Genomic DNA, 57671 nt, shown 5'->3' on the forward strand with positions numbered 1-57671 from the left:
TACAGACCATCAAGTTTAGCACGCTCTTCTGGGCTCTGCAGACGCTCGCGCGCCGGTGGCGTTTTGTCGTCGTTAATCAGGAACGGCTTGATCCGCTCATACTGCTTGTAGAACGCAGTCATGTCGACAATGAGGTCACGCACAACCGGTAGCCCAGGTAATGGGCGAACCACAATTTTGCTACCTTTCAGAGATGACAACGGAGTGATACACGCCAAACCGTTCTTACCGTTCATGTTCAAACCGTCTGAACCACACACACCTTCACGGCATGAGCGACGGAACGATAAGCTTGGATCTTTCTCTTTCAACAATAACAGTGCGTCAAGCACCATCATGTCGCGGCCTTCTTCAACTTCCAGCTCGTAATCCTGCATCCGTGGCTTGGTATCCACGTCTGGGTTGTAACGATAGATGGAAAACTTCAACTTCTTCATCGTTAGCCCTCTCTTAATAAGTCCGCGCTTTTGGCGGGAATGCTTCACGAGTCTTCGGTTGCATGTTCACTTCACGCTTCACCATGGACTCATCTTCTGGGCGATAAACACTGTGGCACAGCCAGTTCGCGTCATCGCGCTCTGGGAAGTCTGCACGGCTGTGCGCGCCACGACTTTCCGTGCGGAAGTTCGCTGCAACTGCCGTTGAGTAGGCAGTTTCCATCAGGTTATCGAGCTCTAAACACTCAATACGCTGGGTGTTGAAATCGCTGCTGTTGTCGTCCAGACGTGCATGTTTCAAACGCTCGCGGATTTCTTTCAGCTGCTCAAGACCTTCAGCCATGGCGTCGCCTTCACGGAACACCGAGAAGTTCAATTGCATGCACTGTTGTAGGTCTTTACGGATTTGGAACGGATCCTCACCCTTCTGCGTTTCATTCCAACGATTTGTGCGTGCCATGGCAGCATCAACGTCGTCTTTCGACGCTTCACGTGCTTCGGTGTTCGCCGCTAAGGCTTCACCGAGGTGTAAGCCGGTTGCGCGACCGAAGACCACTAGGTCAAGCAGTGAATTACCGCCAAGGCGGTTAGCACCGTGGACAGAGACACAAGCAATTTCACCACAGGCAAACAAGCCTTGAATTGGCGTGGCATTACCATTGGCGTCAATTTGTAAACACTGACCGTTCACATCCGTTGGCACACCACCCATCATATAGTGACAGGTTGGAATCACTGGAATTGGCTCAACCGCTGGGTCAACGTGAGCAAACGTCTTCGACAAATCACAGACGCCCGGTAACCGTGACTCCAGCGTTTCGCGACCTAAATGGTCGAGTTTCAGCTTGATGTGTGGACCCCAAGGACCATCACAGCCACGACCTTCACGGATTTCTGTCATCATTGAACGGGCAACAACGTCACGACCAGCTAGGTCTTTCGCGTTTGGTGCGTAGCGTTCCATGAAGCGCTCACCGTCTTTGTTCAACAGGTAACCACCTTCACCACGGCAACCTTCAGTGACCAAGGTGCCCGCACCGGCAATACCGGTTGGGTGGAATTGCCACATTTCCATATCTTGCATTGGTGCACCGGCACGAATGGCCATACCAACACCATCACCGGTGTTAATGTGGGCGTTCGTGGTTGAGGCGAAAATACGACCCGCACCACCCGTTGCCAAGACCACAGCTTTCGCTTTGATGTGGTACATGTCGCCGGTTTCAATTTCAATGGCGGTTACACCAGTGACCGCGCCGTCTTGGTTTTTCACTAAATCAAGTGCGTACCATTCTGACAACACGGTTGTTTTGTTCTTGACGTTTTGCTGATATAGCAAGTGCAATAGCGCATGACCGGTACGGTCTGCCGCTGCTGCAGTACGTGCCGCTTGCTCGCCACCGAATTCTTTCGATTGGCCACCAAACGGACGCTGATAAATACGGCCATCTTCAAAACGCGAGAACGGCAAACCCATATTCTCAAGTTCTAAAATGGCTTCTGGACCGGTTTTACACATGTACTCGATGGCGTCTTGGTCACCGATATAGTCCGAACCTTTGACGGTGTCGAACATGTGCCATTCCCAGTTGTCTTCATGGGCGTTACCTAACGCAACAGTGATACCACCCTGCGCCGACACCGTATGAGAACGCGTTGGGAATACTTTTGACATCAGCGCACAGCTCATGCCGTTTTCAGAAATTTGCAGCGCAGCACGCATACCAGCACCACCGGCGCCAATCACCACTGCGTCAAATTGGAGTTCTTTTAACTTGCTCACTTACACACCCCACAATACGAATAAGCCGGTGAACCAATACACAACGAGAGCAATAACAAAAATATATTGAATAACGCCGCGTAAACGAGAACATTTCACATAGTCTGTTAACACTTGCCAGATACCGATCCAGCCGTGAATTAATAAACCAGTGAGCGTGAGTAAAGTGAAGACTTTCATGGCTAAGTTGCTGTACAAACCAACCCAGACTTCATAAGTAACGACTGGCGTTGATAAGAACCAACACACCATAAAAATCAGATAAGCGGCCATAATTACCGCTGAAGCGCGCAGCAGAATGAAATCGTGCGTGCCACTACGGCCAAATGTTGATGCAATTTTTACCATAACCAAATCCCCGCCAGAATCGCCAGAATCACGCCACCTGCAATGGCGAGCAATGCTGTAGTTTTACCGGATTCTTTCTCTTCACCGAAACCCAAGTCCATAAAGATATGGCGGATACCGGCGAGCAAGTGATAACCGATCGCGGCAAGGAAGCCCCAAACTACAAAACGCACAACCGGATGTTCAAATACGCTTTGTGCTTCAGCGAAGCCTTGAGGTGAGCTGAGTGACTTAGCCAGCAGCCAAACTAAAAGTCCGACTAAAACGAGCATAATCACACCAGATACCCGGTGGAGAATCGACGACAGTGCCGCCGGAGGTAACTTGATGGTACTCAAGTCGAGGTTAACAGGTCTTTGTTTTTTCACTAGTGTTTGCCTTTTCTGAAAACGCTGTTGAAATCAGTGCGCTAAAGTATATCGGGCGCGCTGTACAATTACAATTACCTAGCTAGGCTAATTCTGGTTCACGACAATCAGTAATTTCCTTGTGAAAATCAGCTTTTGGTCTCTCAACAATCCCTAGCAATTAGACTAAAGTTGTAGCCTGAAATTAGTAGTCATCCAAACAACTACCCTTTACGTTAAATTGACAGATACCCCCAAGATCAAGTAAAACTAGCGCACTTTTTTTACCCAGACGCACAGAATACAAGGAGATTTCCATGGCTGAGCGTAACGCCACTATTCAAATCGATGGCAACAGTATCGAGCTGCCGGTGCTTTCAGGCACCGCCGGGCACGATGTAATTGATGTACGGACCCTTGGCAAGCACGGCTACTTCACGTTCGACCCTGGCTTCCTCGCAACCGGCTCTTGTGAATCAAAGATCACCTATATCGATGGTGACAACGGTGTTTTATTGCATCGCGGTTATCCAATCGAACAGTTAGCAACCGAAGCTGACTACCTCGAAGTTTGTTATATGTTGATTCACGGTGAAGCGCCGTCTGCGGAGCAATACGCAACATTTAAGAAGACGATTACCAAGCACACCATGGTGCATCAAGGGATTCATGAGTTCTTCGGCGGTTTCCGTCGTGACGCTCACCCAATGGCGATGCTATGTGCGGTGACTGGTGCGCTGTCGTCCTTCTATCACGATGATCTCAACATCGCTGATGCCGAGCAGCGCGTCCGTAGTGCATATCGTTTAATTGCGAAGATCCCTACGATTGCGGCCATGTGTTACAAGCACAACATTGGTCAGCCGTTTGTTTATCCGCGCAATGATTTAAGCTATTCAGAGAACTTCCTGAACATGATGTTCTCGGTTCCAGCTGAAGATTACAAAATCAGCCCAGTGATTGCGAAAGCAATGGATCGTATCTTCACGTTGCACGCAGATCATGAACAAAACGCATCGACGTCAACCGTTCGTTTGGCCGGCTCATCGGGCGCAAACCCATATGCGTGTATCGCAGCAGGTGTTGCCTCACTTTGGGGTCCTGCTCACGGTGGCGCGAACGAAGCCTGTTTGAAAATGCTAGCGGAAATCGGTTCAGTCGATCGAATTCCTGAGTTCATCACCAAAGCCAAAGACAAAAACGACCCGTTCCGTTTAATGGGCTTCGGTCACCGCGTGTACAAGAACTTTGACCCGCGCGCGAAAGTTATGCGTGAAACCTGTCATGAAGTTCTGAGCGAATTGAACATCAAGGATCCGTTGTTGGACGTTGCCATGGAACTTGAGCGCATCGCCCTCGAAGATCAGTACTTCGTTGAGAAGAAACTCTACCCTAACGTCGATTTCTACTCGGGTATTATCTTGAAAGCGATTGGTATTCCAACCAACATGTTTACCGTGATTTTTGCCCTGTCACGTACTGTTGGCTGGATTTCACACTGGCACGAAATGCTCAGTGAACCGAATCAGAAAATCGGCCGCCCGCGTCAGCTTTACACCGGTGAAGCACAACGTGAGTTCAAGCCTCTCAGCAAATAACTTGCTGTTCGTTCAATAAAGATACCCCCAATTCCGGACGGTTTTGGGGGTATTTTTTTAACTGCGAATGAGTTGCTCTCCCATAGCTCACATGCGATTATGTTTTTCTTATTTGTTCACGCGAGTTACACAATCCTATGCCCGTTCTGTTACACCGGCCATTGCCAGCAATTGAAACGTTACAAGCAGAGGGACTTGATATACGTTATGCACCGAAAGAACGCGGCGACATTCGCATTGGCTTTTTAAACCTGATGCCAGATAAAATAACGACGGAACGGCAATGGCTGCGACTATTTGCGCAGGTCGATGCGACGATCGAATTCCATTTTTTATTTCTGAATCGCTGGGTCCCAAAGACAACCCCAATTGAACATATTCGTCGCTACTATTCACCCGTCAGTGACTTGTTAAAGCTTGACGCGTTGGTGATTTCTGGTGCGCCACTTGGCACCAAAGAGTATGAAGAAGTCGGTTACTGGGACGAACTCTGCGAAGTCTTTGACTATGCGGATGACATTGCCCAAACCGTCTTGTATTTGTGTTGGGCAGCCAATGCCGCTTTATTTCACGATTACAATATTCCACGCAAGCAAAAAGCACGCAAAATTAGTGGTGTCTATGGTCATCGGATCGTGCGGCCACATCCGCTCATCGAAGGCTTACCAAACGGTGTTCAATTTCCCCATTCGCGTCACGCGGAAGCACGCCAACATCAGTTATTTGCCCATAATGAACTGCAGGTTCTCTTGCATGCACCAAATGCGGGTACGTTTTTGGCGGTCGATGAATTGCGTCGGCGAGCCTTCTTGCTCGGTCATCCCGAGTACGAAGGTGATACGCTCTACACTGAGTTTCGCCGCGATTTCGACAAGGGCCTCTTGCCACACCCGCCGGAATATTACTTTGTCGATGAAGAAGCTAGCGAACTGCCAGAGCCATTCTGGCAAGCCTCCGGTGTGCAGCTGCTGCAAAATTGGCTACACAATTGGATTAAAAAATAACATCAGAAACAAAGATCGACGCAGCCTACAAGCCACGTCGACCTACTCTCCCGCTTTGCTATTTAGGCACTTTTCAGATGTGCGCGTTGCGAAGCCTGGAGAGCTTGTTCTAAGTCAGCAATAATATCGTCAATATGCTCGATACCAATCGACAAGCGCACTAAATTTTCACTCACGCCTGCCTTCGCCAGCTCTTGCAGCGACAATTGTCTATGGGTAGTCGATGCCGGATGACACGCTAAGGACTTGGCATCACCGATATTGACCAGACGCAAGAATAATTGCAGTGCGTCGATAAAATTCACCGCTGCTTGATGCCCGCCTTTTACTGCGAAACTGAGAATACCTGAACCTTTGCCTTGGGTAATTTTCTCTGCCAAGGCGTGATGTTTATCGGTCGCAAGACCGGCATAGTTCACCCACTCTACCGCAGGATGTTGCTGCAGGTATTCGGCGACACGTTGGGTATTTTCGCAGTGACGTTCCATCCGCAAAGCCAACGTTTCCAACCCTTGCAGAAAATTAAAAGCACTTTGTGCGGACAGCGCTGAACCGGTATTTCGTAACGGTACCACGCGGGCGCGTCCGATAAACGCCGCCGGCCCTAATGCTTCGGTGTACACCACACCATGGTAGGACGGATCTGGTTTATTCAATTGCGGAAACTTCTCCGGATAGTCGGCCCAAGGAAACTTGCCACTATCGACAATAATCCCGCCTATCGTCGTACCGTGACCACCGATGTACTTCGTCAGTGCATGCACGACGATATCTGCACCAAATTCAATCGGTTTACACAACACCGGTGTGGGCACGGTATTGTCAACCACCAAGGGAATACCGTGCGCGTGCGCAATTTCGGCTAATCGCTGAATATCGACGACGTTACCCGCGGGATTGCCGATAGACTCACAAAAAAGCAGTTTCGTTTTATCATCAATTAATGCTGCGATGCCGGCGTAGTCATCCGCGTCCGCAAAGCGCACGTCAATGCCTTGCTGTGGCAACGAATGGGCGAAGAAATTATACGTACCGCCATAGAGCTGACTGATGCTGACAATATTGTCGCCGGCTGCAGTAATGGTTTGAATGGTGTAGTTAATCGCCGCCATACCCGAAGCAACAGCTAACGCTCCAACACCACCTTCGATGGCCGCTAAGCGCTGTTCGAGCACCGCATTGGTTGGATTCATGATCCGCGAATAAATATTCCCCTCTTCTTTGAGATCAAAAAGATCAGCGCCGTGCTGGGTATCACGAAAGGTAAAGGAGGTGGTTTGATAAATCGGCACCGCGGCTGCTCGGGTCGTCGCTTCCGCCGAATATCCATGATGTAACGCTAAAGTTTCTAATCGCATGTTGTAAGCTCCTGATTGTGTTTTTTGGCATTCTAGCCATTTAGCCATCTAAATGTCTACTGTTTTTTTTATTCCGGCTCCGAGCACTAATCGATTTTCATTCTGGCTCGGAGGCGGAATTCATTTTTTTTCGGCTCGGTGCCAAAACGTCGTCACCGCTGTCAGACATTTATCAATGTGCGAAATCACATGTGTGAAAAAAGCTATCCGTTAGTGATATTGGCTAACAAATTCGTTCATTAGAGACTTTTAATGGATCGTCATGTCTCTATAAATCAGTAAGTTATAAATATTTTATTAAGTTGGCATGGTTCTCGCATATTCATCGGAAAGTAACTTCGGAATGACGGACTATTAAAATGAACACTATCTTTGCTCGTACAGCTATTTTCGGACTCACCAGCGCCCTGCTGCTTTCATTGACTGCTTGCGGTAATGCTGGCGGTGCGCACATGTCAAATCAGCAACCGGCCGCTGAACGCGGTGTGCCGGTTGAAGCCATGCTGGTCAGTCGCGGTGCCGTGCGTGCTAGCCTGCAGGCAAGTGCCATCCTCGAAGCGGAAGAAGAAACCGACGTGATCGCTCGCGTTAGCGGCATCGTCGAAGAAGTTTTGGTTGAAGAAGGTGATTATGTTGAACAGGGTCAGCCGCTTGCTCGCATTGAATCGGCGCGTTATCGCTTGGTTCGTGATCAAATTGCCGCCGAACTGCGTGGTGTCGAACAAGAGTTAACCCGTATGAAGCAGCTGGCACAGCAGCAAATGGTCAGTACCGAGCAACTCGAGCGGTTACAGTCTCGTCATGACGCGCTCGACGCACAGTTGCAAATCGCCCAACTCGACTTCAGTGAAAGTGTCATTCGCGCGCCAATCAGTGGTCATATTGCCCATCGCTTTGTGAAAACGGGCAACATGATTCAGGCCTATCAACAAAAAGCACTCTTTCATATCGTCAATGACAGTAATCTGCGTGCTACCGTGCATTTACCTGAGCATGCACTCAATAGCATCCGCACTGGCCAGAGCGCTGATCTTGAGCTGCAAGCGAGTAATTTAACGCAGCAAGTTCATGCTCATGTTACGCGCATTAGCCCAGTGATTGATGCAGCTTCCGGTACCTTCCGAGCGGTGTTAAATATCGATAACAGCGACCACACCTTGCGTGCAGGTATGTTCGCTCGGGTTAAACTACACTACGCTGAGAAAGACAACGTCATCCGCATTCCGCATCAAGCACTAATTCGCGTTGACCACAGTAACTATGTGTTTGTCGTCAATGACAATAAAGCGCAGCGAATTGAAGTGAATACCGGTATTCGCGAGAACGGTTGGATTGAAGTCGTGCAAGGTATCACTGAAGGTACCTCAGTGATTGTAACCGGTCAGAATACGCTTCGTGACGACGCACTCATTGAAGTCATTCAGCTTTAATTTTAGCCTTTGCTAGCGAGAATAATCATGAACAATAAAGGTATCGCAGCGCTTGCCGTTCGCCGTCCGGTCACCATTACCATGGTCACCTTGGCCATCATTTTATTCGGTTTTGTTGGCCTCGGTCGCTTACCGGTCAATCTCTTGCCCGATCTGAGTTATCCAACCCTTACCGTACGGACGGCTTACCCCGGTGCCGCACCATTGGAAATTGAGCAACTGATCAATCGGCCTTTGGAAGAGACCCTTGGTACCGTCCGCGGTGTCCGCAGCATCACCTCCTACGCCCGCGCAGGCCAGTCGGATATCGTTCTCGAGTTTGTTTGGGGTACTGACATGGACTACGCCAGTATCGAAGTGCGTGAAAAAATGGACATGGTCATGCTCCCGCTCGACGTTGAAAAGCCAGTACTCCTGCGCTTTAACCCCAATCTCGAACCGATCATGCGCTTAGCGTTGGCCAACCCGCAACAATCCAGCGCCAGCGCACTGCAAGAGATGCGCCGCTATGCCGACGATGAACTCAAGCGTCAAATTGAAAGCATTACCGGTGTAGCTGCCGTGCGAATCGGCGGCGGCTACGAAGACGAAGTGCAAGTTCTCATTGATCAGCAACGTGCCAGTCAGCTCGACATTGATATGCAAGTCATTGTCCAGCGTTTACGTGCAGAGAATATGAACCAAGCCGGTGGTCGTGTGCAGAGTGGCCGCCAAGAATTTCTCGTCCGTACCGTTAATCAATTCCAAAGTCTTGACGACATTGGCAACATCTACATTGCAACCCGCAATGGCGCCGCCATTCAGCTCAAAGATATTGCTGAAATTCGCAGCGGCTACAAAGACCGCACGTCCATCAGCCGAGTCAATGGTACCGAAAGCATTGAGTTAAACCTGTACCGTGAAGGCGATGCCAATACCGTTTTAGTCGCTGACGCTGTACGTTTCCGTTTGCCACACATTCAACGACAATTGCCCGCTGGCTATGAACTTGAAGTGCTTGCCGATCAGTCGACCTTTATTCGCAATGCGATTGCCGCCGTGAAAAGTAATGCAATTGTCGGTGGTCTCTTGGCCATGGGTGTCATTCTGCTGTTCCTGCGCCAGCTTGGACCAACCATTATTATTTCCTTGGCCATTCCGGTTTCGATTATTGCCACCTTCTTCTTTATGTTTCTCGGTGGTTTAAGCCTGAACTTAATGTCATTGGGAGGGATCGCGTTAGCGGTCGGTTTGCTCGTTGACAATGCCATTGTTGTGCTCGAAAACATCGACCGACGCAAACAGCTGGGTGATAACCAACGTGACGCTGCCGTGGTCGGAACTCAAGAAGTTGCCGGTGCAGTCACCGCCGCTACCTTGACCACCTTAGCGGTTTTTATTCCGCTTATTTTCGTCAGTGGCATGGCCGGTCAACTCTTCACCGATCAAGCGCTAACTGTGAGTTTTGCCTTAATTGCCTCACTTTTCGTCGCGCTCAGTCTTATTCCTATGCTGGCGAGTCGCGAGTTTAAACGTCATGCCCAGAGCATTGAGTCAGCAAACTCAGCAGCGCCCCCAACCCGACGCTGGGTGCGCTGGCTCACCTGGCCATTTCGCTTTCTTAGCCGCGTATTCTTTTACTGGCTGCCGGTTTTGGTATTTGCCGGCCTGCGAAAGTTAATCAAAGCGATGGGTCTTGCGTTGATTTGGCTATCACGCCCTATTGTCTGGGCATTTGAAGCTTTGATTAACACCGTCAGTCATCGCCACGCCAGTCTCCTCGCGTCCATGCAGCAGAAGCCTTGGCCCTATTTCCTGCTCTTTGCCACGTTGACGCTGGCTAGCTTTAGCCTTGCCCCGCGTTTGCAGGTCGAGCTCATTCCACAAATGGAGCAACGCGAGTTTTTTGTCGACATTGAACTGCCTCGCGGTACCCCGATTGCAGAAACAGACGCATTTATGGCCAAAGTTGCACAACGTTTGCAGACGGACAATCGCATTGAACGGAGCTATTCGGTCGCCGGCTCAGGCTCATTAATGCAGGTTAAAGCAAACCAAGGTGGTGACTTTTGGGGCCGCTTTTATGTTGTCATTGAACCGTCAGTAACTGCGGAGCAACGTGATCAAGTCATCGTTGATTTGCGCGACTTCCTTGATACCCAACCGGACGTACAAGCCACCATCGATTTCCCCGAGTTGGTCAGTATCGATTTGCCACTGGTCGTTGAACTTACCGGCTATGAGCTGGAGCCCTTGCTGACGGCAGCCGAAACGCTCTCACAAGCACTCACCGATCATGCAGACTTTGCCGACATCCGCAACGGATTGACCCGTGGTCAGCCAGAGTTAGAAATCATTTTTGACCACATGCGCATGGCTCATCTCGGTCTCACTGCACCCGACGTCGCCCGTTTGATTAGTACGCAAATTGGCGGCCAAGTCGCCACCCAGTATAATCTCAACGACCGTCAGATAGATATTCGTGTGCGCTTACCGGATTCGATTCGCCATGATCCGGCGAACGTCCAACAGTTGATCATTAATCCTGGTGGCAGCCCTGAAATTCCGCTTAGTGCTATTGCCACCATTCGCCAAGTTACCGGGCCGAGCGAGATCACGCGTCTCGCCCAACAACGTGTTGCCTTAATTAGCGCGACACCCGCCAGTGGTAATTTGAAATCAGCCGAGCAAAGTCTGCAACACATTCTGCACACCATCACGTTACCAGCCGGCGTTACTGCCACGGTTGGTGGCCAAAGTGAACTGGTTGAAGAATCATTTCAGTCGCTCATGCTAGCGCTGATGCTTGCGGTTTTCCTCGTTTACTTAGTCATGGCGTCGCAGTTTGAAAGTTTCGGCCACCCATTTTTAATTATGTTCTCGGTACCATTAGCCGGGGCAGGTTCCGTGATTGGCCTTTGGCTGACGGCAACACCATTGAGTGTGGTGGTGTTTATCGGCTTGATTATGCTGGCAGGAATTGTCGTCAACAACGCAATTGTCCTAGTCGATCGCATTAATCAGCTGCGTCAAGAAGGCGTTGAGAAAATCAGCGCCATTCAGCAAGCCGCTGCTCAGCGGTTACGTCCGATTTTGATGACGACACTGACCACCGTACTTGGCTTGATTCCTTTAGCGCTGGGAATTGGTGAAGGTGCGGAACTGAGCGCGAGTATGGCGATCACTGTGATTAGTGGTCTACTCTTTGCGACCCTGCTCACCCTTCTATTCATTCCGTTGGTTTATCAACTGTTTGACCGCAAGCAGTTCACCGCCGGAGGTCAGCATGACTAAGATCGAACAATTGAGTGCGCCGCTGGCAGCCTTTGCTATGCGCCGTCCGGTGACCGTATGCATGATCTTTCTTAGCTTGCTGTTGCTTGGACTGGTTTCTAGCCGCTTGTTACCTTTAGAAAAATTTCCTGGAATCGACATTCCACAAATCATGGTGCAAGTGCCCTACCCGGGAGCCACACCCGCTGAAGTCGAACGGCTGATCACGCGGCCACTCGAAGAAGCGCTGGCAACCATGTCTGGCATTCAGGAAATGAATTCGTTCTCGAATGCGGAAGGCGCAAACGTCAACCTTATGTTTCAGTGGAAAGACAATATTTCTGCACGCAGCATGGAAGCACGGGAACGCATCGAAAGTATGCGCCATCTGCTACCTGCGGATGTGGAGCGGGTGTTTATTTATCAGTTCAACACCGATGATATGCCGGTGTTACAGCTACGGATCTCGAGTCGCCAAGACCTTTCCTTAGCCTATGACCTGATTAATCGCCAGCTCAAGCAGCCTCTCGAGCGCCTTGAAGGTGTCTCGCGCGTCGCCTTGTACGGCGTTGACCAACGTGAAATTGTTATTCGCCTCAATCCGGAGCGGCTGACGGCTGCAAACCTGTCTACTAGCCAGGTCACACAAGTCCTCAATCGCGCTAATTTCACCATGAGCGCCGGCTATCTTGAATCTGATCTCGAACGCATCTTGGTCAAACCTGCAGGTGAGTTCCGCAATCTCGATGACATCCGCAGCTTGCCAATTACTCCGTTTATCACCGTGGGCGATATTGCAGACGTCAATTATGAATTGCCACGCCGCTTAGCCGGACGCCATTTTAATCAAACCTACGCAATTGGCATCGACATTTTTAAAGAGTCGAGTGCCAACTTGGTTGATGTTGCTCGTCTTGCCAGCGCCGTCATTGCCGACGCTCAAACCAGTTCATCGTTTCAAGGTATTGACCTAATGGTCATGGACAACACGGCCGAAAGCGTCACCACGTCGCTGCGCGACCTTCTACTGGCTGGTGGTATCGGTGCCATGTTATCGATCATCGTCTTATACTTATTCCTGCGCGACTGGCGGACAACCTTGATCATTGTCTTGTCTGTGCCGATCGCGATTTGCCTGACCCTCGGCGTCATGTATTTGCTCGGCTATAGCCTAAATATCCTATCCATGATGGGACTGATGCTGGCGGTCGGTATGTTGATCGACAATGCGGTGGTGGTTAGCGAAAGCATAAAGCATGAACAACAAGACGAACAGCGAGCAGGTCGCACCCCCGACCGCACCACGGTGCTAACCGGTAGTGCTCGCGTTTCCTTAGCGATTATCGCCGGTACACTGACAACCGCGATTGTGTTTATGCCCAATCTGTTTGGCCAGCAACACGAAATCACCATTTTCTTGGAACACGTTGCGATTGCAATTTGCATCTCCTTACTTGCGTCTTTGCTTATTGCACAAACCTTAATCCCACTTCTAATTAGCAAATTAAAGCCAGCTGAACTCCCGGCGCAACAGCGCCAAAGTCGTCTCAAAAACGGCTACTTAAAGAGCTTACGCTGGTCCCACCGGCATCCGAAAAGCACGACGTTTATTATGCTCGCCTTGTTAGCGAGTACTGCAATTCCGTTCGCCAACGTTGGTTCGAATCAAACCCAAACCGCTTATAACAATCGGCTGTTTATTAATTACAACATTACTGGCCAATATACCCTTGAGGAAGTGGAGCAAGAAGTGAGTCGTCTGGAAGCCTATTTATACGCGTTCAAAGATGACTTCGAAATCGACCATGTGTATAGCTACTTCACACCTGGATACGCTAATTCGGTGCTTCTATTAAAAGAAGAACGAACGCTTTCAGTCGCAGAAATACAGCGCCGCGTGCGCGAAAATATGCCGCCATTAGCACGCAGTAAACCGGTATTCGGCTTCCAAGGCGGTGCCCGTGACGGTGTCCAGATTACCTTGCAAGGGAGCTCGACGACCCAGCTTGAGACCCTAGCCAATGAGCTGATTCCAATTCTCGGGCGCATCGAAGGCCTGACCGACGTTCAAACTGACACCGGCAATGCCCAAGAGGAACTGCGCATCCGGATTAATCGTGAACAAGCGCAGCGCTTTGGTTTGAATACGCAGGAAGTCGCCGAACAAATTGCGGTAGCACTGCGTGGCCGAAACTTGCGCTCGTTCCGTCATCATCCGACGGGTGATGTGCGCATTCGCTTAACCTATCCGGAGTTGGTTTCTTTGTCGCTTGCTGAGTTGGAAAATCTGGTAATTGCCCGTCATGACCAAGCGTTGATCACCTTAATGCAAGTCGCGGAAATTGAGCAAATTCCACAACTCGGCACGGTGCGTCGTTTTGATCGGCAAACCGCGATTCGAATTAGCGCCAATCTCGATGGTTTATCCATTCCTGATGCGCGCACCGCAATTCAAGGGGTGATGGCGAACATTCATCTGCCCGACGGCTATCGTTGGTCGTTGGACGGCGGCTTCCGCACGCAACAGGAGCAAAATTCGATCATGATGATCAATATGCTCTTAGCTGTCGCTTTAGTGTATATGGTCATGGCGGCGCTATTTGAGTCCTTACTGCTCCCCTCGGCCGTCATTGGTTCACTGCTACTGGCACTGACCGGTGTGTTCTGGGGACTGGCAATTACCGGCTCACAAATTGAGATTATGGCCCTTATCGGCATGCTGATTCTAATGGGAATCGTGGTGAATAATGGCATTGTCTTAGTCGACGCCATTAATCAACAACGCGACTCGGGCATGGCCTTGGAAAACGCTATTATTGAAGCTGCTTCACGTCGTGTTCGGCCGATTCTAATGACCGTGGCCACCACCATTTTGGGCATGCTGCCACTGGCGCTCGGTGACACCCAAATCGGTGGCGATGGCCCGCCCTACACGCCCATGGCGATTACGATTATCTCTGGCTTGTTGTTCAGTACCATCACGAGTTTATACTTCGTGCCCCACGCGTATACTCGCCTTCTTGCATGGCGTGCGCATTGGGCCAAGGTTTGGCATACTAGCGGCGCGTTGACTTGGCGGCGGGAGCAAAAATGCCAGCATTAATTTTAATTACGATCGTATGGGCCTTTAGTTTTTCACTGATTGGCGAGTTTTTAAGCCGCGATGTAGACGCCTACATCGCGGTCTTTATCCGCATGATTTTTGCCTTAGCACTGCTGTTACCCTTTTTGAACATTGGCCATTTACAACGCCGTCAGCGACTGCAACTGATGGCAATTGGCGGCGTCCAAATTGGTCTCATGTATCTGCTGCTCTATCATGCTTTCTTGTATCTCAGCGTGGCTGAGGTTTTGCTGTTCACTATTTTTACGCCGTTATATATCACACTTATTGACGAGCGCATTCTGAATCGCAAGGCCTTACCAAAAGTCTGGTGGCTGGCAGCCCTGTTGTCGGTGATTGGTGCAGGGGTCATTCGTTACCAAGGTTTAAGTTCCGACTTCCTCATTGGCTTCCTACTCCTTCAAGGCGCTAATCTGTGCTTTGCGCTTGGTCAAGTCGCCTATAGACGCTTACCGCTCGGTTCCGATCGCGAGCAAGTCAAGGTCTACGGCTTGTTTTTCCTCGGTGCCACCTTAGTGTCAGGGCTCGGCATGTTGCTATTCGCTGATTTCACTCGCCTACCCACCACATGGGTGCACTGGAGCGTGCTTGTCTGGCTTGGATTCGGTGCCTCAGGAGTCGGCTATTTAATCTGGAGCATCGCCTCGAAAAAAGTCAACGTGGGTCAACTTGCAACCATGAATAACGCCTTAATTCCTGCCGGGCTGTTAGTCAATTTCCTGCTTTGGGGGCAAAACGTCAACTGGGCCACGTTAGCGTTAGGAGCTGTGATTATCTTTAGCGCTGTGTGGCTCGCCAGTTCCGTCCGGCGTTTACCCTAGTTTACGTTTTAGGACTTGATTTTTTCGCACAAAAGCGCCATATATAGAGTAATAGCAACGCAAAACGAAACCGCCTGTCTTGTGCAGGCGGTTTTTTATTCTGAATTCTGATGAATGCATAACGTTAAAACAGGTCTATTCCTGTTTTCTGTGATGGAGAAAATAAAGTGACCGAGCCAATTAAACAGCCTGAGCTCATTATGTCCGAACTCGATGTTCTACGGATCGAGAAATTGATTGAGAAAACACCGGGATTGAGTAAGCAAGTTGCTCACCTCGAAAGTGAGCTGGCGCGCGCGAAACTCGTTAAGCCACAAGAGATTCCAGCCGATATCGTGACCATGAACTCGCGCGTTCGTTTTCGGATTACCGAGAGTGGCAAAGAATTTGAAAAAACGTTAGTTTACCCAGCCGATCTGGCAAAAACTGAGGACGCAATCTCAATTTTTGCGCCCATTGGCAGCGCACTTATCGGTGTTCGTGTCGGTGAAACCATCGAATGGCCGATGCAAACCGGCGCAGCACACGTCGAAGTGGTTGAGATCGTCTATCAACCCGAGCGCGAAGGCGATTACGTCAGTTAATCATCGCACCATATTTAACCTGCGCAAATCCCGCGTGACGGCGTTACAAACCGTCACGTAGGACGCGGAACTGGCGCTGCTGACTCGCCGCAAGTTCCGCATAAAAGTCATCAAGCACGGTCTGATAGACCATCATCATAGCCGCAACCGTCGCCTCCTCTTCTGCAGCCAATGCCGCCATAAGTTCCGCTTTCATTGCGTCTCGGTTCAGCCGTTCATCGCCACGCGTGATGGCGTAATCCGTTCCCAACCAAGCTGAAATCATAATCGCGGGTGTACAGACCACCGCCCATGGGCCACAAATTGCTCCGGCACCACCGGCGCTCAGTGCGCCTGCGCGCGCCGCACCGCGAGTAAACAAAGCCGTGATTGCCCGACGCATACCGCCGCGCGCAACAGCGCGGCTGCCGACAGCGGTGGCAACGCGAGCGAGCAACGCGGAACCCGCGCCGAGTCCCACCCACGAGCGTTCGAAAGGAACCGATACATTCAGTGCACTATCAGGAAGCTGCAGACATTGGGTCTGCGTTGAAAGGCTGCTGAGTAAGCGTTGGTAATACTGACTGCGCGCGCTTAAGTCATCGAGCAGGCCATGACTCAACCGTTCGTGAGCCTGCTCCAACGCAGGTTGCAGGGGCTGCGCAACAAAATTCGTCATTTGTGTAGCCATGAACTCAGAAAAATCAGTCCGCGTGACCGTACTGCCGAGAAAATATGCTAGTTGCGCATACTGCCCGACCAAACTGAAATTCCAATCCAAAAACGCATCAACGCCAATTTCAGCCTGAGCAAACGCCAGTCCAACCTGAGCCTCGACCTGTTGGCGCAAACGCTGCTCAGCGAGTTGTTGACTCGCCGATAATTCACGTTCGAGTGTCATCTCAACGTGGGCGAGTTCATCTTCGCGCACTTGTCGGCCGCCAGCGCCTGCACAGGGATCGAACAGTGCTGCATGCTCTTCGTTCGTTTCCAGTGCGTCAGATGCCACTTGCTCAGGGAGACGCGAGAGCACAAAATAAAGCACCACTAAGACCAGCATTGTTCCCCAAACACTCCGGCGCAGCAGTCGTTTGCTGGTCGCATCCAAGCCCCCCAAGCGCGCTTGTAAAACAAAACTTAGGATCCCTAGCACAACAAGTTGCAGGACACCGAGCTTCGTCGCGTTCATCACTAAAATTGCAAACCAAGCGGTCAATTTCAGACCCACAGGCAATTGAACATCGCTGGCCTGCTGCAGGAAATACCATTGCACATCCTGCACCACACCAGTGACTGCTAACAACCATGCAAATACAGGAACTGGCGCTTGCTCAATGGTGTACAGTTGCCAAGATTGGCTGATGACCTCACTCAGCTGTAAATGCCGCGCATCCGGCACTTCAAGCCAAAACAATTGCACCACGGCTAAGGCGACGACCATCAGCACGAGATTGAGCCAGGCACTAATTCGCAACACCACTAAATCATGAAATTGCACATGGGTTTCGCTGGCAAATCCACGATGAACAACGCCCCTGATCAGCATTAATGTGCCGATTCCTGCACTCAACACCCACCATTCAAGCCAGTGTAAATGCGCCGCAAGCAAAAGCACCAGAACGCCAGTCAACAGCGCTAAGATCACGTAAACCACACGTAGAAATACGCTGTCCCATAGCCAACGTCGAATTCTGCCCGCACTCGCATAGACAAAGGCTAAAAAGGCTTGGCGCCGCAGCATGCGAACGGCATCGAGGTAAAAGAAGATCGTCAAGGTGACGGCCAGCAAGAACAGCAACCATGCCAGCTCAGGGAGCTGAATCAACCAGTAATAGAGTGGTGTTGTCGACACAAAGAAGTACCTTTTACGTCCGCTTACCGTATGAGTCTACCTGATTGCGCTGACCAATGATGAAAAAAACAGCAAAATTTAAACTTGATTAAATAAGGTTTACTATGTAAAGTTAAAAAATGAAAACTGATAATGAACAAATTCTCAAAGGACTTTTGGACACGCTGGTCTTGAATGTCCTCACCCAAGGTGAAAACTACGGTTTTGGTATTCGCGAAGCATTGCACCAACAACTTGGTGCGGATGCGGACGTCGTCAAAGAGGCGACACTTTATCCCCTGCTGCATCGTTTAGAACGACGTGAACTCTTAATTTCCTACCGCCAGCCGGGTGAGCGCGGTACGCCGCGGAAATATTACAAAATTACCGATCTCGGGCGCAGTTACCTGCGCACAAAAACAGCAGAATGGCGCAAGGTAGCAAGCTTGCTTGAGCGTACCATTTTCATTAACAAGGACTAATTTATGCGCATATTTAGCGTCACTCGACTTTTTTCACCGCAATTCCCACCAGAATTAGCTACTGACATCCCAGTTATTGATGCCTACCTGCAGCAAATTGAACAGGAATTGCCAGGCCGCAAAGCCTTGCGCTGCCAAATGCTCGAAGAAGTTCGCGACCATTTGCTTGAGCACCATTCGCAGTTAGTCGCGAGTGGCGACAGTAGCGACCGTGCAGCTGAACAGGTGACGACACAGTTTGGTGATCCGACTCAGTATGGGCGCGCGCTGCGACGCGACAAGTTCATCAAATTTGCCAAAATATTCAGTATCGGCACCCTCGCTTTTATCGTTTTAACCTTGTTGATTGGTTGGGCGAATCCACCAGCCGCAAACTACGAAGGCATAACGCCAGACTTCTGGACACGTCACCTCGTGCCGATGCTCAATGCGCCGGTATTTGCTTTTCTGATGAGTTACACCATGACCTTTGTCGCGGTCAAAGCCAAACCAGACGTGCGCGCTGATTTGTGCGTGTACATGGATCGAAAAAAGAAATATGCCGGGACGTACGTGATCCTCTACATGTCCACTCTCGGGGTGATCGGGTTTCTCGGACTTTTCAACATTGGCATGCTCCGCAGTTTCCACCCACTCGTAGCGATTGCTTTCGTCATCGCTTCCCTGCTCACGGTTTACTGGTCACGTATCACTTGGAACAGCTACGATCTCAAAGACGACACACTTAGAGTAAAAACAGTCTTTCGTGAAACGCAGATCCCGATTGCGCAAATCCTATCGATCAAAGTAAAACGATACTGGAATGACCGTCTCAATATTTTAGACAGCCGCTCATTAGTAATTCAATGGCGCAACAACACCGGCAACGTCCAACGTATACAGCTGCCCTTGAATGACAGCATGCACAATGCCGATCGTTTACAAGCAAAACTCTATGCTGCACTCGAACATCCGCAATAAAACTCGTGCGACCCATTAATCGATTTCATGTGAATAATCTCCAAAAAAAGCTTATACGGTATATAATATGGGCGTCTGAAGATTGAAGCGCCCAGACACCAATTCCTGCTTCAAGTTAATTATATTATTGACTAAGGAGTCAGCCATGATCGAAGAAATCCGCAAAAACCTACTTGTTAACGTTATCGTGCCAGGCATTTTAACTGTAGCAGGAATCTTGGTTGGGTCGGCCTATCTCTACATGTATGTGCTGTAGGTCTCGGCGCTGTCGTTAACCCAGGATTCGCGACCTGTTGGTTAATGTGTCAAACCAAATCAAACCCATAAAAAAATCCCCGTAGCCTCCCAACCGGCGACGGGGATTTTTTCTCTGCGCTGTCTTTGCTTTAATGCGCTTAAAGCATTTCGACCGCTAAAGCGACGGCTTCACCGCCACCGATACACAGTGAAGTCATGCCTTTCTTCTCGCCACGCTGCTGCAGTGCATGGAGCAAGGTGACCAACAAGCGTGCACCAGAGGCACCAATCGGGTGACCCAGCGCACAGGCGCCTCCATGTACATTCACTTTCTCAGCATCGAGGTCCATGTCTTTAATCGCAATCATAGTCACCATGGCAAAGGCTTCGTTGATTTCCCAAACATCGACATCGTCTTTCGACCAACCGGCTTGCTCCAGTGCTTTATTCATTGCCCCGACCGGCGCCATGGTGAACTCCGACGGTTTTTGCGAATGAGTCGCGTGGCTGACAATCCGTGCCAATGGCTGTAAGCCCTTCGCTTTCGCGTCGCTTTCACGCATCAACACTAATGCAGCAGCGCCGTCGGAAATTGATGAGGAGTTTGCCGCGGTCACAGTGCCGTCTTTGGCAAACGCGGGACGTAATGATGGAATTTTATCAATCCGCGCTTTACCTGGCTGCTCGTCGGTGGTCACGGTGACTTCACCTTTACGATCACTGTAAGAAACTGGCGTAATTTCGTCAGCAAATTTGCCGCTTTGAATCGCTTCTTGCGCACGGGTTAACGAACGAATAGCAAAGTCGTCCATCGCTTCGCGCGTGAAACCATACGCGTCTGCGGTGTCTTGCGCATAGCAACCCATAGCTTTGCCTTCATAGGCATCTTGGAGGCCGTCAAGCATCATGTGATCGAGCACTTGACCATGACCCATGCGATAACCGCTGCGTGCCTTGTCGAGCAAATACGGTGCGTTCGACATACTTTCCATGCCACCAGCAACGACCACATCGGCAGAGCCGGCTTTAATCAAGTCATGGCCAAACATCACGGTTTTCAAGCCTGAACCACAGACCTTATTAATGGTGGTTGCGCCAGTACCCAATGGTAGGCCTGCCGCCAACATAGCTTGCCGTGCCGGTGCTTGTTTTAAACCTGCAGGTAAGACACAGCCCATAATCACTTCACTGACGTCTTCACCGGCAAGCCCTGAACGCTCAATCGCAGCTCGAATAGCTTGGGCACCAAGGTCAGGCGCACTTACTGCGCTGAGTTCTCCCATGAAACCGCCCATTGGGGTGCGCGCAGCGGCGACAATGACAACTGAATCTGAGCTCATTTAACTTCTCCTGCTGTAATAAAATTGTTAGGCTGAGCACGCTCAGCACTTTACGTTAACGTAAACTTCGTGATAGCTTAACGCCTGTGAATGCCTCATGGCAAGTGACCTTTGGATTCGAATCATGATTAAACCACAAATTGACACCGCTGAGTTCGAAACAAGCCCAGAGCGGGTGCGCCGAACACAAGACACCTTCAGCATTGGCGACCTCTCGCGTGAGTTTGATATTACCACGCGCAGTATTCGTTTTTACGAAGATCAAGGCTTACTCATTCCAGAGCGTCGCGGCCAAACGCGTATCTACCATCAAAAAGATCGAGTCCGGTTAAAACTTATTCTGCGCGGTAAACGTTTAGGCTTTACCCTCGCGGAAACTAAAACCTTATTCGACATGTATGACCGTGACGGTAGCAGCGTCAATCAATTACAAACCATGTTGCGCTTAATTGAAGACAAAAAATCGGCGCTGCGCCAGCAATTAGAAGATATTAAAGTTGTTTTGCATGAACTGACTGCGGTTGAAGCCGGCTGTCGTGCAGAGCTCAATGAAAAGTCCAAGGAGTCCCTATGATCAGCTCGTATAAACCATTTAATTTTGACCTCGGCGAAACAGCAGACATGATTCGTGAGCAAGTCAATGCTTTTGCTCGTGATGAAATTGCTCCGCGCGCTGCTGAAATTGACGAGAAAAATGAGTTTCCTGCTGATTTATGGCGCAAGTTTGGTGACATGGGTTTGCTTGGCATTACCGTCCCTGAAGAGTTTGGTGGCTCAGAAATGGGTTACCTCGAACACGTGATCGCCATGGAAGAGATCAGCCGAGCATCAGCGTCGGTCGGCCTCAGCTACGGTGCACACTCGAACTTATGCGTCAACCAAATCAAAATTAATGGCTCGCAAGCGCAAAAAGAAAAATTCCTACCAAAATTACTCAGCGGCGAACACGTTGGCGCCCTCGCCATGAGTGAACCGAACGCAGGTTCTGACGTAGTGAGCATGAAACTGCATGCGAAGAAAGACGGTGACCACTACATTCTGAACGGCAACAAAATGTGGATTACCAATGGTCCGGATGCTGACGTATTGGTGGTGTACGCAAAAACTGAACCGGGCGCCGGCTCGAAAGGGATTACCGCCTTCATTATCGAAAAGGACAACACGCCGGGCTTTAGCACAGCACAAAAGCTCGACAAGCTGGGTATGCGCGGCTCGAACACGTGTGAGTTGGTTTTCGAAGACGCGCGCGTCCCTGCCGAAAATATCCTGGGTGAACTGAACCAAGGCGTGAAAGTTTTAATGAGCGGCCTTGACTACGAACGCGCCGTACTCGCCGCAGGCCCACTCGGTATCATGCAAGCTTGTATGGACGTGGTGGTACCCTATATTCACGAACGTGAGCAATTCGGTCAGTCCATCGGTCAATTCCAGTTAGTGCAAGGTAAGGTTGCTGACATGTACACGCAAATGAACGCTGCGCGTGCCTATGTTTACGCTGTCGCCAAAGCCTGTGACCGGGGTGAAACCACGCGCAAAGACGCTGCCGGTGCCATTCTCTACGCTGCCGAGCTGGCGACCAAAATGGCCCTCGACGCGATTCAGCTGCTCGGTGGGAACGGCTATATTAATGAGTACCCAACCGGCCGTTTACTGCGTGATGCTAAACTGTATGAAATTGGTGCCGGCACCTCGGAAATTCGCCGAATGCTGATCGGCCGTGAGTTATTCACCGAATCCAAATAAAAGGAACCGAACTGTGGCTATCCTTACTAGTAAAGTGAATCCTCGCGATGAGGGCTTTTTAGCCAATCGCGAAGCCATGCTTGCAGTACTCGCAGATTTACAAGCGAAAGCGGAACAAATTAAACAGGGTGGTGGTAAAAGCTACCAAGAACGTCACGTCGCACGCGGTAAATTACTCGCTCGTGACCGTATTCAGCGCTTACTTGACGCCGGCTCGCCATTTCTCGAAATCGGCCAGTTTGCCGCCTGGGACGTCTACGAAGACTACGTGCCAGCAGCAGGTGTTGTGGCCGGCATTGGCCGCGTGAGTGGCACCGAATGTATGATTGTCGCCAATGACGCCACCGTGAAAGGTGGTACCTATTACCCGCTGACCGTACGCAAACATTTGCGCGCTCAAGAAATCGCCGAGCGCTGCCACTTGCCGTGTATTTACTTAGTTGACTCAGGCGGTGCGAACCTTCCACGTCAAGACGAGGTTTTCCCAGACCGCGACCATTTTGGCCGGATTTTCTTTAATCAAGCCAATATGTCGGCCAAGGGCATTCCCCAGATCGCTGTGGTCATGGGTCTATGTACCGCTGGCGGTGCCTACGTACCGGCCATGGCGGATGAATCAATTATCGTTAAAGAACAAGGCACGATTTTCCTTGCTGGCCCACCATTAGTGAAGGCGGCAACCGGTGAAGAAGTCAGCGCTGAAGAGCTTGGTGGCGCCGATGTGCACACGCGTATTTCCGGTGTGGCTGACCATTTTGCTTTGAACGACGAACATGCTCTTGATCTTGCACGACGCTCAGTGTCGCGCCTTAATCGTCCAGAAAAAGCCAAACTTGATGTCGCTGAAGTGAAGCCGCCGCGTTACCCTGCCGAAGAAATTTATGGCATTGTCGGTACCGATTTACGCAAACCATACGATGTTCGCGAAGTGATTGCCCGCATTGTCGACGACTCAGATTTTGACGAGTTCAAACAAAACTACGGTAATACACTAGTCACTGGTTTTGCCCGCATTCATGGGTTCTTAGTAGGTATTGTTGCCAATAACGGTATTTTGTTCTCCGAGTCGGCGCAAAAAGGCGCACACTTCATTGAGCTCTGCGCTCAACGCAAAATCCCGCTGGTGTTTTTACAGAACATTACCGGCTTCATGGTCGGTAAAAAATACGAAGCCGAAGGTATTGCCAAACATGGCGCGAAAATGGTGACTGCCGTCAGTTGTGCGAAAGTGCCGAAGTTTACCGTTTTGATTGGCGGTAGCTATGGTGCCGGAAACTATGGCATGTGTGGCCGCGCTTACGACCCAACCTTAATGTTTATGTGGCCGAATGCGCGCATTTCCGTCATGGGCGGTGAGCAAGCAGCTGGTGTTATGGCGCAAGTCACTCGCGATGGCAAAGAGCGTAAAGGCGAGAGCTGGAGCAAAGAAGACGAAGCGGCCTTCAAGCAACCCATCATCGACACCTATGAACGTCAGGGGCATCCGTACTACGCCTCTGCTCGCCTGTGGGACGATGGCGTGATTGACCCTGCGCAAACGCGTACCGTGTTGGCTCTGAGTTTGAGCGCGGCGCTAAATGCACCAATCGAGGACACCCGTTTCGGTGTCTTCCGGATGTAAGCGAGGCTTCATGAGTACTGAGTATACCCAATTAATCATGGATGAGCGCGGCGTTGCTTCGCTTATTATGAATCGTCCCGACGTCCATAACGCCTTTGACGACACCATGATCGCACAGTTACGCCAAGCCCTGAAATCCGTTGCTGACAATCCCGCAGCGCGGGTATTGGTCTTACGCGCCAATGGTAAAAACTTTTCCGCCGGTGCTGACCTCAACTGGATGCGTTCAATGGCGGGCAAAAACTACCAAGAGAATGTCAATGACGCCGGACAGCTGGGCGCTTTGATGTGGGAATTAGACCAATTGCCGATTCCAACCATTGCGCTGGTGAACGGTGCGGCTTTCGGTGGCGCTGTCGGACTGGTGGCCTGCTGTGATATGGCCATTGCTGATGAAGGTGCCAGCTTCTGTTTATCAGAAGTTAAAATTGGCCTGATTCCAGCAGTGATTAGTCCGTATGTTGTGCGCGCACTCGGCGAACCGGCGGCGCGTCGCTATATGCTAACTGCTGAGCGTTTCTTTGCTAACGAAGCACACCGCTTAGGGCTGGTCGACGAAGTTGCCGACGGCAGTCTCGATGATGCTCTTGAACCCTTGTTAAACGCGCTACTTGCCAACAGTCCTGCGGCGGTAAAAGCCTGTAAACGCTTAATTCACCATGTGGCAAACCATCCTCTCGACGCCGACGTTGTCGCTGAAACCGCACGACGCATTGCCGAAATTCGCGTTTCTGCAGAAGGTCAAGAAGGCTTAAGTTCATTTTTAGAAAAACGCGCGCCAGCTTGGCAACAATCGAACAAAAAAGATGGAGGCCACGCATGAGCCAGTCAATTCACAAAATTCTGATTGCCAACCGTGGTGAAATTGCCTGTCGTGTCATTCGCACCGCACGTGACATGGGCATTAAAACAGTCGCAGTATTTTCCGACGCTGATCGCAACGCCCAGCACGTTCTGCAAGCTGACGAAGCTGTCTACATTGGCGGCTCGGCCAGCAGTGAGTCGTACTTACGCGCCGACAAGATTATTGCCGCAGCGCAGAAAACCGGTGCCCAAGCCATTCACCCCGGTTACGGCTTTTTGTCAGAAAACGAATCATTTGCCGAAGCATTGGCTGACGCGGGTCTGATCTTTATCGGTCCACCGGTGCCAGCCATTGCCGCGATGGGTTCGAAAAGCGCGGCGAAAAACATTATGCAAGACGCCGGTGTGCCGCTGGTGCCAGGCTACCACGGTGATGACCAAGATCCGGACTTGCTGGCCTCGGAAGCCGAGAAAATTGGCTATCCAGTCTTGTTGAAAGCGGCCTATGGTGGCGGCGGCAAAGGCATGCGCGTGGTCGAAAAGGCGGCTGATTTTAACGAAGCATTGGCGTCTGCCAAGCGCGAAGCGAAAGCTGCGTTTAGTAACGACAAAATGTTGGTGGAAAAGTACATTACTCGCCCCCGTCACGTTGAGATTCAAGTGTTCTGCGACCAACATGGCAATGCAATTTACTTAGCTGAGCGTGATTGTTCGGTGCAACGTCGTCACCAAAAGGTGATTGAAGAAGCACCAGCGCCAGGGCTTGATGAAACGACCCGAAAAGCCATGGGTGAAGCCGCTGTGCGCGCTGCGCAAGCGATTGACTACGTCGGCGCCGGCACCGTTGAATTCCTCTTCGACGAAGACCAAAGCTTCTACTTCATGGAAATGAATACGCGCTTGCAGGTTGAACATCCGGTGACTGAAATGATTACCGGCGTTGACTTAGTCGAATGGCAAATTCGCGTGGCTGCCGGTGAGGTATTGCCCATGCAGCAAAACGAGCTAGTGCTCGATGGCCATGCTTTTGAAGCGCGAATTTACGCCGAAAACGCCGACGACAATTTTATGCCGAGTACCGGCAAGGTTGCCTTTTTACGCCATCCCGAAGCATCCCCCTACTGTCGTTGGGACTCGGGTATTGTCGCTGGGGACGAAGTAACCACATTCTACGACCCGATGATCGCCAAATTGATTGTGTGGGATGAAGATCGTGACAGCGCGCTGCGCCGTTTAGCCAATGCCTTACGAGACACTCGGATTGCCGGAGTGACCACCAACACCGACTACCTGCACCGCATTGCTACGCATCCTGCGTTCGTCAAAGCCGAACTCACCACGCGCTTTATTGAACAGTATGGTGACGACTTGCAGCAGACTGACTTCAATTTAAGCACAGAACAAGCGTTGTTGGTATTGGCTGCTTACCGCATTCACCAGCAGCAACAAGCTACTACATCATCAGATCCGTGGGCTGTTGCCAACGGTTGGCGGATGAATGCAACAGCAAAACATCATTTGGTATTCACGCCGAAAGGCACCGATAGCCCTATCGTGTTAGATTTACAGCAACACGGTGACCTCTTCATGTGGCCACGCCACGATCTAAAAGTAGCATTCAGTGCCGATGGCGCAGTGCTGTTGGACGATCAGCGCATGCCGGTAGACGTTGCTGAAGTGGACGGTGTTTACACCTTGTTTACCGCCAGTGGCCGTTTCCAAGCGACTTTATTTGATGAACTTGCCGAGTTAGCGCACGAAGAAGAAGCGGGCAGCCTGACTGCACCGATGAACGGCACGATTGTTGCCGTCAACGTTGCCGCTGGCGACACGGTTGCCGAAGGTCAAGCCTTGGTCGTCATGGAAGCGATGAAAATGGAGTACACCATTCGTGCCCCCTTTAACGGCACCGTTGAGCAAATTTTCTTCCACGCCGGTGAACTGGTCAGCGACGGTGCTGAACTCATTAGCCTCGCCGCAGAGAACGAATAAGGAGGCCTGACTATGGCATTACCGAAGCACGTTCGTATCGTTGAAGTTGGTCCCCGCGACGGCTTACAGAACGAAAAAGCGGTGACCACGGCAAGCAAAGTGGCATTGATCAATGCATTGAGCGCCTCCGGCTTAACCACCATTGAGGCTGGCAGTTTTGTCAGCCCGAAATGGGTGCCGCAAATGGCCGACAGCGCCGATGTCATGACCCAGATACAACGCGCCGATGGCGTTACCTATTCGGCGCTCACGCCAAATCTCAAAGGCTTTGAGTTGGCGATGGCCGCGCACGCCGATGAAGTCGCTGTGTTTGGTGCCGCTTCAGAAGCATTCAGTCAGAAAAACATTAATTGCACGATTGACGAGTCGCTTGAGCGTTTTACGCCAGTTATGGCGGCAGCGAAAGCAGCCGGTATCCGTGTACGTGGCTATGTCTCCTGCGTGCTTGGCTGTCCCTATCAAGGGGAAGTGCCTTTGACCGATGTAGTGCGCGTCGCCAAAGCTTTATATGACATGGGCTGCTACGAAATTTCACTGGGCGACACCATTGGTGTCGGTACGCCATTGCAAGCCCAACAGATGCTTGAGGCGGTGGCCGCTGCTGTGCCGATGGAAAAGTTAGCCCTGCACTTTCACAACACCTATGGTCAGGCACTTGCCAATTTAGCCATGTGTTTACCGCTCGGCGTCAGCGTGATTGACAGCGCTGTGGCCGGCCTTGGTGGCTGCCCTTACGCCAAAGGCGCAAGTGGTAACGTCGCCACTGAAGATGTACTCTATATGCTTCAAGGTATGGGTATTGAAACCGGTGTCGACTTAGAACAAATCATTGATGCTGGCCAAGCCATTTGTGCCGAACTAGGCACGCAACCGCGCTCGAATGTCAGCGTGGCGCGCCGAGCTTAGCTTTGTCTGTTGAGCGCGGAGCGCTTAACAGCAAAGTGACTAAAACACGACAATAAATATAACAAAAACGCATAGGAATTCGAAAAGCCATGTCTGAAGTGAATAGTCCTCTCTGGCAACCCAGTGCCGCACAAATAGAAAACGCGCAAATGACCCAGTTCATGCGCAAGGTCGAAGACCAATTTGGGCTCGCATTTGCAGGTGATTACCACGCATTTTATGACTGGTCTGTGACCCACAAAACTGACTTCTGGTCATTGCTTTGGGACGAATTCAATGTGCTTGGTAGCAAGGGTACAACGATTCTATCGCAAGCAGAACAAATGCCGGGTGCCCAGTGGTTCCCGCAAGCCAGGTTAAACTTCGCCGAAAATCTTTTGCGTTATCGCGATGACCGCCCGGCACTGGTGTTCACCAACGAGCTTGGCCAACGCCGCGAAATAACCTATGCAGCGCTCTATCTCGAAACTGCACAACTCGCTGCCAGTTTGCGGGCCGTTGGCGTCAGCGCCGGTGATCGTGTTGCGGGTATGCTGCCCAACTGCATTGAAACCATCATTGCCATGCTTGCAACCACTAGCCTTGGCGCTGTGTGGTCGAGCTGCTCACCTGACTTTGGAGTGCAAGGTGTGCTGGATCGCTTCGGCCAAGTTGAACCAAAAGTATTATTCACCGTTGATGGCTACTTTTACAACGGCAAAACGCTCGACATCAGCAGCAAAGTCCGCGACATTTTGGCTGATTTACCGTCCGTACAAACCCATATTGAAATCAACTTCGCGGCAATCAATGACGCCGCTGTTACCTTGCCTGATCGTATTCGCTGGCAAGATTTTCTCGATCCACAGGCGACTGAACTTGAATTTGTCCAGCGCCGCTTTAATGATCCGCTCTACATTATGTTCAGTTCGGGGACCACCGGCGTGCCTAAGTGTATTGTCCATGGCATTGGCGGCACCTTACTGCAGCATCTCAAAGAGCATGCCCTACACACCGATTTACGCCGCAGCGACACACTCTTTTATTTCACCACCTGCGGGTGGATGATGTGGAACTGGCTAGTGTCTGGTCTTGCCATTGGCGCACGGTTAGCGCTCTTCGACGGCTCACCGTTTTACCCAACACCGGCAGCCATGCCCGATCTCATCGACAAAGAAGGCATTACCGTCTTTGGCACCAGCGCTAAGTACTTAGCCGCATTGGAAAAAGCGGGCGAGACACCGCGGAAGAGTCATAATCTCAGCACCTTGCGCACTATTCTAACCACCGGCTCGGTACTCGCACCGGAAAGCTTTGAATACGTCTACCGCGACATCAAAACCGATCTGTGCTTAAGCTCGATTTCTGGCGGCACCGATATTATCTCCTGCTTCGCCTTGGGTAACCCAATTTTGCCCGTGTATCGCGGCCAATTGCAGTGTCGCGGCCTAGCCTTAGCGGTCAATGTTTACAACGACAGCGGCGAACCCGTGCGTGGCGAAAAAGGCGAGTTGGTCTGCGAACAAACCTTCCCGTGCATGCCGATCGGCTTTTGGAACGACGAAGACGGCAGCCGATATCACAGTGCTTACTTTGACCGCTTCGCGAACATCTGGGCGCATGGTGATTACGCTGAGCTCACAGCTGAAAATGGGGTGATTATCTATGGCCGTTCGGATGCTGTGCTCAACCCCGGTGGCGTACGTATCGGCACGGCTGAAATTTATCGGCAAGTGGAGAAAGTTGACGCTGTGTTAGAAAGCATTGCGGTTGGACAACACTGGCAAGACGACGAACGTATTGTGTTATTCGTAAAACTACGTGACGGTATTGAATTGGATGACACCCTGCGCACGGAAATTAAGCAGATTATTCGAGCGAATGCGACACCACGCCACGTACCGGCAATTATTGCGCAAGTTCCCGATATTCCGCGCACTATTAGTGGTAAAATAGTGGAAGTTGCCGTTCGTCAGGTTATTCATAACGAAACCGTTAAAAATACGGATGCACTGGCAAATCCAGAAGCCTTAGACTATTTCCGAGATCGAAGAGAATTACAGGCATAAAAGCAAAATAGCTTCTCGAGAATACGTGGTAGCCGGGTTTGGATAGGTTTCATTACTGAGATGGAACTAGCTTATTTTCAGTTAGTTAGCAGTAGACAATAGAAACTTATTCAGGCAAGGTTGTATAGATAATAAGAATAAGCAAATACTCGGGTGCACATGCGCAAATCTCAGCGGCATCGCCATGCGATCAGAGCAGGAATTCTCGGGGTCATCATTACGCTAACGATGACCTTCGCTTTGCGTATTCTCGATAACCAGTCAGTAGAGCAGCAGCTCGGTCAAGAACTTACCCAATTACAATTAGAAATTCGCCGTGAATTACAGTTACATCTCTTTGGTTTTAATTGGATTACGACCAACGAAGCAAACGGCCAAAATTGGTTACAACAAGGCCCGGAAATTATCGACTACTACAGTCATTTTCAGCGCGTACTTTGGATTAATAACGACGGCCTGATTACTGATAGTCACCCGCGTTATGAGCAACCAACGTCTGTTTCGGAAACCACGTTGAGTTGGCTGCCACGCTTTAATCATGGCATTCGCTATCTAATCCCAGCCGATTCTTTAGGTCAACATCCAGCAGACTTGTTACTGGTGATTCCACAACAACAACGACAACCAACCGGTTATTACGCAGCCTTACTCAGTATGCGTCAGCTCTTCGATTTCATCAGTCATACCCACCTGCCCGCGAACACTGAATTCCAAGTCTCACGCATTGACGACGACGCCATTTTGTTCCGCCAAGTCAATAGTCAGCAGTTACGTGAAAAATGGGGACATAGCCAACCCTTTCAGCTCTTTGGTGAAACATGGCAATTTGAACTGTGGCCTTCACCACAGCGTTTAGCGCAGTTGCAAAGTAATCTGCCATTGATCGTATTTATTTCCGGTTTGCTGGTGACCTGTCTGCTGACGTTTGTGCTCTATTTACTCGGTGTCAGTCGTGTCCGGGAAACCATGTTGCAAGAAGCCAATCGCGAACTTTACGACGAGATTGAAGAACGGGAAAAAGTCGAGCAACGCATCGCCTACTTGGCTGAACATGACTCCTTAACCGGGCTCGCGAATCGTAATGCCATCTTGGCGCAATTAGAACAGCATCTACAGATTAAACGCGCCAATGCCAAGCATATTGGTGTGATGATGATCGATCTCGACCATTTTAAGGAAGTTAACGACACTTTGGGTCATAACATTGGTAACTTATTGCTCAAGCAAGTGGCAAAACGGCTTGCGCAATTGCCAGCAGGCCCATCGGTGATTGCTCGCCTCGGTGGCGACGAATTTGCGATCTTGTTACCAGCGGTGCACAGCCAATATGATCTTGAAAAGTTTGCCGAGGAGATCATAGAGGCGCTCGATACGCACTTTGATGTCGAAGGCTACGAAATTTTTGTCACCTGTAGCGTTGGTATCTCGTTGACGCAAACCGGTGAAGAGGACGGTGAAACACTCATGCGTCACGCTGACACGGCCTTGCATCGGGCAAAACAACGTGGCCGCAACACATGGCATGTTTATAGCCAAGAATTACATGACGAACTTTCGAACCGACTTGAGCTGTCAAAACGCTTGCGTTTTGCCATCGAGAAGGAAAATTTAACGCTGTTTTATCAACCGCAAGTTGACATGACGACACGGAAAATTATTGGCGTCGAAGTGCTACTGCGTTGGATTGAAGATGACGGCACCATGATCAGTCCAGATCAATTTATTCCTATTGCTGAAGACTCTGGTTTAATCATTCCGATCTCAGAATTTGTCTTGCAAGAGGCCTGTCGGCAGCTCGCACGATGGCGCAATATGGGGCTCACCGATTTACGGATTTCGGTGAATTTGTCGGGTCGCCAGTTCCAAGTTCCTGACCTTACCAATCAAATTCTTTATGCGATCCGCAGTGCTGGCGTACCTTCGTCTTATGTCGAGTTAGAACTAACAGAACAAGTGCTCATTGAGAACAGTCAAAGTCATACCAAGTTTATGCAAGAGATGCGTGACAACGGCATTACCCTGGCGATTGATGACTTTGGCGTTGGCTATAGCTCGCTCAGTTATCTCAAACACTTCCCCATTAACGCCCTGAAAATCGATCGCTCCTTTGTCAAAGACCTCCCCGACGACAAAGACGACGCGACCATTACCAACACGATTATTAGCCTCGCTCACAACCTCGATATTGGTCTCGTGGCCGAAGGCGTTGAAAATCAAGAGCAAGCAGACTTCCTGATCGAGCGCGGGTGTACGATCGCTCAAGGCTTTTTCTACAGTAGACCGCTTCCGGCGGATGAAATTACTAAACTTTTGACACAGTCAAACGGCGTAATTCCTGCTAAAATCGGTTAAAATCGAATAAATTTCTCAATCTTAATCTGTCTTTTCAGTTGTAAGGAGTATCCGCGATGGCGAACCATGAAGTGGAACGCGAAAGTATGGAGTTTGATGTCCTCATTGTAGGCGCAGGCCCTGCAGGACTCAGTACTGCCTGTAAACTCGCTCAGCTTAATCAAGAGCAAGGTGGTGACCTGCAAATTTGTGTGATCGAAAAAGGTTCTGAAGTCGGCGCGCATATTCTGTCTGGGGCTGTTTTTGAGCCACGCGCATTAACCGAGTTATTTCCGGATTGGCAAGAACGCGGTGCGCCATTAACCACCGCGGTGAAACGTGATGATATTTTCATGTTCAAAAATGCTGATCAAGCCAGCAAATTGCCGAATTTTATGGTTCCGAAAACCTTCCATAACGACGGCAACTATATTGTCAGCATGGGTAATGTTAGCCGTTGGTTAGCGAGCCAAGCAGAAGAGCTCGGTGTCGAAGTCTTCCCTGGCTTTGCTGCGGCTGAAGTCATTTATGATGAAAATAACGCGGTTGCTGGTGTGATTACCGGCGATATGGGCGTTGGTATGGATGGCAAGCCAAAAGACGAATACATGCCGGGCATGGAATTGCGGGCGAAATACACTGTCTTCGCCGAAGGCTGTCGCGGTCACTTGGGTAAAGAGCTTATTCAACATTATCAGCTCGACAAAGACAGCACTGCCCAACATTATGCGATTGGTTTTAAAGAAATCTGGGACGTTCCAGCTGAACAACACGAAGAAGGCGTCGTCGTTCACAGCGCCGGATGGCCACTAAAAGATCACGCGTCGGGTGGCGGATACATGTATCACGCTGAGGGCGGACAGGTGTTTGTCGGTTTAATTATCGATTTGAATTACACCAATCCAAACTTAAACCCATTTGCCGAATTCCAGCGCTTTAAGCACCACCCAGAGATCCGCAAAGTGCTCGAAAACGGCAAACGAGTCAGCTATGGTGCGCGCGCCATCGCCAAAGGTGGTTTCTATTCGCTACCGAAGATGACTATGCCCGGTGCCATTCTCGTGGGTTGTGACGCAGGTACCCTCAACTTTGCAAAAATCAAAGGTAATCACACCGCCATGAAGAGTGGTTTATTAGCTGCAGAAACTTTATTTACTGCATTGCAAGCAAATAAATCAGGCGCGGATTTAACCGAATATACCGAGGCATTTAAACAGTCTTGGTTATACGACGAACTCTATCGTTCGCGTAACTTTGGCCCTGCCGTACACAAGTTTGGAATGTGGCTTGGTGGTGCCTACAATACCCTCGATCAGAACTACTTTGGAGGCAAACTCCCCTTTACACTGAAGGATGTCACTCCTGATCATGAGGGGATGCAACTTGCATCTGATGCGGCTGTAATTGATTATCCAAAGCCTGACAATAAACTATCCTTCGACCGCAACTCATCGGTTTATTTATCCAATACCAACCATGAAGAAGATCAGCCGTGTCATTTACAATTAAAAGACCCAGCCATTCCGATTCAGGTGAATTTAGCCAAGTATAATGAGCCAGCCCAACGTTATTGCCCGGCTGGCGTATACGAAGTAGTCACCAGTGATAGCGGCGAAAAACGTTTCCAAATTAATGCACAAAACTGCATTCATTGTAAAACTTGTGATATTAAAGACCCGAGTCAAAATATCCGCTGGGTAACGCCGGAAGGAACGGGTGGACCAAACTATCCGAACATGTAATCAAACTGACTTTATTTAAATTAAAAAAGCCAACGTTTTATAAATGTTGGCTTTTTTCTTTTTAATAGATGTCGATTATTATTAGTTTTGTAAGTATTTGGCTAATTCATTTCGAAAAACATTGTGAGCAAGTAGACGCTTCGTTTACTATAACGTCATTAAATACTAGTTTAGGTATTTAAATAAAGAGTGTAAGGGAGTACGTCAATTAACAATTCATATTTAACGTATTAACGACAGGAATATCCATGCAAGAATTTACCGACATCCTCACCCACGCTCGCCGCCTAAATGCTGCAACGAAAGACTTAACGGTTGCAGAACTGGAAGATGTGGCTAGTAAATTAGCGACGGTCATCGAAAAGCGCAAAGAAGAAGAAGCGGAACTCCGCCGCGAACAACAAGAAAAGCTCGCTGAAATCGAACGCTTTCGGAAACAGCTAGAAGAAGCTGGTTTGAGCCCAGAAGATTTATTAGCAGGTGAAGTGATTGCCAGCAGCAAAACACGTAAAACACGTCAACCCAAGCCGGCAAAATATGCCTATGTGGACGCCAATGGCGAACGCAAAACTTGGACGGGCCAAGGCCGTACACCCAAGGTGATTCAGCAAGCCCTTGATAAAGGTCGAACGCTGGAAAGCTTCGAAATTTAACGGCAATAATAAAGGGAGCGAATTTCGCTCCCTTTTTCTTAGCGCATGTAATTAGCGTAATTTTACTTCGACATCACCAACACCAACGGTGGCTTCGATTTTTGCATGCCCCGTCAATGTCGCTTCGGCACTCTCACTGACAACGCGACGGCGGCTATCCACCTTGTCAGTACCCGTAATACGTGCGGCTCCAACACCTGAACTGACGTCGACTTGACCGGCGCTGTCGCGCGGTGCTGTCACCTTAATATCACCTACGCCGAGATCGGCAATAAAGTTCGAAGCTCCAATCACTGCATCAATAGCACCCACGCCTTGTTGCAATTCAATTGCAGGCACAGCCGGCAAACGAATGGTCCAAACTGCATTGACATTATTTTCTTTGTAACCCAAAGACAAGGTGTCACCGCGTTGCCAAATCTCTATATCCTGCTCACTGACGTCGGGTTTGCGCCGGAAGAACCCGCGGCCTTTCACTTCAAATTCAACGGTGACCTGGGCTTCTGTACCCTCAATCGTGCGTAATTTGATTTCGCCGACCGCATTATTAATCACAACATTTTCAATGCCACCCAAATCAAATGTATGTGAAACCTTGCCGTCCGCTGCCTGAGCTGAAGCGACAAAACTGAACGGAACTAAAGCTGCAAAAGCTGTAATAGCAGCGTAACTCGCTAAACGATTAATCGTCATGGTCATTTCCCTCTTTGATGCATGTGAAGTCGCTCTGCTGTCGACTTCAAATCAGTTAATTACTCCGTTTTAGTTAAGCAATTCTTAGGCCAAATCTGTTATATCGTTGTTTTTAAATGATTTTTTTAATTTCGGCAGACCATCAAAGAAATCAAAACATAGCGAATACCATCGAATTATGGTCAAATACACAAAGTTTTCCAGTAGATTGACGAAAGGAGAATTCGCGGTGAGTGAACACGTATCTGAGCAGCAATGGACCATCGAGCCGATCGGTTATATCCGCTCCCCCTATCGTCAAAAGTTTGCGATTCCACGACAACCTGGCTTGGTGAAAAGCGCCATTGGCAGCATTGAATTGGTTGCACCTTTTGATCATCCAGACTGCTTGCGCGGTATCGAAGACTTTAGTCACCTCTGGCTTAGTTTTGTATTTCATGAAACCGCTGCCCAAGGATGGAAGCCACTCGTCAGGCCTCCGCGACTCGGTGGCAATGCCAAGAAAGGAGTGTTGGCAACGCGTTCGACATTTCGCCCGAATGCACTTGGCCTCTCGGTTGTCGAGCTGGTCGATGTGCAAATCAGTCCTAAGCCAAAACTGATTGTCCGTGGTTTAGACTTACTCGACGGTACCCCCATCATTGATATCAAGCCCTACCTACCCTACGCGGACGCCATCCCCAATGCGCGTGGTGGTTTTGCCGACGACCGACCGTCAACCGGAGTGACGATTGAATTTAGCGAAGCTGCAGAAGCGGGCTTGCTGCAAGCCCATGCGCATCCACACTTGCGACAGTTAATCAGCGAAGTACTCGGCCAAGATCCACGGCCGGGTTATCAACGTGAACAAAATTGGCAGAAAGAATATGGCATGCACCTCTATCACTACAACATTAAATGGCGCGTGCAAGACAATATCGCAACGGTGACACAAGTGAGCGCCGAATGAGCGCCATAAAAGACTTTGTTGCCTGCGCGCAGACTGCTAGAATGCGCGTTTATTTATCACCCCATCTGTGCGAGACATAATGACATGCGGACGAGTCAGTACCTTCTTGGAACATTAAAAGAAACGCCAGCCGATGCAGAAGTCATCAGCCATCAACTCATGCTGCGTGCCGGCATGGTGCGTAAAGTCGCCTCTGGCCTCTACACGTGGACCCCTACAGGTCTGAAGGTATTGCGCAAGGTTGAGCAAGTGGTGCGTGAAGAAATGGAGCGCGCCGGCGCCATTGAAATTTTAATGCCGATGGTACAACCCGCAGATTTATGGGAAGAGTCTGGCCGTTGGGAAGACTACGGTCCTGAGTTGCTGCGCATTAAAGATCGCCATATGCGTGACTTCGTCCTCGGTCCAACCCACGAAGAAGTGATCTCCGAGCTCGTGCGTAAAGAAATCAGCAGCTATAAACAGTTGCCGATGAACCTGTTTCAAATGCAAACTAAATTCCGTGACGAAATTCGCCCGCGTTTTGGCGTTATGCGCTCGCGTGAATTCCTGATGAAAGATGCCTATTCATTTCATACGTCGCAGGCGTCTTTAGAAACAACCTATCAGGCGATGTACGACGCCTATTGCAACATTTTCACTCGCCTCGGCCTCGATTTCCGCCCCGTTATCGCCGACACGGGTTCGATTGGTGGCAGCGTGTCGCACGAGTTCCATGTGCTCGCGGGGTCTGGTGAAGACGACATCGCATTCTCCGACAGCTCCGACTACGCCGCCAACGTTGAGCTAGCCGAAGCCATTGCCAGTGCATCTGCACCCGCTGCGGCAACGGCTGAAATGACCAAAATAGCTACACCTGACGCAAAAACCATTAAAGCCTTGGTTGAACAATTTGCTATGGTCATCGAGAAAACCGTCAAAACTCTGATTGTTCACGCGGCAGCAAGTGACGATCCAACTGCACCGAAATTCGTTGCTCTGTTAGTGCGTGGTGACCATGAGCTCAACGAAATCAAAGCAGCGAAGCACCCTGCTGTTGCCTCGCCGTTGGTGTTTGCGAGTGACGAAGAAATTCGCGCTACTATCGGTGCTGGTCCGGGTTCGTTAGGCCCCGTTGGGTTGAATATTCCCTGCATTGTCGATCGCAGCGTTGCAGTCATGAGCGACTTTGCCGCCGGCGCCAATGAAGATGGCTTCCACTTCTTTAATATTAATTGGCAACGTGATGCCAACTACACGGAAATTGCTGACTTACGCAATGTCAAAGCCGGTGACCCCAGCCCCGATGGCAACGGCACTTTGAGTATCGCTCGTGGTATCGAGGTCGGTCACATTTTCCAACTTGGCACCAAGTACAGCGATGCCATGAAAGTGGGTGTACTGAACGAAGAAGGTAAACATCAAACCCTCATTATGGGTTGTTACGGTATCGGTGTATCTCGCATCGTTGCCGCTGCGATTGAGCAAAATCATGACGACAACGGCATTATTTGGCCGGCGGCCATGGCACCATTCCAAGTGGTCGTGCTACCCATGAACATGCACAAATCGGCACGCGTCCAAGAGGTTGCAGAATCGCTTTATGCGGACCTGAAGGCCGCTGGCATTGAGGTCTTATTTGACGATCGCAAAGAACGTCCGGGCGTTATGTTTGCCGATATGGAATTAATCGGTATTCCGCATACGATTGTCATCGGTGAGCGCAACCTTGATGAACAAGCCGTTGAGTATAAGAACCGTCGCACGGGTGAGAAAGAAAAGCTCGCAATTGCTGACGTGGTTCAGTTTATTCAAAGCCTTCAATAGGTTTTGTGGTTCATAGTAAAAAGCGAGTCTGCGGTGTGCGCATGACTCGCTTTTCTAATGAACAGAATTGGTAATTCTAGCGATCTTCACCAGCTAATGGGTCAACGTAATGCAGGTGCATGTCCCAAGGAAAGTGAATCCACGTTTCTTGTCCCACTTCGCCCTCATATTCATCAACCAGCGGCATCCCTTCCGGCTTTGCATACACGGTAATAAATTTTGCTTTCGGCAAACGTTGACGTAAAAAGCGCAACGTGTTGCCGGTATCGACTAAATCGTCGACCACTAAAAATCCTTCACCGTCACTCGTTGCAGTTAATTGATTGAGCAGCTCTGGCTCCGCCGCTTGTGACTGGTGTGCATAACTCCGCACACAAGCACTTTCGACGAGGCGAATATTGAGTTCGCGAGCGATAATCGCTCCCGGCACTAAGCCACCGCGACTGACGGCAATAATCCCTCGCCATTGTTCGGCAGGCAACTGTCGGCGCGCTAATTCACGAGTCGCACGATGCAACTCTTCCCAGGAAACGAAATATTCTTGATGGTCGTGCAATCCCATGCTTGCTCCTTTTGTGCTAGCATTCTGTTTTTAATTGCAAGTTAGTATACCATCATATAACTGCTTCTTTTTGATTGGAAACAAACAGGAAAAAATAATATGCCACGTGCAATCATCATCGACAGCAAAGGCGGCCAATACGACGTTGACGTTGAAGTCGGACAAAATCTAATGGAAGCGGCCACGGATCAAGGGATCGATGGCATTATTGGTGAGTGCGGTGGCGTCATGTCTTGCGCCACCTGCCATGTTTATGTTGATCCTGAATGGTTCGACAAACTGCCGCCAGTCGGTGACATTGAAGAAAGTATGTTGGACGTTGCCCGCGATCCGCAAGACAACAGCCGTTTAAGCTGCCAGATTGAAATGACAGATGAGCTCGATGGCTTGATCGTGCGCCTACCGGTTAGTCAGTTTTAACCCTAGATCGCTGCGATCGCCATAAATGTGCGATCGTGATAGCCGGTGATCACTGGAATAAATCCGCTCAACGCTTGATCGAGTTCACGATCACCGGTGTCGACCCGCAAGGGGCGACCATCGAGTTGCTGTAGTTTGCGTTTGCTCGCAACGACAATGAAGCGCTCGCGGCCAACGGCACGCAACACCGCTGGCGTTAACTGCTGATTACCGCGACCGAACAGATGTCCTTGACCGCCAATCAGCGTAACCACTAAATACACAGCGCGGCCTGCATTCACCGCTTCGTCGACTAAGCCTTCCAGCTGCGACCCAATGACGTCCCGCGCAACAATCGTTTGATTTTGAATGACATCGACGCCTAACAAGGTATTCGGCAGGCTAAGTTCTTGCATAATAAACTCAACCGTTGAGCCAGAACCCATGATGTAAAGCGCATCATCGTCCATCCCTTCAATTACATCGGCGGCGATGTCCGCCAGCACCAATTCGTCGGATTCTTTGCCGCCAATTTTGACTGCTTGTAAATATTCCAGCTCGCCCGGCACCTGCATTTCGCCATAACGACGTGCGCGTACCGTCCCTTGACGAAATGCCTGTTCGTCAATATCCATCACGTCAGCGGCTCGCAGTGTGGTCAACTGCCCCTCGAGCAACTGCGCTAACACTTTACCTGCAGCTATCGGCGTAATGGCGTAAACTCCAGAGTGAATCTTAACGCCAGCGGGAATACCCAGCACAGGTAAGTTCGGCTGCTGGCTCACCGTCAGCTGAGCGCAGACATCCCGCGCGGTTCCGTCACCACCGGCAAAAATGAGTAAATCGGGTTCGGCCACGACGATCGCTGCTACGGCAGCTTGCGTGTCTTCGGCTTCAGTCTGCGCCGCTGCCGCCGTGTAAACAACCTCGTAAGTGAAACCCAAGGCCGCCAATACATCAGCGCCCATCGCACCTGCTGCAGTGACAAAACGAATCTGCTGCGCGTGGCTTTGCACCAACGCCAAGGCCTCGGTCACCCGCTGCTGGGCGCGCAACTCAGCACCTCGAGCCAGAGCTTCCGCTCGTGTTTCTGCACCATCGCTGCCCTTCAAGGCGACTGCACCACCAATCCCCGCAAACGGATTAATGACCAAACCAAAGGTGTAGATTGTTTCACTCATGCCTGCTCCTCCAGCCGCTGCTGCTCGCGTTCAAGCATCTGCGCGCCAAACCGATGGAAGTCTTCAACCTGTGGGAAATTTGTTTGATAAAACGCACACAAACGCTCGCCAAAGCGAACCGCTCGTGGAGGCCAAGAACTCGCTGCCCGTTGCAACGCGCGTTGAATCACCTGCTGAGTAAATGCCAAACGATTCGGTGGCTCACTTCCGGAGAGGTTATCAACACTAATTTCAAATTCAATGTTAGCGCATAAACTCAGCAGCCACTCCACAGCTTGCGGGGTAATCTCGACCTGTTCAAATGCCGCCTGTTGTGCAGTATTGCGGCCATCCGGTGCGTACCAATAACGAAAATCAACGAACTGACGACGCACTTTACCGGCCACACACCAATGGGCAATCTCGTGCAGTGCTGAGCGGGCGAAACCATGCGCAAAAACAATCCGATGATACGGCTGAACTTGGCGTGCAGAAATCGACGCCGGTAAATAAATGGGCTCAGCGAAGCCGGCCTGCTGACCATTAATCAGCACCGTCTGTTCAGTCGTTTGGAACTCACTATTAAACAGGCGGATCAATTGATCCGCCTGTGATTCTGTCTGCTGTGACAGACTTTGTGCTGGTTGCTGCGCAACCGTATTGGCGTTAGCCAACATACCTACTACTCATAATGTTGATACTCTAACCCTTCCTGCCACCAACGCGGTGCGGGCTCTCCCTTGAGGAAATGGTCGAAAAACTCAAGCATCTTAATGCTGTAATCGATCTTATTCGCAAAGCGCTGTAAGTGATGCGGCTCACCTTCATACTGGAGCATGACGACAGGCTTATCGAGGCGACGTAGCGCTAAATAATACTCGATTCCCTGCTCCCATGGAACCGCCTCATCTTTATCGCCGAACTGAATGAGCATCGGCGTATTGATGCGATCAGCGACAAAGACTGGCGAATTCAATAAGTAAGGTTCGAGATTCTCAAACATGCTCTCGCCAATACGACTTTGCCCAGTTTCGTATTGGAATTGACGCGCCAAGCCGGTACCCCAACGAATACCACTATATGCACTGGTCATGTTCGACACCGGAGCGCCCGACACAACTGCTGCAAAAATATCGGTTTCTGCGACTAAAAACGCCGCTTGATAACCCGACCAGCTGTGACCGTGCAAACCCACCGCAGCTGGATCGGCAACACCCATGTCGATGATTTTTTCAATTGCAGGCACTAACGACTCGGTCGCACTTGGACCCGGAGCACCGATGCGGAAATGAACGTCCGGTAAGAACACGACATAATCTTGGCCCAAGTAAAACGGGAAGTTAGGTCGATGATTAACGCGCATTTGATTCCATTGATAGAGGCGTTGGGAGAACTTCTCATAGAAGTAGACCATCACTGGGTAACGTTTATTTGGATCATAGTTATCCGGCTTGATCAGAACGCCCTGCAAGGGTTCACCGCGCGTTGATTCCCATTCAACGAGTTCGGCGTTGCCCCAGATAAATTCCTGCCACTGCGGATTAACCTCAGTGAGCTGCTTGCGGCTCGCGAAGTCACGCGGTGCAATCCACAGATCAGGGAACTGGCGAAAATCTTGTTCGCTGAATAAGACAGTGTTGTAATCGTCACTATGCGCAACCAGCGAATAGGTTTTCTGGTCTTCAATGAGACGAACGAGCAACGCTTGCTGTTGATCAGCGACTTCCGAGTGATGAACTTCAAGTTGATAGAAGCCCGAATGTTTCAGCTGTTCATGATACATCCGCAACATTACCGGCTGACTCACATCAATACCTTCCTCGGCATTGCTCATCGCCACGCGAAACTGTTGCTGCGTGTCACGTCCTACCCGGGTTAGGTTAGTCGCATCATGGTCAAGCGTAACTTGCCAAATATCATAACGATCATAAATCCAGAAGCCACTGCTGTCCGTCAGCCATCCGGCAAAACCATACGGACTTGGATCGGTCGGACGATCATTCTCTTCGTCTACCCACGACACCGGTACATCTGTAGCTAATGTGCGAATTGAACCATCACGCGCATCGAACAACTGAATTTGGCTATTCGCCATGAACGCAACAAATTGGCCATTCGGTGAAAGGAGCCCACGTTGACTCGATGGCAACCGCTCAGCGATGCGCTGACGCTCGCCCGTGGCAAGATTGACCCAATACAGATCATGGTAGAAACCATCCCAGGTGCGATCGCGTAAATGCGGCGCTTGGTTGCTCGCTAGAACCGCAGCTGCATTATCGCTAATCATCACATTCTCTTCAGCGTGATCACTCAGTGCGACGAGGCGACGATCAGCGAGATGCAAAACCGCAGTGGCGGTAGCCCGCTGACGCTGGCGGTGAGTTTGGCGCTGCTGGGGCATGATCATACCGTCATCACCGTGCCAAACTTGTAAGCGACGATCATCAAGCAATCGGTCTAAATTGTACAAATCTTCGGTCGATTCAGGTTTACCCCGGCCTTCCGACTTGACCGCAGGGGTGGGTCTGTGGCCAATAAACAAGCGCTCACCGTCTTCGCTCCAACGCACCGGACTATGTTCTGAGAGAATCATCTCAGGACGGTCGGTGTTGACCACCTCAGCGCCATGCCCTGCTTGCCAGAGCCACAACGCTTGCGGTGTTTCCAGTAAAGTACTGTCGACATCAGCCACTAAGAAGGCTAAGGCTTGGCCATCCGGGCTAAAGCTAAACTGACTAGCGCTCTTTTTCTCGCTGGTAATCAGGGTGCTACCGCTATGATTGCCAAGGTTGTAGAGCACAACCACATGTTCTTTTTTGCTGGTCTCATCATCTTCGTCGGCAACTTCACGCACCGAATGGAGCAGTAACCGCGAGCCTGCTTCCGCGGCTGCAACGTCAACGACGTGATTAAAGACGGTTTGCTCATTCGAATTTAAATCGAGCAAACGCAATTGCTGGCCGTGTTCACTACCGTTGTCTTTCGAATAACTCTCGCTATGTAAAAGATATAAGAATTGATCATCACCAGCAAAACCAGTCGCACTGACATGCTCAAATACGGTTTGTTCGCCAGTCGCGGTATTCAGCAAAACTGCGTTTTGAACTAAAGCTCGCCGTTCGTCGCGGCTTGTCGCCCGCTCACGTTCGAGCAACGTTGGCTCTTGTAAGAAAACAACATAATCGCCTTGTGTGGTAAGTTGCGGTCGCATTCCTCGTTCAACCGACCAGACCGTGCCGTCGCTGGTCCGAACCACTTGTCCTTCGCGGTCACCAAAGTCAGGATTAGCCGAAAATGCGATGATACTCAAATCATCCGTTTGCACCCGCTGCTGAATTTCACGAAACTGCATAATATCGGTCAGTTCCAATGGTCGCTGCTGCGCCTGAACAGACCCAACTTGGGGCGCTGCCAGCGGCAGTAACAGCAAAACCAAAACCATCGGCAGAATGCGCTGATAGCAGGCAGATAATAGTGTTTTCATGATCAACCCTTTGTTTTCTTATTCATTGTTCAACGATTATCGCCAATTCAGCGCACAACTACTAGCCTATTGACCGCACCGATTACGACTTCTGTCGTCCGCCTTCTCGGACATCCATGCAGCCGCAAACAGGCCAACCAAAGTTGCAGCTGCGGCTAGCAGAAACGTCTGTTCCGCACCAGCGCCTTGCTGCCATGTTAAGCCCGCCAACCAAGCACCGATAGCCCCGCCGCCGCCAAAACAAATGCTGACATAGATTGCTTGGCCGCGACTATGTTGATCGGCAGGGAAGTAACGGTGAACAAAGCGCATGGCCGCACTGTGGTGCAGCGCAAAACTAAAGGCGTGAATCAACTGAATGATCACCAACCAAACAAACGAGCTAGCAAACTGTGAGAGCAAGGCCCAACGTAGTGCCGTTACAGCTAAACAAAACATTAAAAGATAACGCACCGGATAACGCACAACGGTGCGACCGGCAACTAAGAACATCAGGACTTCGGCGGCAACACCTAAAGCGATGAGTCCACCGACAGCCATGGGCGCATAGCCGAGTTGGGTTAAATAGAGGGCGAAAAAAGCATAAAACGGCGCAAAGCTAATTTGCAGCATAAGTGTGGAGATCATAAACATCACGAATGGGCGCCGTCGAATGCGGCGCCAGAATTTCTCGTTATCAATCACTTCACTGTTGGTGCTGGTATTGCGTGGCTCCTGCAAGAGGTGAACCGCGAATAATAGCGGCAGCAAGAGAATCGCAGCGACAATCGGAAAGCTTTGCTTGCCACCCCAGGCAAGGATTTCCGCCGTAATCAGGGCGACAACAATAAAACCAATCGAGCCGCCCATGCGAATTCGACTATAAAGATGTTGTTGGGCACCAAGCGAACTAAGGGTCACGACTTCCAGCTGCGGTAGAATTGCTGACCAAAAGAAGCTAATCAAGCCGAGCAGCAAAGCGACGCTAAAATAACTTTCCAATTGTGTCAGGACCAACAACAGCAAAAGTGACGCAAACACACCAAAACGAATCAGCGGCAGCAGCTTCCCCATGCGATCACCGACGCTGGCCCAAACCGGCGGACCGATGATCCGACACAGGGTAGAAATTGCAATCAGCTCACCAATTTGGCGGGAGTCGAAGCCGAGAGCATCGAGATAGACCCCCAAGTAAGGGACCATTAAAGCGAGAACAGCAAAATAGCCGAAATAAGACCAACTTAAGCGCCGACATTGACGTTGAAAGTCAGCAGTAGACAAGGTCATGGCAATAACTCAGGTGCTTAGGTAATGGTTGGAAACTGATGTTGAACCCCACCGTTTTGCGCGCGTTGACGTAAAACGTGATCAATCAAGGTCAAGGCCATCATGGCTTCCGCTATGGGTACCGCACGGATGCCCACACAGGGATCATGGCGACCATGGGTACTAATCGTTTGTGATTGACCATGCACGTCAATTGTTTGACCTGGTTTTTTAATGCTCGAAGTCGGTTTCAGTGCAATCTCGGCAATCACGGTTTGTCCGCTACTAATTCCACCCAGTACGCCGCCTGCATGATTCGAACAAAACCCGGTTGGTGTCATTTCATCGCGATGTTCAGAGCCACGTTGTTCAACAACTGCAAAGCCATCGCCAATACTGACCGCTTTGACGGCGTTAATCGACATCAGTGCCTTAGCCAGATCCGCGTCGAGGCGATCGAACACAGGTTCACCGAGTCCCGCAGGAACGCCGACCGCTTCCACACGAATCCGCGCGCCAATTGAATCGCCTTCTTTCTTTAATGCGCGAATTAACCGATCAAGGGCTTCAACGCCATCCGGATCCGGAAAAAAGAATTCATTTTCGCGCACTGCATCCCAGTTCAATTGCTGGGCATGCACATGACCCATTTGTGTCATCGCGGCACGAATCTGAATGCCCATCTGGGCTAAGTATTGCTTAGCAATCGCACCTGCTGCCACGCGCATCGCTGTTTCTCGTGCTGACGAGCGCCCACCGCCGCGATAGTCGCGGAAGCCATATTTATGCGCATAGGTAAAATCAGCGTGACCGGGACGAAATAAATCTTGAATGTCAGAGTAGTCTTTACTGCGTTGATCAGTATTCTCAATCACTAAACCAATCGGTGTACCGGTTGTTTTGCCTTCAAATACACCGGAAAGTATTTTGACTTGGTCGGCTTCACGGCGCGGCGTGGTATAACGGCTCGTACCCGGTTTACGACGATCAAGTTCAGCTTGAATAGAGGCTTCATCAATTTCTAATCCGGGCGGGCAGCCATCTATTATAGCACCGAGCGCTGGACCATGACTTTCGCCAAACGTGGTTACCCGAAAACACTCACCAAAGGTATTGGCACTCATGCGTAACGCCCTCCTGAACGAATGGTTTCAGCATGTTCGACGAGTTGCTCGCGCGAAATAACAAAGACACCGTCGCCGCCACGTTCAAATTCAATCCACATAAAGGGAACGCCTGGCCACTGATCATCCATATGCACCATACTGTTACCGACTTCACAAATTAACAGCGCACCTGGTGTCATGTGCGCAGGGGCATCAAGAAGAATCCGCCGCACCAAGTCGAGGCCATCGACACCTGCGGCAAGACCCAACTCAGGCTCATGATGGTATTCATCAGGTAAATCGGCCATGTCTTCCGCATCCACATAGGGCGGGTTGGTGACGATCAAATCATATTTGCGGCCGGTGAGGTTATTGAATCCATCAGACTCAATGGCTTCCACCCGATGACTTAAACCATGTTCTTCGATGTTCATGTTCGCCACGGCTAATGCATCGGTGCTAATGTCCACGGCGTCGACTTCTGCATCGGCAAAGGCATACGCACAGGCAATGGCAATGCAGCCAGAGCCGGTGCATAAATCGAGAATGCGTTGCGGCTCAGCGGTTAACCACGGCTGAAATTGGTTTTCGATGAGTTCGGCAATCGGTGAGCGCGGCACTAACACGCGCTCATCAACATAGAAAGGCAAATTCGCAAACCAGGCTTTATGGACCAAATATGCGGCAGGCACTTTGTCATGAATGCGGCGATGCAATAAAGCAGCAAGCTGAGTTTTCTCGTCGAAAGTTAAGCGACAGTCGCGGTGCTCAAAGAGTTCTGGAAAAGACATCGCAGTCACCGCAGAAAGCAGCAGACTGCCCTCTTCCCAACCGTCGGCAGCGCCATGACCAAAGTATACATCGGCATTGTGTAGCGCTGAGGCAAGATAACGTTGCCAATCGGCAATCGTAAGAAGGTCATCGGTTAGTTGGGCATATTCGTGGGTCACTCGCGCTCTCCAAATTCATCAATCGCATTCTTTGCTGACTATTATACGCATGATTTTGTATCATAGGGCGAATCAAACGCGAAAACTTCAGTTGGAAATGGGTTCATCCATGGTAAAAAAACGCTCGCCGCAGTCTCCATCACGATCATCGTCACTCAGCGACGATGACATCGAGCTATTTCAATCCTTGGTGACGGACGTCAAGCCACTGACCCAAGACCAAATCCCACCGCCTGAAGCTAAACTCAAACGGCGTGAAGTATTCGTCCGTAGACAAGAAAAAACCGAGCAGCGAGACCGCGCAACGGATCCGTTTTCCGATGAGTTTCAGCCCCATTTGCCAAGTGGCACAATGCAATGGGTCGCGCCGGGCGATGAACCTTTCCTCGCAAAGCGCTTGCGCCGGCGTGAGTATGAACCTGAATTAATCTTAGACTTGCACGGCTATACCAAAGCTAAAGCACGACTCGAATTAGCGGCTGCTATCACTGCCTGTTTGACCGAAAATATTGCCTGTCTTTGTGTCATCCATGGCATCGGCCATGGCGTCTTACGCGAGCAAGTTCCGGCATGGCTCACCCAACACCCAGCGGTACGCGCTTTTCATCAAGCACCGCTTGAGTGGGGTGGACAAGGTGCCTTGCTGGTCTTGTTGCGTATTTCTGACAGTTAATCTTGGCTATGCATGCCTTGCCAAAACCCTTGCATGGCGAGCGGCTCGAGATCTAATTGCGCTATACCCGCGGTCGGAAACAAGGGCGGTTGCACTGAGCGGTCAAGATAAGCGGTTAAGTAGCAGACAAAGGGCATGTGCGAGACCAGTAATACATATTCCGCTGGCTCGATTTGCAAGCGTGCCAACAGCGCTCCAGCGAACGCTTCGGCATCACCATCAGGCGTAATTTCTGCGGAGGTTTCGACGACTTCGGCATCGACGTGATGGGCAACTTCCTGCCACGTTTGTTGCGCACGAACGTAGGGACTGACAATCACTAAGTCGAGTTTTGGAGCATGCTCCGCTAACCACTCACCCGCCGTGGTCGCTTCTTGATGACCATGCGCAGTCAGCTCTCGCTCGTGATCAGCTTGCAGCACACCCGCACATAATGTTGGTGAACAAGCTTCACCGTGACGCATCACATAGAGTTTCATCTACTTCTTACTCCGTTGCCGATCAGGTCGGCCTCCGGTCACTTTGTCAGCTCGCCCATCTTCCTTTGCTTGTTCAGCGCGGCGACGGCGAATTTCTTTCGGATCCGCAATCAATGGACGATAGATTTCAATCCGATCGCCTTGACGGACGGGATCCGTTAACTTACAGGTCTTATTCCAGATACCAACCGCATTGACGTTCAGATCAATTTCAGGAAAGAAGGTTTGAATTCCAGACTGGGCAATTGCTTCTGCAACGGTGCATTCTGCCGGCACCGAAACGGGCACGATTTTTTGTTTTTCCGGCGTTCCATACACCACCTCGACACTCAGCAAACGTTCAACCATTGCCGTAGACCTGCTTTGCTCGTTGTGCGAACGCATCGACCATCCGTGTCGTTACTTCATGAAAAACTTTGCCAAACGCAAATTGCAGCATTTTACTTGAGAACTCAAAGTCGAGTCGCAGGGTAACTTTGCACGCGTCAGCGGCTAACGGGGTAAATGTCCAACCACCGCGCAAATGCCGAAACGGTCCTTGAACTAACTCCATACGGATTTCATTTTCACTCACCAAGGTATTGCGGGTGGTAAACGCATGACGAAGACCCGCTTTGCTAATCGACAGCTCGGCGACCATAGTTGTGTCGGATTCTTCGAGCACGCGCACAGCAGCACAGCCCGGAACAAACTCCGGATAGGCATGAACATCATTGACGAGATCGTACATTTGACGGCAGCTATACGGCACTAACGCGCTGCGTTCAATTTGTGGCATCCAGGTACCTACGTCCTTTTATCTTCAACCTGAGTTTCTAACAAACTCGGCTTTTGTTCAAGAATTCAGCAATTGGCGAAGGTGCGCATTCTAACCAATTAAAAAAGGATGTGCATCTTTTCTGTTAACTCTTTTTCTATTGTCGCGGCAAGCGTATAATAGTCCGCATGAAACAGAAAAAAAATCCACCATCGACTATCGCCCTCAATAAGAAAGCCCGCCACGAATATTTCCTTGAAGAGAAGTATGAAGCGGGTATCGAACTGCAGGGTTGGGAAGTAAAAAGTATCCGCTCCGGCAAAGTCAACATCGCCGACAGTTACGTGATCCTGCGTGACGGCGAAGCTTACTTACTCGGCGCGCAGATTCAACCTTTGAATCAGGCGTCGTCACACGTTGTCTGTGATCCGGATCGCACGCGCAAGCTTCTTCTCAAGAAACGTGAACTGAATACCTTAATTGGTAAAGTTGAACGCGAGGGCTACGCAATTGTAGCCACTGCCATGTATTGGAAGAAGTGTTGGGTGAAATTGGAAATTTATCTCGCCCGCGGGAAAAAATCCCACGACAAGCGCGATACCATCAAAGATCGCGATTGGGCACGGCAAAAAGAGCGCCTGCTCAAACACGACAAGCGTTAATCAATCTGCGGCGACTGCAAACGCAAGAGCGCATCAAGTAACGGCCAAGGTTCATCCGTTTGAATTTGGCCGTTGATCAGCGTCTGCGTTGCCAGACGAAGATACACCAAGGCAAGATTATGATGGGCTAAAAGTAGCGATTCGTCGTGTGTAATTGCTTGCTCATACGCATGTTGTGCCGCATGCAGTCGTTGTTGCCGTAACTGAATATTCCCCAGTAATAGCCAACCTTGAGCGTCCCGACTCTGTACGGCAAGTAGTTGCTGTAAATAACTTTCCGCAGCTAATAAATCGCCGTATCGATATGCAGTTAAGGCCCGTTGCTCAAGCTGATCGACGGCATCACGATGCATTGGCGCTTGGCTCTGACATCCGCTGAGCAGAGTGGAAATCATGATAACCATGGCGAACATCCATCTCTTCATGATTGTGCTCCTACCTGCTTCGCACATGGCTTCGCACCTGGCATTGACTCCAGCATTTGTATCGCTGCATGCCGCGCGGATAAGGTAGTAAGTGCTTGACTGGGTAGCTCAATCACGCTGTCAGCCCGCCAACAATAACAAACGCGATTGGGCTGCAGATCTTCAACTTTGAGCACCTGTTGCTGGTTATCTAGCCAAACCAATTGCAACGATTGACGCATAAAAAATGACTGTACCGCACGACAACGCGGTATCCACAGCCCAACACTGCGGTGTTGCGGGATAGCGGCTGTTTGTTGCCGTACTAATCGACGCCAACCTAAGAGCCGCGAGAGAAAACTGTTAGCCACTTGCAAGTAACCAACAAAATGCCATTGGGCATCAAGTCGAATCGCAAAATTGGCATAACCTCCATATTCACGTAAACGAATGTGATCGTAATTATCCAAACGCGTCATTATCCCCTCCTTGGGTTTCTTAATCAGCTCGGCCAGAGCACTTTGGCGACAATCACACCGATAAAAGGCAGCATGGTCGCTGGAAATACAAAAATAATCAATGGCATCAGCAAGCGTACCGGAAGCTCTTGAGCGCGCTGTTCTATATCTTCAGCTAGCGCTTGCCGAAATGCACTCGCCTGCTCTGTTAATAATGGTGCAAGTGCACCGCCTTGCTGACTTGACTGAATGATCATGGTAGCAAACATACTCATTTCCGCACTTGGATTTCGTGTACGCAATCGCTGTATTGCCGTGACCATCGAATCACCGGTGCGAATTGCAGCTAATACTAGGTTGAGTTCCTGATCCATCGCTGAAGAAGTATTGCGCCTTAACAGTTGTTGCAGCGCCGACACTAGCGGTAAACCAGCCGATAACAGCATGGCTAAAAGTTCCATCGTCGCCGGCAACTGGCAACGCACGAGCTCAATCCGACGGCGACGGAATTGAGCAGCTTGCAACCAAGTTAGCATCCGCATCACCACGACGATCGCTACAAAACATAAACAGAACCCAGCCAAGCCGATCCATAGCGCCAACATCAAAACACCACGTCTATTTTCAATAAGCGCTGCATCAACCAATGACCAGCCAACAACATGACGAGCATCACGCTCGCTAATGTCCAACCGATAGGATGTCGGCTTAATTGCTCTATGGCTTGCTTTTCGATTAAATACAGTACCGCAAGCAAAAACAGAGGAAGCGCGGTCATCACTTTTCCTTGCAAACGACCTTGTGCGCTAAGACTTTTGATCCGCTGTTGTAATTGCTGCTTGCGCCGAAGAGTCTGCGCCAAGCTTTCCAATAACACGGCCTGCTTGCCTCCGAGCGATTGACCATGTTCAAACGCCAACTGAATACGGCGGCTATCGTCAGATGGATAGTGTTCAACAAACATTGAAAATACGTCATCGAGAGTTCGGCCAAGGCGAATTTGCCGGCTAATCACACTAAGCTCTTGTTGCAACGGCGGATCTAACTCACTACTGGCAAAACGTAGTCCCTGCGTGAGCGTACCACCACTGCGCAGGGTTGTGGCGAGCAAGGTCAACATGCCGGGCAACTGCTTGTGAATCCATTCATACCGTTGTTGGCGTAAGTACCGATAACCACGCCAGGGAATGACAACAGCAATGGCCAAGGCAACGATCATGGACCAGATCGAAGTCAACAATAAGACACTAATCACAAGCACGAGTGCGATAAAGAATAACCAAATAGCCAATAGGCCTCGAATCGGAATAAACAGAAACAGTGCAGTCAAATTACTCTGCCATTGCTGCTCGTAATGCTGACGATAGGCGTTGACTACGCGCTTCATGGCTAGCCCCAAAATAATCAGCACGCAAGTGACACTTACACCGACGGCGAGACTCACCAGTGTGACGTCAGTCATTACTGTCTCGACTCTGCAAGTGCTGCAAAAACTGTCCTCGACTGACATCATCCAGCTCGGATAGGAGCTCAGGCAGCTCTCCCATCCAGCGATGCTCACCCGCGTTTTCATCGAAGCAAATGATTTCCGCCAACTGCATCACGTCGCCAGCTTGACCGCGCACCTCAGTCAAACTTTGCACACGACGGTTCCCATCTGCCATCCGGCCAATTTGGACAATCCAGTCAATTGCGCCAGCAATTTGTTGACGCACTGCGTGCAGTGGCAGGTCGAGCCCCGCCATGAGTACCATGGTTTCAAGGCGACTCAAGGCATCACGCGGAGTATTTGCATGCAATGTTGTCATCGACCCAGCGTGTCCAGTATTCATCGCTTGCAGCATATCGAGGCTTTCGCCACCGCGGCATTCGCCAACCACAATACGATCCGGTCGCATTCTCAGCGCATTCATGACTAACTGACGAATTGTCACCGCGCCGACGCCCTCTTGATTCGCTGGACGTGCTTCTAAGGCAACTAAATTATCATGATCCAGTTTCAGTTCAGCCGCATCTTCGATGGTAATAATCCGTTCGTCCGCCCGCACTGAGTCTGCCAGAATATTCAACAAGGTTGTCTTTCCGCTGCCAGTGCCACCACTAATAAGAATGTTCCGGCGCAGTTTCACGCCCCATTCTAAAAGCTCTGCCAAACTGCTCGAAACACTGCCAGAAGCAATCAACGTACTCATCGTTAATCGCTGACTACTGAACTTGCGTATCGTTAAACACGCGCCAGCAACGGCTAATGGTGGAATGACCGCATTGACTCGTGCACCATCCGCTAGACGAGCGTCGACCATGGGTGAGCTTGCATCAATCCGCCGCCCTAAAGGCGCAACAATCCGGTCAATCACTTGCCGCAATGCGGCTTCATTGCGAAAATATACCGGGCAGCTCTTTAAGCACCCGGCCTGTTCGACATAGATCTGATCAAATCGATTCACCATGATTTCGGAAATTTGCGGATCACGTAAAAGTCCTTCTAGCGGACCAAGCCCGATAATGTCATCCAGCACGCGCTGGCTTAACTCCGCTTCCGAGGCATCAATTTGCCAATTCTCGCCACTACGCAATTGGGTTTGCAGACCATCACAGACCAACTGCCGTAACGCTTCATCGTCGAGCTGCATGACATCGGTTTGATGCAAGTTCAACGTCGCCACAGTTCGAGTTAAGAGCGTATCATAAGTGCTCATAGCCCCACCTCGGTTTCACGCAGGCCAGCACAGCCTAGCTGCTGAAACTGGCTCAACAACTGCTGTTGGCGTTCCCCCCGAGCTGCGTGCAGACGTTGCTGACGACTCACATTCCGTGGCGTAATCACCACAACAACCTCACTTTGTTGATGACTTTGATCCTGACTACTCCAAAGACTTTGCCACCAATTCGGTCCGGACATGCTGCCCGGTAAGCCGCTGCGCACTGTGCTTTCCTCGTAATTAATCAAACCGGCGATCACTAAAGTTTCACCGTCATTGACGGTCACTGTGGTTTCGGTGCGACGACTACGCAACCCAGGCACCCCCTGCACGGCAACACTCATATCTGGGTGACTGAGTTCACTGATCACATGCGTGCGAATCTGATCGTTGGCGACAAGAGCGGGGGCGACCTGCAGTTGCACTCCATAATTTTTAAAGGTTACGTCTTGCTGCCCGAGCGCATTAGACTGGGGCACGGGGATCTCACCACCGGCTAAGAAACTTGCTTGCGTACCACTTTCCACCCGTAAGCGCGGTGTTGCGAGTACTTGTCCTACACCGCGCTCCTGCACAAGATGAAGAATGCTTTGCAAGCTCGTCATCCAACCAATATAGCTATGATTCCCTCGTGCCAACTCTTGTAAGAGCTGGCTATCACCAGGAACGACATTAAGATCAACAGCAGCTGCAACACGCCAAAACTCGCCACCCACCGCGTCAGCAAGCACGCCGACAACAGGGCCCGCCGCCGTCGGTTGCCAGCGTAACCCGAGCTGCTGGAGCCAGCGCCGACTAATTTCATAAACCTGCACCTCGAGTTCGATGATTTCTGCCGTTTCCGTCCGCTCTTGAAGGCCGTGCAATTGCAACTGAGGATATTCATTTTGCAGTGTTAACAAAGCGTGAAATTGACTGCTCGGCACCGCACCGTGAAGATAGAGGTCGCCATATCGCCAAGTTAGCTCGACCGCTTCACTCGCTGCGCTGAGCGGTTCTAATCGTGGGGTAGCTAAGATAGCATCCACGCGGCCCTGCAACTGCCGATCTTCATTCGCGTAGACCCTAATTCGCCGACGCGACGGCTGTTCATCTTCACTCCACCACATCAGATCAATGCTACCCGTGCTGAGGCCAATCAGTAGCAAGTTTTGATCATCGAGCATACGAGCTTCGACAATATCAGGTCGCGCGTTGGCAATACGTTGAATGGTCCGCGAACTCGATATCACTTCTAGGCTACCAATTTCCATTACCAAAGTTTCATTTTCTATGGTGTCGGCAATGCTCGGAACCGGCAGTAAACAAACACCGATTAGCGGCCAGAAAAGCATCAAGGTCTGCTGTCTCAGGAACTGTTTCAGGAACTGTCTCAGGAACTGTTTCAGGAACTGTCTCAGGAACTGGTTCAGGATTTGCAAGTTACACATACGAATTACCATCCTTGATCTGCTGCATAAGGTAGTTGTAAGGAAAATTGATTGTCGCTCTGATGTGGGATAATCCACTCCACAAGCGGTTTCCCAATGCGTTCGGGTGAATCATGAGCAAGATGTGGGTGGCGTAAAAGAATGTGTAACTGACCAGCGTCCAACCAGTAGTGTAATTTCGGTAAATCTTGATTCGGAACCGCAATAGTCAGCAAAGCCTGGTTCTGCTTGCCCCCGCGCTCACCGCTCGAGCTGGCGAACTGCCCATCAATCGCGAGAATTGTTCGTCCCGCCATCAACAGCTGGCTACCTGTCGGATGGCGAGCATAAATGTCTAGTTGATCACCAACATAGAGGTTGCCGCCATGATGCTGAGCATCATCGACACGAAAACTAAATGCGGTCTCTTCGGAATCTAAATGATGACTTAGACGGTTCTCATTGAAGAGCGTCAGATGCATTTCTTGTATAGCTTTACCGCGCGCAATTGGGCTCATCAGATCACTCCGCACATAACGGCCTAAATAAGTAGCAGCTCTACTTGCAGGGATACTATCACTGGGTAAAGCATCGCGATTTAGCGTTCGTACTTGCATGTTTTCGGCCGAAAGCTGCGTGCCAGCCGGCAAGTTCTTGGCAGCGACCAGCACATCAATGACAACATTAGTATTTTGTTCAGTGTGGTAACTTTGCCGATACTTTTCCGCTAAGTCATCTTCCATCTGTTGCACATGATCAGTGACAATATACCAAGCAATTAGCGCAGCGAATGCACCGATAGCCAATGGCAAGAGCAGCCAACCGTAGTTCTTCCAGTTCACATTGACGAACTTCATAGTCGAGTACCTCGAACCGTCAGCAACCAACTGCGCCGATCACTAATTTTCCAACCGATGAGCGAACGACGTTCTTCTTGAGTGTCATAACTAAGAATAAAACTGCCTTGAAATGTCTCGTGCAGCAAGACATCCACTTCTTGTTCATGTAACTGATCGAGAACACGACGATAAAGATCGTCCAAAGCCAAATCAAAAAAGTCTCTGTCGATACGGACTTCGCTATTTTCGTACCAGCTTAAGTCATGCGTATTTAACGCTTCTGCGATGATCTGCGTCTCTGCCCAAAACCATTCCTGGTCATGGTCAAGATAGGTGAGCAAGTAGTCTTGGCCCATACAGTCAAAGCGCTTCGAGTTGCCAGACGTTAAATGTAGGCAATCCGGCCGATGACGCGATACCGCCGTCACAACCCGAACAAAGTCGACTGACGGTGGCTGCAATTCCCAAATTCTGACTTCGAGTCCAAACACCAGACTGGCATCGAATTGTTCACGAACCACGAGCACCGCAGGAAGATGCTGCGGCGACGCCGAAGCGACACTAGAGGCGCTCGCTTGAGCCAGCATTAGCAGTAAAAATTGTCCCGTTAATAACATAGTCACCTCAATCCACTAACACGTCAAAGCGCTGCCGCGACACAATGCATGGGCGGGTACAACGTCAATGTCAATATGCGCTAGTCGCAACTGTTGTGGCGCAAATTCACGGGCAAACGGCAATAGAGCTAACAAGGGCTGAATGTGTTGAAAGCCCAACTGGTTGAGATAATGACTCGACGTCAGAGCTTGCGGACGGCTGCTAAGTTCTGCTAATGAGCGCGGCGCCCATGCATGATGGAGTCGACTGTAGCGTAACCACGGCTGTTCACTCGTTTGGTGTTGTAAAGTGGCAGTGGCTAAATTATCTGTCGTCAGCGAAAAATTGGATTGCCAGCTGATTAACTGCCAAATCGGCTGGATCGCTTGGGCAAATGGATAGGCTCGTGATTGCTCTAGCGCAAGCTGATAGTCTCCATCTAAGGGAATTTCAAAGGTTTCTTGATAGTCACTTAGGGTCAGCGGCGGCAGTTGTGCACTTTCACGGAGCGGTGCATCTGCCAATATAATTGGCAATAATTGTTGCCCTCGCCAACGCTGTTGCAAACTTTCATCGAGCAAAGGTAAACCGTACAGGGCGAGCATCGCCAAAAGGCTAATCGCTAGAGTCATTTCCAGTAACGCTTGTCCAACATCCTTGTTCATTATTGCCTCCTTAGTAATTCCAATTGCCAAAATGGTATGGCTTTGACGCGCACTTGCCACAAGGCGTTATGCAGATTTGCCGGTTCGCTGCGCTGATCGCGTCGCGGCCACCAGTCTTGAGGTCGCGAGAAGTAGATTTCAGCGCGTCCAGCGCCCCACACAGCGGAGTCTGTGGCATCGGGTTTAGAGCGTAACACCAAGGTAATTTGTGGCGCAGTTTGTTCGGCTTTCAATCGATAAAAACGTGGTATCGGGTGTCCACTGCCCATCATGCTGCCCAAGCGTCCCGCTCGCTGACTTGCCCGTCGATTGTAGCGGTAGCTCTCACCAAATCCCGCCGTTCGTCCGCGACTCGGTAAGCGCTGAGAAAAAAACGCCGAACCACCACCCAGCCAGCTTTCTGATCCTCGCAGGAGCAAATCTTGATGGATCGATAAGGTATCGACACTCTGCCACTCAATGCGCTGTTGCAGCCGCTTAACATCGCTACCGCCGGCTTTGCGGCCGTGCATCAAGCCTAAGTCGAACCAGCGATAGGTTCGCCGTTGCGAAAATGGATCTTGGCTTTCCTGCACCATACGCACATAGTCGTCATGGTCTGCCGTAGCAACCGTACGCTCTTGGAATCGCAGCCACAGCCCGTCAATATCAAGTAAGGTCTGATGATTGAGCAAGTGCAGCTGTAAGCGTTCATCGTTGCTCGCAACAACATGGTGAGCGGTCGCTAAAGTACTAAGCCAACTGGCTTGGTGAAAGACCCATTGAGCCTGTTGCAACAATTCGAGTATGCCTTGTTGCGCCACCAGTAAACCGCGAACGCCAATTTGTACGGTGCCACGCATGCGCTGCAAGACCTGATACAAACTACGCGTGACCGCATTAACATACGGGATCCAAGCGCTATAAAGCGCAATTTG

Annotated in this window: 52 protein-coding genes (2 of these 52 cut by a window edge); 24 read left to right on the top strand and 28 right to left on the bottom strand. The window is 50.4% G+C overall.

Annotated elements, in window-relative coordinates; genetic code table 11:
• The 4 genes in view from LAT77_RS09000 to sdhC are tightly spaced (at most 13 nt apart) and all read right to left on the bottom strand, a layout consistent with a single transcriptional unit that may run on beyond the window.
• Positions 1–437, bottom strand: the 5' portion of a protein-coding gene (locus LAT77_RS09000) for a succinate dehydrogenase iron-sulfur subunit (RefSeq protein WP_290564231.1). It extends 277 nt beyond the left edge of the window; only the first 437 of its 714 coding nucleotides appear in the window; its start codon is at positions 435–437; its stop codon lies off the left edge, out of view.
• A 13-nt stretch (positions 438–450) separates the two neighbouring features.
• On the bottom strand, positions 451–2220 hold the full coding sequence (gene sdhA / locus LAT77_RS09005) for a succinate dehydrogenase flavoprotein subunit (RefSeq protein ID WP_290564232.1): 1770 nt from the start codon (positions 2218–2220) through the stop codon (positions 451–453).
• Positions 2221–2568, bottom strand: a complete 348-nt coding sequence (gene sdhD, locus LAT77_RS09010) for a succinate dehydrogenase, hydrophobic membrane anchor protein (RefSeq protein ID WP_290564233.1) — start codon at positions 2566–2568, stop codon at positions 2221–2223.
• On the bottom strand, positions 2562–2936 hold the full coding sequence (gene sdhC, locus LAT77_RS09015; protein WP_290564234.1) for a succinate dehydrogenase, cytochrome b556 subunit: 375 nt from the start codon (positions 2934–2936) through the stop codon (positions 2562–2564). The genes sdhD and sdhC overlap by 7 nt, the downstream gene beginning before the upstream one ends.
• Positions 2937–3232: 296 nt before the next feature.
• Between sdhC and LAT77_RS09020 the strand changes: the two genes are divergently transcribed.
• Both LAT77_RS09020 and LAT77_RS09025 read left to right on the top strand, forming a co-directional pair.
• Positions 3233–4513, top strand: coding sequence for a citrate synthase (locus tag LAT77_RS09020; RefSeq protein WP_290564235.1), 1281 nt, complete (start codon positions 3233–3235; stop codon positions 4511–4513).
• 137 nt (positions 4514–4650) lie between these two features.
• Positions 4651–5517 carry a homoserine O-succinyltransferase gene (locus LAT77_RS09025; RefSeq protein ID WP_290564236.1) on the top strand — a complete coding sequence of 289 codons (867 nt, stop codon included), beginning with the start codon at positions 4651–4653 and terminating at the stop codon, positions 5515–5517.
• A 62-nt stretch (positions 5518–5579) separates the two neighbouring features.
• On the opposite strand, the gene LAT77_RS09030 is transcribed toward LAT77_RS09025, so the two are convergent.
• Complete coding sequence (locus tag LAT77_RS09030; protein ID WP_290564237.1) at positions 5580–6875, bottom strand: aminotransferase class I/II-fold pyridoxal phosphate-dependent enzyme; 1296 nt, start codon at positions 6873–6875, stop codon at positions 5580–5582.
• Between the two features lie 359 nt (positions 6876–7234).
• Here LAT77_RS09030 and LAT77_RS09035 point away from each other — a divergent pair, with 359 nt between their 5' ends.
• The 5 genes from LAT77_RS09035 (at position 7235) to rnk (ending at position 16086) form a co-directional block, all read left to right on the top strand.
• The gene (locus tag LAT77_RS09035) at positions 7235–8305 is read left to right on the top strand and encodes an efflux RND transporter periplasmic adaptor subunit (RefSeq protein WP_290564238.1); all 1071 of its coding nucleotides are present in this window, start codon (positions 7235–7237) and stop codon (positions 8303–8305) included.
• 27 nt (positions 8306–8332) lie between these two features.
• On the top strand, positions 8333–11578 hold the full coding sequence (locus tag LAT77_RS09040; RefSeq protein ID WP_290564239.1) for an efflux RND transporter permease subunit: 3246 nt from the start codon (positions 8333–8335) through the stop codon (positions 11576–11578).
• The gene (locus tag LAT77_RS09045) at positions 11571–14660 is read left to right on the top strand and encodes an efflux RND transporter permease subunit (protein ID WP_290564240.1); all 3090 of its coding nucleotides are present in this window, start codon (positions 11571–11573) and stop codon (positions 14658–14660) included. Before LAT77_RS09040 ends, LAT77_RS09045 begins: the two co-directional genes overlap by 8 nt.
• The gene (locus LAT77_RS09050; RefSeq protein ID WP_290564241.1) at positions 14648–15502 is read left to right on the top strand and encodes an EamA family transporter; all 855 of its coding nucleotides are present in this window, start codon (positions 14648–14650) and stop codon (positions 15500–15502) included. The genes LAT77_RS09045 and LAT77_RS09050 overlap by 13 nt, the downstream gene beginning before the upstream one ends.
• Positions 15503–15669: 167 nt before the next feature.
• A complete protein-coding gene (gene rnk / locus LAT77_RS09055) occupies positions 15670–16086 on the top strand; it encodes a nucleoside diphosphate kinase regulator (RefSeq protein WP_290564242.1) in 417 nt (138 codons plus the stop codon).
• A 43-nt stretch (positions 16087–16129) separates the two neighbouring features.
• Here the strand turns inward: rnk and LAT77_RS09060 are convergent, their stop codons facing one another.
• Entirely contained in the window at positions 16130–17917 is a 1788-nt protein-coding gene (locus LAT77_RS09060; protein WP_290564243.1) for a hypothetical protein, read from the bottom strand.
• Positions 17918–18036: 119 nt separating this feature from the next.
• Between LAT77_RS09060 and LAT77_RS09065 the strand changes: the two genes are divergently transcribed.
• Complete coding sequence (locus tag LAT77_RS09065) at positions 18037–18378, top strand: PadR family transcriptional regulator (RefSeq protein ID WP_290564244.1); 342 nt, start codon at positions 18037–18039, stop codon at positions 18376–18378.
• Between the two features lie 3 nt (positions 18379–18381).
• Positions 18382–19338, top strand: coding sequence for a permease prefix domain 1-containing protein (locus LAT77_RS09070; RefSeq protein WP_290564245.1), 957 nt, complete (start codon positions 18382–18384; stop codon positions 19336–19338).
• Positions 19339–19733: 395 nt separating this feature from the next.
• Here the strand turns inward: LAT77_RS09070 and LAT77_RS09075 are convergent, their stop codons facing one another.
• Entirely contained in the window at positions 19734–20915 is a 1182-nt protein-coding gene (locus LAT77_RS09075) for an acetyl-CoA C-acyltransferase (RefSeq protein WP_290564246.1), read from the bottom strand.
• 124 nt (positions 20916–21039) lie between these two features.
• Here LAT77_RS09075 and LAT77_RS09080 point away from each other — a divergent pair, with 124 nt between their 5' ends.
• The 10 genes from LAT77_RS09080 (at position 21040) to LAT77_RS09125 (ending at position 34755) form a co-directional block, all read left to right on the top strand.
• Entirely contained in the window at positions 21040–21489 is a 450-nt protein-coding gene (locus tag LAT77_RS09080; RefSeq protein ID WP_290564247.1) for a MerR family DNA-binding transcriptional regulator, read from the top strand.
• Positions 21486–22658 carry an isovaleryl-CoA dehydrogenase gene (locus LAT77_RS09085; RefSeq protein WP_290564248.1) on the top strand — a complete coding sequence of 391 codons (1173 nt, stop codon included), beginning with the start codon at positions 21486–21488 and terminating at the stop codon, positions 22656–22658. Before LAT77_RS09080 ends, LAT77_RS09085 begins: the two co-directional genes overlap by 4 nt.
• A 13-nt stretch (positions 22659–22671) precedes the next feature.
• Positions 22672–24279, top strand: a complete 1608-nt coding sequence (locus tag LAT77_RS09090; RefSeq protein ID WP_290564249.1) for a carboxyl transferase domain-containing protein — start codon at positions 22672–22674, stop codon at positions 24277–24279.
• 10 nt (positions 24280–24289) lie between these two features.
• Complete coding sequence (locus tag LAT77_RS09095) at positions 24290–25102, top strand: enoyl-CoA hydratase/isomerase family protein (RefSeq protein WP_290564250.1); 813 nt, start codon at positions 24290–24292, stop codon at positions 25100–25102.
• Positions 25099–27075 (top strand): acetyl/propionyl/methylcrotonyl-CoA carboxylase subunit alpha, encoded by a 1977-nt coding sequence (locus tag LAT77_RS09100; RefSeq protein ID WP_290564251.1) that lies wholly within the window; start codon positions 25099–25101, stop codon positions 27073–27075. Before LAT77_RS09095 ends, LAT77_RS09100 begins: the two co-directional genes overlap by 4 nt.
• A 12-nt stretch (positions 27076–27087) precedes the next feature.
• Complete coding sequence (locus LAT77_RS09105) at positions 27088–27981, top strand: hydroxymethylglutaryl-CoA lyase (RefSeq protein ID WP_290564252.1); 894 nt, start codon at positions 27088–27090, stop codon at positions 27979–27981.
• Between the two features lie 89 nt (positions 27982–28070).
• Positions 28071–30029 (top strand): acetoacetate--CoA ligase, encoded by a 1959-nt coding sequence (locus tag LAT77_RS09110; RefSeq protein ID WP_290564253.1) that lies wholly within the window; start codon positions 28071–28073, stop codon positions 30027–30029.
• Between the two features lie 159 nt (positions 30030–30188).
• Complete coding sequence (locus LAT77_RS09115; RefSeq protein WP_290564254.1) at positions 30189–32381, top strand: EAL domain-containing protein; 2193 nt, start codon at positions 30189–30191, stop codon at positions 32379–32381.
• Positions 32382–32452: 71 nt separating this feature from the next.
• Positions 32453–34102, top strand: a complete 1650-nt coding sequence (locus tag LAT77_RS09120; RefSeq protein ID WP_290564308.1) for an electron transfer flavoprotein-ubiquinone oxidoreductase — start codon at positions 32453–32455, stop codon at positions 34100–34102.
• A 248-nt stretch (positions 34103–34350) separates the two neighbouring features.
• A complete protein-coding gene (locus LAT77_RS09125; RefSeq protein ID WP_290564255.1) occupies positions 34351–34755 on the top strand; it encodes an H-NS family nucleoid-associated regulatory protein in 405 nt (134 codons plus the stop codon).
• A 51-nt stretch (positions 34756–34806) separates the two neighbouring features.
• On the opposite strand, the gene LAT77_RS09130 is transcribed toward LAT77_RS09125, so the two are convergent.
• Positions 34807–35448: a hypothetical protein gene (locus tag LAT77_RS09130; protein ID WP_290564256.1), complete on the bottom strand. Its 642-nt coding sequence runs from the start codon at positions 35446–35448 to the stop codon at positions 34807–34809.
• Positions 35449–35677: 229 nt separating this feature from the next.
• Here LAT77_RS09130 and tsaA point away from each other — a divergent pair, with 229 nt between their 5' ends.
• Positions 35678–36397 carry a tRNA (N6-threonylcarbamoyladenosine(37)-N6)-methyltransferase TrmO gene (gene tsaA / locus LAT77_RS09135; protein WP_290564257.1) on the top strand — a complete coding sequence of 240 codons (720 nt, stop codon included), beginning with the start codon at positions 35678–35680 and terminating at the stop codon, positions 36395–36397.
• Positions 36398–36481: 84 nt separating this feature from the next.
• Positions 36482–38203: a proline--tRNA ligase gene (locus LAT77_RS09140; protein ID WP_290564258.1), complete on the top strand. Its 1722-nt coding sequence runs from the start codon at positions 36482–36484 to the stop codon at positions 38201–38203.
• A 76-nt stretch (positions 38204–38279) separates the two neighbouring features.
• On the opposite strand, the gene gpt is transcribed toward LAT77_RS09140, so the two are convergent.
• Positions 38280–38765: a xanthine phosphoribosyltransferase gene (gpt, locus tag LAT77_RS09145; protein WP_290564259.1), complete on the bottom strand. Its 486-nt coding sequence runs from the start codon at positions 38763–38765 to the stop codon at positions 38280–38282.
• A 99-nt stretch (positions 38766–38864) separates the two neighbouring features.
• Between gpt and LAT77_RS09150 the strand changes: the two genes are divergently transcribed.
• Complete coding sequence (locus LAT77_RS09150; protein ID WP_290564260.1) at positions 38865–39185, top strand: 2Fe-2S iron-sulfur cluster-binding protein; 321 nt, start codon at positions 38865–38867, stop codon at positions 39183–39185.
• Positions 39186–39187: 2 nt separating this feature from the next.
• Here LAT77_RS09150 and LAT77_RS09155 read toward each other — a convergent pair whose 3' ends face one another.
• The 6 genes from LAT77_RS09155 to prmB form a co-directional block, all read right to left on the bottom strand.
• Positions 39188–40345 carry an ATP-NAD kinase family protein gene (locus LAT77_RS09155; RefSeq protein ID WP_290564261.1) on the bottom strand — a complete coding sequence of 386 codons (1158 nt, stop codon included), beginning with the start codon at positions 40343–40345 and terminating at the stop codon, positions 39188–39190.
• Positions 40342–41001 carry an elongation factor P hydroxylase gene (locus LAT77_RS09160; RefSeq protein ID WP_290564262.1) on the bottom strand — a complete coding sequence of 220 codons (660 nt, stop codon included), beginning with the start codon at positions 40999–41001 and terminating at the stop codon, positions 40342–40344. The genes LAT77_RS09155 and LAT77_RS09160 overlap by 4 nt, the downstream gene beginning before the upstream one ends.
• Positions 41002–41006: 5 nt before the next feature.
• Positions 41007–43808, bottom strand: coding sequence for a prolyl oligopeptidase family serine peptidase (locus LAT77_RS09165; RefSeq protein ID WP_290564263.1), 2802 nt, complete (start codon positions 43806–43808; stop codon positions 41007–41009).
• Positions 43809–43874: 66 nt separating this feature from the next.
• Positions 43875–45074: an MFS transporter gene (locus LAT77_RS09170; RefSeq protein ID WP_290564264.1), complete on the bottom strand. Its 1200-nt coding sequence runs from the start codon at positions 45072–45074 to the stop codon at positions 43875–43877.
• 17 nt (positions 45075–45091) lie between these two features.
• Complete coding sequence (gene aroC, locus LAT77_RS09175; protein WP_290564265.1) at positions 45092–46177, bottom strand: chorismate synthase; 1086 nt, start codon at positions 46175–46177, stop codon at positions 45092–45094.
• A complete protein-coding gene (prmB, locus tag LAT77_RS09180) occupies positions 46174–47109 on the bottom strand; it encodes a 50S ribosomal protein L3 N(5)-glutamine methyltransferase (RefSeq protein WP_290564266.1) in 936 nt (311 codons plus the stop codon). Before prmB ends, aroC begins: the two co-directional genes overlap by 4 nt.
• Before the next feature lie 109 nt (positions 47110–47218).
• On the opposite strand from prmB, the gene smrB reads away from it, so the two are divergent.
• A complete protein-coding gene (gene smrB / locus LAT77_RS09185) occupies positions 47219–47782 on the top strand; it encodes an endonuclease SmrB (RefSeq protein ID WP_290564267.1) in 564 nt (187 codons plus the stop codon).
• Here smrB and sixA read toward each other — a convergent pair.
• The 3 genes from sixA to LAT77_RS09200 are packed head-to-tail and all read right to left on the bottom strand — an operon-like array spanning position 47779 to position 49039.
• On the bottom strand, positions 47779–48261 hold the full coding sequence (gene sixA / locus LAT77_RS09190) for a phosphohistidine phosphatase SixA (protein WP_290564268.1): 483 nt from the start codon (positions 48259–48261) through the stop codon (positions 47779–47781). The two genes, smrB and sixA, sit on opposite strands and share 4 nt — an antisense overlap.
• Entirely contained in the window at positions 48262–48609 is a 348-nt protein-coding gene (locus tag LAT77_RS09195; protein WP_290564269.1) for an RnfH family protein, read from the bottom strand.
• Complete coding sequence (locus tag LAT77_RS09200) at positions 48602–49039, bottom strand: type II toxin-antitoxin system RatA family toxin (protein WP_290564270.1); 438 nt, start codon at positions 49037–49039, stop codon at positions 48602–48604. The genes LAT77_RS09195 and LAT77_RS09200 overlap by 8 nt, the downstream gene beginning before the upstream one ends.
• A gap of 167 nt (positions 49040–49206) precedes the next feature.
• On the opposite strand from LAT77_RS09200, the gene smpB reads away from it, so the two are divergent.
• Positions 49207–49680 (top strand): SsrA-binding protein SmpB, encoded by a 474-nt coding sequence (gene smpB, locus LAT77_RS09205; RefSeq protein WP_290564271.1) that lies wholly within the window; start codon positions 49207–49209, stop codon positions 49678–49680.
• Here smpB and LAT77_RS09210 read toward each other — a convergent pair.
• The 10 genes from LAT77_RS09210 to LAT77_RS09255 form a co-directional block, all read right to left on the bottom strand.
• Positions 49677–50105: a hypothetical protein gene (locus LAT77_RS09210; protein ID WP_290564272.1), complete on the bottom strand. Its 429-nt coding sequence runs from the start codon at positions 50103–50105 to the stop codon at positions 49677–49679. The genes smpB and LAT77_RS09210 overlap by 4 nt on opposite strands.
• Entirely contained in the window at positions 50102–50563 is a 462-nt protein-coding gene (locus LAT77_RS09215) for a DUF192 domain-containing protein (RefSeq protein ID WP_290564273.1), read from the bottom strand. The genes LAT77_RS09210 and LAT77_RS09215 overlap by 4 nt, the downstream gene beginning before the upstream one ends.
• 23 nt (positions 50564–50586) lie before the next feature.
• On the bottom strand, positions 50587–51147 hold the full coding sequence (locus tag LAT77_RS09220; RefSeq protein WP_290564274.1) for a type II secretion system F family protein: 561 nt from the start codon (positions 51145–51147) through the stop codon (positions 50587–50589).
• Complete coding sequence (locus tag LAT77_RS09225; RefSeq protein WP_290564275.1) at positions 51147–52004, bottom strand: type II secretion system F family protein; 858 nt, start codon at positions 52002–52004, stop codon at positions 51147–51149. Before LAT77_RS09225 ends, LAT77_RS09220 begins: the two co-directional genes overlap by 1 nt.
• Entirely contained in the window at positions 51997–53241 is a 1245-nt protein-coding gene (locus tag LAT77_RS09230) for a CpaF family protein (protein WP_290564276.1), read from the bottom strand. Before LAT77_RS09230 ends, LAT77_RS09225 begins: the two co-directional genes overlap by 8 nt.
• Positions 53238–54578: a pilus assembly protein N-terminal domain-containing protein gene (locus tag LAT77_RS09235; protein WP_290564277.1), complete on the bottom strand. Its 1341-nt coding sequence runs from the start codon at positions 54576–54578 to the stop codon at positions 53238–53240. Before LAT77_RS09235 ends, LAT77_RS09230 begins: the two co-directional genes overlap by 4 nt.
• Before the next feature lie 101 nt (positions 54579–54679).
• Positions 54680–55510, bottom strand: a complete 831-nt coding sequence (cpaB, locus tag LAT77_RS09240) for a Flp pilus assembly protein CpaB (protein ID WP_290564278.1) — start codon at positions 55508–55510, stop codon at positions 54680–54682.
• A complete protein-coding gene (locus tag LAT77_RS09245) occupies positions 55507–56109 on the bottom strand; it encodes a hypothetical protein (protein ID WP_290564279.1) in 603 nt (200 codons plus the stop codon). Before LAT77_RS09245 ends, cpaB begins: the two co-directional genes overlap by 4 nt.
• Positions 56110–56124: 15 nt before the next feature.
• A complete protein-coding gene (locus tag LAT77_RS09250) occupies positions 56125–56754 on the bottom strand; it encodes a hypothetical protein (RefSeq protein ID WP_290564280.1) in 630 nt (209 codons plus the stop codon).
• Positions 56754–57671, bottom strand: the 3' portion of a protein-coding gene (locus LAT77_RS09255) for a hypothetical protein (protein WP_290564281.1). The gene runs 291 nt beyond the window's last position; only the last 918 of its 1209 coding nucleotides appear in the window; its start codon lies beyond the right edge, outside the window; the stop codon is at positions 56754–56756. The genes LAT77_RS09250 and LAT77_RS09255 overlap by 1 nt, the downstream gene beginning before the upstream one ends.

Source organism: Aliidiomarina sp. (assembly GCF_022565475.1).
GTDB lineage: Bacteria > Pseudomonadota > Gammaproteobacteria > Enterobacterales > Alteromonadaceae > Aliidiomarina.

What these genes read in the sequence shown, in the direction of transcription:
- sdhD (WP_290564233.1), bottom strand. Translation starts at nt 2,568, where the DNA reads ATGGTAAAAATTGCATCAACATTTGGCCGTAGTGGCACGCACGATTTC.
- LAT77_RS09020 (WP_290564235.1), top strand. Translation starts at nt 3,233, where the DNA reads ATGGCTGAGCGTAACGCCACTATTCAAATCGATGGCAACAGTATCGAG.
- LAT77_RS09025 (WP_290564236.1), top strand. Translation starts at nt 4,651, where the DNA reads ATGCCCGTTCTGTTACACCGGCCATTGCCAGCAATTGAAACGTTACAA.
- LAT77_RS09030 (WP_290564237.1), bottom strand. Translation starts at nt 6,875, where the DNA reads ATGCGATTAGAAACTTTAGCGTTACATCATGGATATTCGGCGGAAGCG.
- LAT77_RS09035 (WP_290564238.1), top strand. Translation starts at nt 7,235, where the DNA reads ATGAACACTATCTTTGCTCGTACAGCTATTTTCGGACTCACCAGCGCC.
- LAT77_RS09040 (WP_290564239.1), top strand. Translation starts at nt 8,333, where the DNA reads ATGAACAATAAAGGTATCGCAGCGCTTGCCGTTCGCCGTCCGGTCACC.
- LAT77_RS09045 (WP_290564240.1), top strand. Translation starts at nt 11,571, where the DNA reads ATGACTAAGATCGAACAATTGAGTGCGCCGCTGGCAGCCTTTGCTATG.
- LAT77_RS09050 (WP_290564241.1), top strand. Translation starts at nt 14,648, where the DNA reads ATGCCAGCATTAATTTTAATTACGATCGTATGGGCCTTTAGTTTTTCA.
- LAT77_RS09065 (WP_290564244.1), top strand. Translation starts at nt 18,037, where the DNA reads ATGAAAACTGATAATGAACAAATTCTCAAAGGACTTTTGGACACGCTG.
- LAT77_RS09070 (WP_290564245.1), top strand. Translation starts at nt 18,382, where the DNA reads ATGCGCATATTTAGCGTCACTCGACTTTTTTCACCGCAATTCCCACCA.
- LAT77_RS09075 (WP_290564246.1), bottom strand. Translation starts at nt 20,915, where the DNA reads ATGAGCTCAGATTCAGTTGTCATTGTCGCCGCTGCGCGCACCCCAATG.
- LAT77_RS09080 (WP_290564247.1), top strand. Translation starts at nt 21,040, where the DNA reads ATGATTAAACCACAAATTGACACCGCTGAGTTCGAAACAAGCCCAGAG.
- LAT77_RS09085 (WP_290564248.1), top strand. Translation starts at nt 21,486, where the DNA reads ATGATCAGCTCGTATAAACCATTTAATTTTGACCTCGGCGAAACAGCA.
- LAT77_RS09095 (WP_290564250.1), top strand. Translation starts at nt 24,290, where the DNA reads ATGAGTACTGAGTATACCCAATTAATCATGGATGAGCGCGGCGTTGCT.
- LAT77_RS09100 (WP_290564251.1), top strand. Translation starts at nt 25,099, where the DNA reads ATGAGCCAGTCAATTCACAAAATTCTGATTGCCAACCGTGGTGAAATT.
- LAT77_RS09105 (WP_290564252.1), top strand. Translation starts at nt 27,088, where the DNA reads ATGGCATTACCGAAGCACGTTCGTATCGTTGAAGTTGGTCCCCGCGAC.
- LAT77_RS09110 (WP_290564253.1), top strand. Translation starts at nt 28,071, where the DNA reads ATGTCTGAAGTGAATAGTCCTCTCTGGCAACCCAGTGCCGCACAAATA.
- LAT77_RS09115 (WP_290564254.1), top strand. Translation starts at nt 30,189, where the DNA reads ATGCGCAAATCTCAGCGGCATCGCCATGCGATCAGAGCAGGAATTCTC.
- LAT77_RS09125 (WP_290564255.1), top strand. Translation starts at nt 34,351, where the DNA reads ATGCAAGAATTTACCGACATCCTCACCCACGCTCGCCGCCTAAATGCT.
- LAT77_RS09130 (WP_290564256.1), bottom strand. Translation starts at nt 35,448, where the DNA reads ATGACGATTAATCGTTTAGCGAGTTACGCTGCTATTACAGCTTTTGCA.
- LAT77_RS09140 (WP_290564258.1), top strand. Translation starts at nt 36,482, where the DNA reads ATGCGGACGAGTCAGTACCTTCTTGGAACATTAAAAGAAACGCCAGCC.
- gpt (WP_290564259.1), bottom strand. Translation starts at nt 38,765, where the DNA reads ATGGGATTGCACGACCATCAAGAATATTTCGTTTCCTGGGAAGAGTTG.
- LAT77_RS09150 (WP_290564260.1), top strand. Translation starts at nt 38,865, where the DNA reads ATGCCACGTGCAATCATCATCGACAGCAAAGGCGGCCAATACGACGTT.
- LAT77_RS09155 (WP_290564261.1), bottom strand. Translation starts at nt 40,345, where the DNA reads ATGAGTGAAACAATCTACACCTTTGGTTTGGTCATTAATCCGTTTGCG.
- LAT77_RS09160 (WP_290564262.1), bottom strand. Translation starts at nt 41,001, where the DNA reads ATGTTGGCTAACGCCAATACGGTTGCGCAGCAACCAGCACAAAGTCTG.
- LAT77_RS09165 (WP_290564263.1), bottom strand. Translation starts at nt 43,808, where the DNA reads ATGAAAACACTATTATCTGCCTGCTATCAGCGCATTCTGCCGATGGTT.
- LAT77_RS09170 (WP_290564264.1), bottom strand. Translation starts at nt 45,074, where the DNA reads ATGACCTTGTCTACTGCTGACTTTCAACGTCAATGTCGGCGCTTAAGT.
- aroC (WP_290564265.1), bottom strand. Translation starts at nt 46,177, where the DNA reads ATGAGTGCCAATACCTTTGGTGAGTGTTTTCGGGTAACCACGTTTGGC.
- smrB (WP_290564267.1), top strand. Translation starts at nt 47,219, where the DNA reads ATGGTAAAAAAACGCTCGCCGCAGTCTCCATCACGATCATCGTCACTC.
- sixA (WP_290564268.1), bottom strand. Translation starts at nt 48,261, where the DNA reads ATGAAACTCTATGTGATGCGTCACGGTGAAGCTTGTTCACCAACATTA.
- LAT77_RS09195 (WP_290564269.1), bottom strand. Translation starts at nt 48,609, where the DNA reads ATGGTTGAACGTTTGCTGAGTGTCGAGGTGGTGTATGGAACGCCGGAA.
- LAT77_RS09200 (WP_290564270.1), bottom strand. Translation starts at nt 49,039, where the DNA reads ATGCCACAAATTGAACGCAGCGCGTTAGTGCCGTATAGCTGCCGTCAA.
- smpB (WP_290564271.1), top strand. Translation starts at nt 49,207, where the DNA reads ATGAAACAGAAAAAAAATCCACCATCGACTATCGCCCTCAATAAGAAA.
- LAT77_RS09210 (WP_290564272.1), bottom strand. Translation starts at nt 50,105, where the DNA reads ATGAAGAGATGGATGTTCGCCATGGTTATCATGATTTCCACTCTGCTC.
- LAT77_RS09215 (WP_290564273.1), bottom strand. Translation starts at nt 50,563, where the DNA reads ATGACGCGTTTGGATAATTACGATCACATTCGTTTACGTGAATATGGA.
- LAT77_RS09220 (WP_290564274.1), bottom strand. Translation starts at nt 51,147, where the DNA reads ATGTTGGCGCTATGGATCGGCTTGGCTGGGTTCTGTTTATGTTTTGTA.
- LAT77_RS09225 (WP_290564275.1), bottom strand. Translation starts at nt 52,004, where the DNA reads ATGACTGACGTCACACTGGTGAGTCTCGCCGTCGGTGTAAGTGTCACT.
- LAT77_RS09230 (WP_290564276.1), bottom strand. Translation starts at nt 53,241, where the DNA reads ATGAGCACTTATGATACGCTCTTAACTCGAACTGTGGCGACGTTGAAC.
- LAT77_RS09235 (WP_290564277.1), bottom strand. Translation starts at nt 54,578, where the DNA reads ATGCTTTTCTGGCCGCTAATCGGTGTTTGTTTACTGCCGGTTCCGAGC.
- cpaB (WP_290564278.1), bottom strand. Translation starts at nt 55,510, where the DNA reads ATGAAGTTCGTCAATGTGAACTGGAAGAACTACGGTTGGCTGCTCTTG.
- LAT77_RS09245 (WP_290564279.1), bottom strand. Translation starts at nt 56,109, where the DNA reads ATGTTATTAACGGGACAATTTTTACTGCTAATGCTGGCTCAAGCGAGC.
- LAT77_RS09250 (WP_290564280.1), bottom strand. Translation starts at nt 56,754, where the DNA reads ATGAACAAGGATGTTGGACAAGCGTTACTGGAAATGACTCTAGCGATT.